The sequence below is a fragment of the Streptomyces sp. NPDC029044 genome, assembly GCF_040637495.1.
Lineage (GTDB): Bacteria > Actinomycetota > Actinomycetes > Streptomycetales > Streptomycetaceae > Streptomyces.
Genome location: NZ_JBEZWN010000010.1, coordinates 1 through 55,173, shown reverse-complemented (window position 1 = coordinate 55,173; position 55,173 = coordinate 1). Strand labels below are relative to the sequence as shown.

Below are 55,173 nucleotides of genomic sequence, written 5' to 3'. Positions count from 1 at the left end.
GTGGATCACCACCGGGTACCTCGACCACGCCGACGAGATCAAGAAGATGTACCCGGGCGACGACTACGTCGACTGGGTCGGCTACAACCAGTACAACTACTACCGCTGTCACGAAGCGGGCTGGCTGACCTTCGCACAGACCCAGAACGCCACGCACGACTGGATCCGCGCGAACATCTCCGACGACAAGCCGCTGATGCTCTCCGAGTTCGGCACCGCCGCGGACGCGAACCGCCCGCGGCGGCAGGCCGAGTGGTACGCGGAGGTGCCCGGGGTCCTGAAGGGCCTGGAGGGCGTCAAGGCCGCCCTCCAGTGGAACTACCGGGACCCCGGGCCGCACTGCAACCTGGCACTGGCCAACGACGCGGCCTGGGACAGCCTGCGCAAGGCGGTCTCCGACCCGTACCTCAACCAGCCGCGCGGGTAGCCCCGTCCGGTCAGCCCCCGTCCGGTCAGTCCCTGTCCGGTCAGCCCGCGAACTCGGGCTGTCCGGTCAGTCCCCGTCCGGTCAGCCCCTGTCCGGTCAGCCCGCGAACTCGGGCCCGCGCACCACCGCACGGGCCCGCCGGTACCAGCGCCACGCGATGGTCTTCGGCCCGTCGCGGTACGGCGCGACCCGTGCGCCCGCCCCCGCCAGCCAGTCCTCGACGTCGGCGACGGTGTGGGTGCGCCGGACGATGAGCCGGGCGATGCGGTACCGCTCGTCACGGTCGGAGCTGAGCGCGTGCCGCACGGCGGTCGCCGTCTCGTAACCGGCCCGGGCCGACATCGCCCGCACCCGGGGGCTGTTGTAGCCGTGCGGGTAGGCGAGGTGCCGGATCTCGTGCCCGAGGGCGTCCTCCAAGACCGCCTTGGAGGTGCGCAGTTCGTACGCCAGGGCCTTGGCGGACAGGGTGTCGAGCTGCGCGTGCGTGACGGTGTGGCTGCCGATCTCCATGCCGGAACGTTCCAGCTCCGCCGCCCGGGCCAGGGTCATCATCGGGGCGGGCGGCAGCAGACTGCGGCCGCCCGGGGCGATGGCGCCGGTGGTGAGGTAGGCGGTGGCGGGCAGCGCGCGTGCGGCCAGGGCCTCGGCGGTGGGGCCGGGCAGATCGGCGAACCCGTCGTCGAAGGTGAGCAGCACGGGCCGGGGCGGCAGCGGCGCCCGCCCGGCCAGATGATCGGCGATCGCGCTGATCGTGACGGGGGTGCGCCCGCTGCCGACGACGACATCGAGATGTGCCGCGAACTGCCGTGGCGTGACCGTGAACTCGGCGATCCACTCGGGCGGGTCGTCCATCACGGCGTGGTAGAGGAATACGGGGATGGCCGGGGTGCCCGAGGGCGATATCGGCCCCTCACCGCGGGTCCGTGCCGACGTGGTCATCTCGCCCCCTGAGCGGTCTTCACCCCATGAGCGGTCTTCGCCCGCTGAGCCGTCTTCTCCCGCACCGCCGCACGCAGCGCGTACCGCGCCCGTACATACCCGACAGGCCCGTAGACCATCCCCCTGCGCTGCAACCGCGACAGTCGCCGCGGCCACGGGTGGGTCCGCACGTTGTGATCGCCGGGCGTGCCCGTGCCGTCCGCCGGCTCCGTCTCGCGTACCGCCGTCAGCGTGCGGGCGTGGGCGAGGCCGCGGGGCAGCCTCGCGAGGAACGCCGGCAGCAGCGCGGGCCGGTTCACGAGCACCGCGGTGAGGTACGCCGTGAGCCCGGCGCCGTAGCCGTACGCCTGGGTCTCCAGGTCCCGCCAGGTCTCCCGGTGGTGGTGCCAGACCAGGGCGTACGGCGTGTAGCGCAGCCGGTGGCCCTGGGCCAGGACGCGCACGAAGCCGTAGAGGTCGTCGCCGCCCCGGGCGGCCGTCCCGGCGCCGGTGGCCGGGTCGAAACCGCCGACGGAACGCAGCACCGCCGTCCGGAACGCCATGTTCGCGCCCGAACCGAACCGCCCGGCCGTGAACGGGAACAGCGGCTCGTCGCCCGGCGGGCACGCGGGGTCGTACGTCCTTGGAGTGAAGCCCTTCGCGAAACCGCCGTGGCTCTCCAGCAGGACCTGCGCCGGGGTGGTCAGCCGCGCGGGCAGGATCAGCCCGGTGCAGCAGCCGAGCCCGGCGTCGGCGGCGAAGGGCGCGCTCAGCTCGGTCAGCCAGCGCGGGTCGGCGACCACGTCGTCGTCGGTGAAGGCGACCACCTCACCGCGCACGGCGTCCAGCCCGGCGTTGTGCGCGCCCGCGAGCCCCGGAACAGGCTCACGGACGTACCGCACGCGCTCGGCGTACTTCCGCTCGATCAGCTCCCGCGTCTCACTCGTGACGGGCGCGTTGTCGACGACGACGATCTCGAACCGCGGATGGTCCTGCGCCAGCAGCGAGTCCAGCGCCCGGGCCAGCTGCCCGGCGCGCTCCCGGGTGGCGACGACGACACTCGTGAACGGCGGCTCCCCGGGTGCGCCGAAGACGGCCGGCCCGCACTCCACCCGCGCCCGCTCCGCCAGCACGGCCCTGGCATCCGCCCCCTCAGGAACCCGCCCCAGCAGGGTGCCCACGGGCCGGCCACCCCGCTTGACCAGCACGAACACCTCGCCGTGCGTCACGGGCGGGCTCCCCGGGCCGGGTCTGAGCACCGCCTCGTCACCATCGAGGTCCAGCTCGGCGACCTGCACCGCCCCGATGTCAAGGAACCGCCGGATCTCTTCCTGCGCACGCGCCGAACCGGCCATGCGCCCACCCCCCTCGTGTGTCAGGTACGGCGCAGCCGAGCCGCGCCCTTCAGCGTCCGCGCGGCCAGCGACGCGAGCCGCGGCCTGCTGCGGACGAAGCTGTGCGCGCGGCGCGTGGGCTCGCGGCTCAGCCAGTGCAGTGCCGCGCCGGCCCCCGGCCGGGTCACCGCACCCTCGTACACGGGCAGTTCGCCCGTCCTCAGCGCGTTCTTGTACTCGGCCGCGCCCCGCCCCAGGTCGAGCATGCCGATGCCGTCGGCGGCCGCCGCCTCGGCCATGCGCAGGTGCAGCACGAGACCCGGCGAGAACTTCGCGAACTCCGGGTCGTAGGCCGGGAACCAGCAGGCCAGCACCGAGGACGAACGCAGCCCGAAGTGCGCGGCGACGGGCCGCTCACCGGCGTAGAGCACCGACAGCGTGCCGCTGCACTCCGGCGCGCGAGTCCGGGCCAGCTGCCCGACGAGCCGGGTGATCCACTCCTGGGCGAACCGGTCCCGGCGGCCGGTCCTGCGGTACTGGGCGGACTTCCACTCCATGAGCGTGCGCAGCGCGGCCGGTTCGCGCTCGTCGAAGACGAACCGCAGCTCGCCGCCCTGCCGGCCGAGCCTGCGCTCCTTGGCCAGGGTGGTCTTCAGGAACTTCGGCGACTGCGAGCGCAGCACCGACTCGTACGTCTCGTAGCCCTTCTCCACGTCGATGACGTAGGTGGCGTGCTCCTCGGCCGCGTACCGGACGAACAGTCGCTGCTCGGCCTCCAGATTGTCGAAGGCGAAGCTCGACACCGAGCAGGCCCTCAGCAGCCGGCCGGTCTCCAGGTCCAGGCCCGGCCGCAGGATCGCGCCCTGCGCGTCCGAGACACCGAGCCCGATCGCCCGGCCCTGCCCCAACGGGCCGCGCTCATAAGGCAGGAACCCGGCCGCTTCCGGCCCCTCGTACACCACGGCCACCCGGGCCCCCGGCCTGACCCGGCCGACGGCTTCGGTGAACTCCGGCTCCATGAAGGGGTTGCGCGGTGCCTCGGAAGCCGCGCGCAGCGCACGCCAGCGTTCCCTCTCCCCTTCGCCGAGCTCCCCGGGCACGGCCACGCGAATGCGCCCACTGCTCAACCCGACCCCCCGATCAAGTCCCCCCTGGACACTTGGAAGGTACCGCTCGATGCGGCCTCACGGGTAGGTAGCGGAGCATGTTGTTGCCAACCGGTGCAGAGGCCTTCAACCGGGCAATCGGCGTCCGTCGTACGATGAAACGAAGGGGCGCGCTGTCCGTATTCTCTGATCATGGCCGCACCCATCGCATATTCACTCATCGCCACCGACCTGGACGGGACGCTGCTGCGCGGCGACGACACCCTGTCCGACCGGTCCCTCGCCGCGCTCGCGCGGGTGGCGGACGCCGGTGCCCAGCACCTCGTGGTGACGGGCCGGCCGGCGCCCAGAGTGCGGCCGCTCCTGGACGACCTCGGTGCCACGGGGCTCGCGGTGTGCGGGCAGGGCGCGCAGGTGTACGACGCGGGCACGGACCGGCTGCTGTGGTCCATCACCCTGGACCGGGAACTGGCCGAGACCGCCCTGGGCAAGATCGAGGCCGAGGTGGGGCAGGTGTACGCGGCGGTCGACCAGGACGGGGTCGACGGGCTCACGCTGATCGAGCCGGGCTATCTGATGCCGCACCCGACCCTGCCCGCCGTGCGGGTCGAGAGGCGCGACGAGCTGTGGGGCGAGCCCATCAGCAAGGTGCTGCTCCGCCATCCCCATCTGTCGGACGACGAACTGGCGGCGACGGCCCGCTCGGTGGTCGGCTCACTGGCGACGGTGACGATGTCGGGGCCCGGCACGGTCGAACTCCAGCCGTGCGGGATCACCAAGGCGACGGGCCTGGCGCTGGCCGCCGAGCATCTGGGACTGCGCCCGGCGGACACCATCGCCTTCGGTGACATGCCCAACGACATCCCGATGTTCGACTGGGCCGCTCACGGGGTGGCGATGGCCAACGCCCATCCCGAACTCAAGGCCGTGGCCGACGAGGTCACCCTGTCGAACGAGGACGACGGCATCGCCGTCGTCCTCGAACGACTGCTGGGCGAGCCGGCTCAGTACGGGCCGTTGACGTTGTCGATCGAACCGTAGCGGTCGGCCGCGTAGTTGCAGGCCGCGGTGATGTTGGCGACCGGGTCGTACGGGTCCCACGACGTGCCGTCGACGTGGTAGGCCTGGAAGGTCGGGTCGATGGTCTGGAGCAGACCCTTCGACGGGGTGCCCTTGGCGGCGTTGGAGTCCCAGTTGTTGATCGCCAGGGGGTTGCCGGACGACTCGCGCATGACGTTGCGGTAGATGCCGTCGTAGGACCCGGGGATCCCCTTCTGAGCCATGATGTCCAGCGCCTCGCGGATCCACCCGTCGAGGTTGTTCGCGTAGGTCTTCGCGGACGCCTGGGTGGCCTGGGCGACACCGCCGGCGGGCTTCGCGGCCGGCTTGGCGGGGGCGGACGACTTGGTCGCCGTCTTCTTCGCGGCGCTCGTCTTGGTGGTCTTCACCGTCAGCTTCAGACCCGGGTGGATCAGCTTCGGGTCGTCACCGACGGCGGCGCGGTTGTCCTTGTAGAGCTGCTTCCAGCCGCCCGAGACGTCGTACTTGTCCGCGATGCGGGCCAGCGAGTCGCCCTTGACCACGGTGTACGTGAGGGACTTGGCGGGCTGGGCCGCCTGCGGCACGGACTGTGCGGCGGCGGGTGCGCTCTGGGGCTCGGCGGCGCTCGCGTACGTGGCACCGAGGAGCGGCAGGGTGAGTGCTGCTCCGCCGGTACCGGCGGCGATGAAGCCTCGGGTCAGCGGGTTGGTTCTGGGGCGACGGTGCTTGCCTCGTCCGGCCATGGCGATATTCCTCTCCGGCGCCTGCGAGGTGAGCTGTCGGGTTCGGGCCGGGAGGTGCCCGGCCGCGTACGGCGCTGTGTGCCGTGCGCGGCTTCACCCCGAGCCGTGCCGCTGTGCGGACCGGCGACTTACCTGGGTCCCCCGCTCCTGCCCTGCGTGAGTGAGTCGGTTCCTGTGGGGAGTCCGGGCGGCGGCAGGATTGGGCGTCCGCCGGACAGGCCGGGAACGTATGCGAGAGCACATGTCGGGAACAAGCACCTCAGTCACATATCGCGCGGTTGACCTTGGTCGGAGGTGTTTGGGCCGCTTGATCCTTTGCGGAAGCCAAGGCTCAACTGGCTCTGCGGGAAAGGCGGTACGGGTCGATGCCGAGGTGGGGCGGAAAGGGGGAACAAGTGATTCAACTCACTGATCACGAGGCTGTGGGGCAATTCCCGCCAAGGGGAATTCGCCTACTCATCACGGCAAATCGTGCATAGTTCGCTACCTATGGGTAAGTCGATTTATATCTGTTCTTATAGGTTGATCGAAAACATAACGGTCGTGATCGGATACCGCCCGGCCTGTAACCCTGGGTGCTGGCGGTGATCGAAACGTGACCGGATACGCTGGCCGGAGTGAGGGCAGCGACCTATCGACAATCCGCGTAATCACCGGCAGACACAGCAGACAGGAGACCCCTCGTGACCGACGTCGGGCCGTTCGGGCTGAGCGTGCGGGACCAGGCTCTGGAAGCCGATGTCCAGGCCGGACTGGCGGCTGTCGAGGAAGGCTTGCTCGAGGCCACCAAGAGTGAGGTGCCCTTCATCACGGAGGCCGCCCAGCACCTGGTGCGGGCCGGGGGCAAGCGGTTCCGCCCGCTGCTGGTGATGCTCTCCGCCCAGTTCGGCGACCGGTACGCGCCCGGGATCGTGCCGTCGGCCGTCGTCGTGGAGCTGACCCACCTCGCCACGCTGTACCACGACGACGTGATGGACGAGGCCTCCGTGCGCCGCGGCGTCGCGAGCGCGAACACCCGCTGGGGCAACTCCGTCGCGGTGCTCACCGGCGACTTCCTCTTCGCCCGCGCCTCGCACATCCTGGCCGACCTCGGCCCCGAGGCCGTGCGGGTGCAGGCCGAGGCGTTCGAGCGCCTGGTGACCGGCCAGATCCTGGAGACGGCAGGACCGCAGGACGGCCGGGACCCCGTCGAGCACTACCTGGACGTGCTGGGTGGCAAGACCGGCTCGCTGGTCGCGGTGTCGTGCCGGTTCGGCGCGATGATGTCCGGCGCCGACGACACGGTCGTGGACGTCCTGACCCAGTACGGCGAACGGCTCGGCGTGGCCTTCCAGCTCGCCGACGACGTCCTGGACATCGCCTCCGACTCCCACGAGTCCGGCAAGACCCCCGGCACCGACCTGCGCGAGGGCATCCCCACGCTGCCGGTGCTGCGGCTGCGCGAGCGGGCGGCCCGGCTCGGGCTCGCCGAGGACATCGCCCTGTGCGAGCTGCTCGACTCCGACCTCACCGACGACGCCCGGCACGCCGAGGCCCTGCGTCTGCTGCGGGCCCACCCGGCGCTGGAGCAGGCCCGGCGGGACACCGTCCGCTACGCCCAGGACGCCCGTTCGGCGCTCGCGCCCCTGCCGGAGTGCACCGCGAAGACGGCGCTCCTGGAGCTGTGCGACGCGGTGGTGCACCGGGCCGGCTAGTCCGCCTCCCCCGCCCGACCCCTACGGGTAGGGGGAGAAGCCGCCCTTCCGTGTCATACCCCAGCAGTACACGGAGTTGAGTCCGGGGTCTGACGTATCTCCCTGGCCGATTTGGTCAGATGGTCACCACGGAAGAACACCACTCCTCACCTGTTCGGGTGAGAATGGCGGCTCAGGGACGAGTGCGTGGACGACACGGACAGCCGCCGCCGACCACGGAGGTAGGGCACACATGGCACCGTACGCATCCGACGACAGCACGACCGCCGGAGAGGTCGACGAGCAGCGCTCCGGGCGGCGCAAAGCCGCGCGGTACATCGTCCCGGTCACGGTGGTGGGGGTGGCCGCCGCGACGATCGGGCTGGTGCCCGCGCTCGCCGACTCCGGGGACCCCGACCTCCCGAAGATCACCGCACAGCAACTCATCGAGAAGATCGCGAAGTCGGACGTCCAGCAGCTGTCCGGCACGGTGAAGATCAGCACGGACCTCGGCCTGCCGGACCTCGGCGGCCTGGAGTCGGGCCTGCTGTCCGGCGCCGCGGGCAAGGGCGGGGGCGAGGACGGCTCCTCCGCCGACCCGACGGCCAAGCTCACCGAACTGGCCTCCGGCACGCACACCCTGCGCGTCGCCGTCGACGGCCCGGACAAGCAGAAGCTGTCGCTGCTGGAGAACGCCGCCGAGTACAGCGTCATCCACAACGGCAAGGACGTCTGGGGCTACGACAGCAAGTCCAACGAGGTCTACCACGGCACCTCCGACAGCCCCGAGCGCGGCAAGGACCAGCAGCCGCCGGCCACGCCCGGGGACTTCGCCGAGGAGGCCCTGAAGGCGGTCGACGACACCACGTCCGTGACCGTGGACGGCACCGCCCAGGTCGCCGGCCGGGACGCCTACAAGCTGGTCGTGAAGCCGAAGCAGTCCGGCTCGACGGTCGGTGCGATCACCGTCGCCGTGGACGCGAAGACCGGCCTGCCGCTGAAGTTCACCCTGACCCCGGCGAGCGGCGGCGCGGCCGTCGTCGACGCGGGCTTCACGAAGGTGAGCTTCGCCGAGCCGGCCGCCTCCACCTTCGACTTCACCCCGCCCAAGGGCGCGAAGGTCACCGAGGAGAAGGACGCCGGCAAGGGCTCGGGCGAGACTCCGCGCACGGCCCCCGGCAAGCCCTTCGCGCTCGGTGAGGCGCCCGGCCACCAGGCCGGAAAGGGCCCCGGTGGCCACGACGGCATGAAGACCATCGGCGAGGGCTGGACCGCCATCGCCACCTTCGACACGGGCGGCGAGGGCGTGCCCTCGGGCAAGGCCGGCGGCGAGTTCGGCGGCTTCATCGACTCCCTCGGCGACAAGGTCCACGGCACGTTCGGCTCGGGCACGGTCTTCTCCACCCGCCTGGTCAACGCCCTCGTCACCGACGACGGCAAGGTCTACGCGGGCCTGGTCACCAAGGACGCGCTCGTGAAGGCGGCCGACGCCGGCAAGTAAGTCCCGTAGCCGCACGGGACGTCGAGAGAACGAGGAAGCCGATGGGCGAGGTGTCCGCCGGGGAACCGGAGCAGCGTGGGACGCGGGCCGCGACCGGGGAACCGGAGCAGCGTGGGACGCGGGCCGCGACCGGAGAACCGGTCATCGCCACCCGCGCGCTCACCAAGCGCTACCGCGGCGGACAGCTCGCCGTCGACGGTCTCGACCTGACCGTCCCGGCGGGCAGCGTCTTCGGCTTCCTGGGCCCCAACGGCTCCGGCAAGACCACCACCATCCGCATGCTGATGGGCCTCATCGAGCCAACCTCCGGCACGGCCCGGGTGCTCGGGCAGCCCATGCCCCGGGCCGCCCGCGCCGTGCTGCCGCACGTCGGCGCCCTCATCGAGGGCCCGGCCCTCTACGGCTTCCTCTCCGGCCGCGACAACCTGATCCGCTACGACAGTGCCGACCCGGCCGCCGACCCGCGCACCCGGCGCACCCGGGTCGCCTCGGCCCTGGACCGGGTGGGCCTGACGGCCGCCGCGGGCAAGAAGGCCAAGGCGTACTCCCTGGGCATGAAACAGCGCCTGGGTCTCGCGGCCGCGCTGCTCCAGCCGCGCCGGCTGCTCGTGCTGGACGAGCCCACCAACGGCCTCGACCCGCAGGGCATGCGCGAGATCCGCGCCCTGGTCAGGGAGCTGGCCTCGGACGGCACGACCGTCTTCCTCTCCTCCCACCTCCTCGACGAGATCGAGCAGGTCTGCACGCACGCGGCCGTGATGGCCCAGGGCCGGCTGATCACGCAGGGCCCGGTCGCCGAGTTGTCCGCCGGGGCGCGCGGCCGGCTGGTCGTAACCACGCCGGACCCGGCGGAGGCGGCCCGGATCCTGAAGGAGCAGGGTGTCGCCGATGTCGTGGTCACCGACGACCGGGTGACCGGCGAGCCACCGGAGGGCGACCTCGCCGAGGTGAACGCCGCGCTGGTGACGGCCGGGGTCCGGGTGCGCGGCTTCACGGTCGAACGGGCCTCGCTGGAGGACGCGTTCGTGGCGCTGACGGGGGAGGGCTTCGATGTCGCGGGCTGAAGTGGTGGAACCCGTACGGCCGGTGCGCCCGTTGTGGACCTTCGGGCTGCTGCGCAACGAGCTCGTCACCACGTTCCGGCGGTGGCGCACGCTCGCGCTGCTGGCCGTGCTGGCGGGCGTGCCGGTCCTCGTCGGCATCGCCGTCAAGATGGAGACGGGCGACGGCGGCTCGCCCGGCGGCGGGGGCGGCGGAGGACCGGCCTTCATCTCGCAGATCACCAACAACGGCCTGTTCCTCGTCTTCACCGCCCTGGCCGCGACGCTCCCGTTCTTCCTGCCGATGGCGGTCGGTGTCGTCGCGGGTGACGCGATCGCCGGCGAGGCCAACTCGGGCACGCTGCGCTATCTGCTGGTCGCCCCGGCCGGCCGCACCCGCCTGCTGCTCACCAAGTACGCGACGGTGATCATCTTCTGCCTGGCCGCGACGCTCGTGGTCGCCGTCTCGGCGCTGGCGGTCGGAGTGCTGCTCTTCCCGCTCGGTGACCTGACGACCATCTCCGGCACGCAGATCGGCTTCGCCGAGGGGCTGGGCAGAGCCCTGCTGATCGCCCTGGCCGTCGCCGCGTCACTGATCGGCGTCGCCGCGCTCGGCCTGTTCGTCTCGACCCTGACGGGCAGCGGCATCGCGGCGATGGCGACGACGCTCGGCCTGCTGATCACGGTCCAGATCCTCGACCAGATCCCGCAACTGCACGCCCTTCAGCCGTACTTGTTCTCCCACTACTGGCTGTCCTTCGCCGACCTCATGCGCGAGCCGGTCTACTGGGACGAACTGGCGAAGAACCTCGGCCTCCAGGCCCTGTACGCGGCGGTGTTCGGGTCGGCGGCGTGGGCGCGCTTCACGGCGAAGGACATCACCGCGTAGCACTCAGTCCTCGTACAGGAACCGGGCCGGGGGAGCCTCCCGCTCGAAGAAGGTCTTGGCGCGCCTCAGGGCGTCGTCATCGGTCAGCACGTCACCGGGCTTGCTGCCGTTGCCGAGCAGCACCCCGCCGAAGCGCATCCCCAGGTAAGCGGCGGAGTTGTGGAGCGTCCCGACGAGCGGGTCGGCGACCACCTCCTGGGTGTGCGCGAGGGCGGTGACGCCCCACAGGGTGCGGCCGGCCATGGTCGCCTTGAAGTCGAGGCCGGGCGTGCGCAGCCAGCCCGACCAGTAGTCGAGGTAGCGCTTGGTCTGCGCGGAGACCGAGTACCAGTACAGGGGCGAGACGATCACGATGTCCGTCGCCGCGAGCGTCGCGTCCAGCAGCCGGGCCACGTTGCCCTCGGTCGGACGGACGTGGTCGCTGTCGTGCCGCAGGTCCTCGAAGTCCGGCACCGGATGCCCGGTGAGGTCGATCCACTCCTGCTCGACGTCCGGGGGCAGTTGCTCGGCGGCCCGGCGGGCCAGGAGCTCGGAGTTGCCCTCGGCGCGAGCGCTGCCCAGGACGAAAAGGAAACGGCGGGTCATGGGTGCCCCTCTGGAAAACTCGGCGTACGGCGATAGCATGCGTGTGCATCATATGCGTACGCAAGTAAATTCGCCAGGGGTGCCCGTCACGCCTCCCGCGCCACCGCCAGCAGCAGCGCCTCCCGCCCCCGCGGCGCCACCAGCTGGAGGCCGGCCGGGCAGCCGTCGTCGCCGAGGCCCGCGGGCAGGCTCAGCGCGGGGTGACCGCTCAGGTTGAACCCCCAGGTGAGAGAGGTGGAGTAGCGGTCCCCCGGGCCCTCGTGACCGTGCGGGGCGGTGGGTGCCGTCGGGGTCAGCAGCAGCTCGGCATCGGCGAACAGCCCGGCCAGCCGCCGGTCGTTCTCCGCCCGGACCCGCTCGGCCCCGGCCAGGTCGGAACCAGGGGTGCGCAGGGCCAACCAGGCCGGGCCGGGGTCCCTCAGCCGCACCGGCATCCGCGGCCGCACCAGCCGTACGACCCCTGCCGCCACGAGCCGCTCCACCGCGGCCCGGGCGAGCGCGACAGGCTCCGGGTCGGGACCGGCGAAGCCCAGGTCGGGGGACCAGACAGCCGGGACGGGGAGGGCCGCCCCGGCCGGTGCCCGTTCCCCGGACACCACCGTCCACCACAGCCCGGCGTCCGCCACCGAGCGGGCGAGCACCCCGGGAACAGCAAGTCCCGTACGGTCGGCCGACGGCAGCCGTCCGCCTGTCGTCTTCAGGCCGACCACCCCGCACCACGCCGCCGGGATGCGCACCGACCCGGCCCCGTCGCCGCCCGTCGCCAGCGGCACCAGCCCGGCCGCCACGGCCGCCGCGGCCCCGGCCGACGAGCCGCCCGGCGTACGGTCGGCCCGCCACGGATTCACGGTCCTGCCGTGGGCTCCGAGCCCCCACGTCTGCCAGGGCGTCCCCGGCCCGGGCACGGACGTCGCCCCCACGGGCACGCAACCGGCCGCGAGCAGCGGGCCCGCCGCGTGCAGCCCGCGCCGCCCCTTCACAGCGACCGGCACGCCGGCCAGCGGCAGGAAGACACCCGGGCCCCGCCGGCCGAGTCGCGCGTCCACCTCCCGCGCCCGCCGCAGCGCCTCGTCGCGCCACACCTCGGCGAACGCGCACAGCTGCGGATCGGTCCGCTCGATCCGCTCCAGGGCCGCCGCGACGACATCCGCCGCGCGCAGCTCCCCGGCCCGTACCGCCGCCGCGATCTCCCCGGCCGACCGAGGGACGGCCGACAGGGGCAGGGCCGTCAGCGTGCCGCTCCCGTCAGCCGGGCCAGGGCCTCCGTCTCGCGCGGCGGACGACCCGGTTCACCGAGCCGCCAGGACGGCACCCACGGCACGCGGTACACGTCGATGACCGACTCCAGCGATCTGACCCGCTGGGCGAGCGGACGCGGCAGCCGGCCCGGGGCGTCCGCCACGAGGACGATCGCGTCCAGGTCCAGCCCCGGCGGGGCCTGGCCGCGGCGGAAGATCTCCACCGCCCCGGCGGCCGTGTCCAGCCCGGCCGCGTGCGTGCGCGCGACCAGCAGCACCGACGGGGGATCGCCGGGCCCGGGCCAGGACCGGCCGCTGTCGTGGCCGCCGTAGACCGTGGCGAGCGTGGAGACGCCCGCGCCGCCGTGCAGGCCGACCCAGGAGAAACGCCGCGCCACGGCATGGGCGTGCGCGGGCTCCGGCGGCCCCGGCTCCGGGGTGGTCACCGGGCCGCGCAGCCAGATCTCCGGCCCCTGTCGCATGCCTGTGCGCATGCCCCTCTCCTCCCTCGTACGCCCGGTCTTCATGCCCTCGGTAACGACCGTGCCGGGGCCGGCGTCCCTTGGGACGAGCCTGTGACACCGTGGTGACGTGAGAAACGGGGGCGAGCGGACACACTCGACAGTAGGTGTACGACGCCCAGTGAGGGGACGATGTCGCGACTCAGCCGCGAGAAGAAGCGGGAACAGAAGCAGGCCGCACACGCGGCGACCCCGGCGGCGCCGATCGACGTCCATGTCCCCGTGCCCGGCACGGACGTGGGAGGGGGAACCGGCGGGGTGTCCGACGGTGCCTCCGTCGGTGGCGTCCCGGTCTTCGCCGCTCCCGGCGAGGAGATCCAGCGGGCCGTCCTGAACCGCCTCCACCACATCGCCCTCGCCACCGGCCACCCCGTCCTCGCCACGATCCGCGACGAACGCATCGGCTACGTCGTCCCGCTCCAGGTCGATCCGGACGGCTCCAGCCACTTCACGGCCGAGCCGGTCGCGACGGAACCGCCGGAGCGGCAGCACGCCCGAGGCGACGCCACCCGTACGCCACCGGTGCCGCAGCGCGCCCGGAGCGAGGCCCCGGCCCCGCCCGAGCCGCAGCACGTCCGGAGCGAGGCCCCGGCTCCGCCGGAGCGGCAGCACGCCCGAGGCGACGCCACCCGTACGCCACCGGTGCCGCAGCGCGCCCGGAGCGAGGCCTCGGCTCCGCCCGAGCCGCAGCCCGTCCGGAGCGAGGCCCCGGCCCCGCCCGAGCCGCAGCACGTCCGGAGCGAGGCCCCGGCCGCGCCCGAGCCGCCGCACGCGGGCGGCGACAGTGCCACGCACGTGCTGCGTCCCGCGGCCGAGCCCGGCCGCGGCGCGACTCCGACGTTTCCGCTGCGGGGGGTGCCCGAGTCGCAGCCGGCCGACGAACCCGTACCGACGTTCGAGCTGCGCGCCGTGCCGGGGCGTGCCGAGCCGGCGCCGGAAGACGCGCCGCCGGCCCCGGGTGCGGCGCCGCCCGGCACCGTCGCCCCGCCCACCGGCGCGTTCGGCCCGCCCCCGCCCATGGACGCGAGGCCGCTCCCGGTTCCCGAGGCCCAGCCGGTTTCACGACCCGCGCCGGTCCCCGAGGACGCCCTGATCGCCGCCGACCCCGACCCCAAGCCCACGCCCCCGCGCGGCTTCGACGCCGTCGCGGAGGCGGTGCTCGGGGACGAACCCCTCACCGCCCCGGGCGATCCCGCCGCCCCCGCACTCCTCGCGGAGCCGATCGCGCGGATCAACGCGGCGGTGAAGGAGGGCAGGATCGAAGCGGCGTCCGGCCTGGCGGAGCAGACCCTTGCGCAGGCGTCCGCGACGCTCGGGCCGGAGCACCCCGAGGTGCTCCGGCTGGGCGAACTCACGGCGTACATCGCCTACTTGGCGGGTGACCCGCTCCGGGCCTTCCGGCTGTCGCTCGACCTGGCCGGTGCCCGCCGCCGGGCCGGTGACCCGGAGGCCGCCTACGGCAACGTGGAGAGCGCGGCCACCGCCTGGCGCGCGGTGCGCGACCCGGCGCTCGGGCTGGAGCTGGGACGCGACCTGATCGGCCTGTGGACGGAACTCGCCGCCGAGGACGGCCCGGCCGCCGAGGAGGTCGAGCAACTGGAGTCGGCCCGAGCCCGCATGGGCCGCCTCACCGAACGCGCCCGCAACCAGTAGGCGAGGGTGCCGGGGGCTACTCCGACAGCTCCCACACCGCGTGCGCCAGGGCGTCGCTGTTGCGGTTCAGGGCGGTGTCGTTGATGTTGGCGGTGGTGTCGCAGGAGGAGTGGTAGCAGCGGTCGAAGGCCCGCCCGGCCGTACCGCCCCACTTGGCCGCCTGCGCCGCCGTCATCGTCCGGCTCGCCCCGGTGAACAGGCCGCCCACCGGCACGCCGGCGCTCTTGAAGGGCGCGTGGTCGGAGCGGCCGTCGCCCTCGGTCTCGATCTCGGTCGGGACGCCGATGCCGCCGAAGTAGTCCTTGAAGGTCTTCTCGATCGCCGGGTCGTCGTCGTAGACGAAGTAGCCGGGGTTCGGGGAGCCGATCATGTCGAAGTTCAGATAGGCGCTGATCCTCGAACGGTCGCCGGTGGTCAGCCGGTTGACGTAGTAGCGGGAGCCCACCAGGCCGAGTTCCTCCGCGCCCCACCAGGCGAACCGCAGGTGCTTGGTGGGCTTGTACTGCGCCCGGGACACGGCGAGTGCGATTTCCAGGACGGCGGCCGAGCCGGAGCCGTTGTCGTTGATGCCGGCCCCGGAGGAGACGCTGTCGAGGTGCGAGCCGGCCATCACGACCTGGCTCGTGTCACCACCGGGCCAGTCGGCGATCAGGTTGTAGCCGGTGCGGCCGGAGGCGGTGAACTGCTGGATCGTGGTGGTGTACCCGGCGGCGTCCAGCTTGGCCTTCACGTAGTCGAGCGAGGCCTTGTACCCGGCCCGGCCGTGCGCCCGGTTGCCGCCGTTGGCGGTGGCTATGGACTGAAGCTGGGACAGGTGGGCCTTGACGTTCGTCACGGGTATGTCCGGCGCGGCAGCCGCTCTGGAGGGAGCGGGGGACGCGGCGTCGGCCACGGCGCCGCCGGTCAGGAGCATGGCTGTTGCCATGCCGCCCGCGGCGACGGCGCGCGCGGAAACGGAGAGCTTCATGTGGGGGCTCCGGATTCCGTGGGGAAGCCCGTGGGACGCTGCCCACGGGCCGCCCACAGTGAATGGGGTGCCTGGATGGTGAAGCTGGTACTGACTCTCCGTCAAGATACTGATTCGGCCAGGGAGTTACGGAGTGAATGCCTCCGAAGGCTCCCTCACTGGACGCAGAACTCGTTCCCCTCCGGGTCCGCCATCACGACCCACTCGCCGCCCTGCTCCTTCACCCGCCGCAGCGCGCTCGCCCCGAGCCCCTCCAGCCGGGCGACCTCCTCGTCGCGCCGCCCCTCGCCCGGGTGCAGATCGAGGTGCAGCCGGTTCTTGACCGTCTTCGCCTCGGGCACCCGCTGGAACAGCAGCCGACGCCCCAGACCGGTCCCGCTCTCCTCCTCGAAGGGGTCCTCGGGGTGGCGTACGGCGACCAGGTCCCGGAAGGCGCGGCGGCCGTGGAAGTCGACCGTGGCCTCCTCCGGCAGGGCGCCGAAGCCGAGCAGCTTCCCGATGAGGGCGCTGTTGTCCTCGACCTCGTAGCGCAGGGCGGCGGCCCAGAAGTCGGCCTGGGCGTGCGGGTCGTTCGCGTCGATGACGAGTTTGAAGTGCACGGGAGCCGGTGATGCGGGTGTCTGCGTCATGTAACCACTTATACTGGTTAGGTGAGTGGACGCGCAGGGGAAACGCCGGACCGGGCGCCCGGCCTGACGCTGGTCTCGGGCGAGGGCAAGCCCTACCGCTTCGACCCCGGCACCCTGTGCCTGGAGCTGGCGACGACGGGCGGCCCCGGGTTCTTCGCCCGCTGGGACGTGCTGCACGAACCGGCCGACCTGGTCGCCTGGGCCGGGCGCAGCCGGCTGCCGGACGGGCTGGACCTCACCGTCTCCCCGGGGGAACTGGCGCGGTCGCGCACCCTGCGCGACGCCGTGCTCCTCCTCGCGGTCGACCGCGCCCACGGCCGCCCCCTGCACACCCCGCACCTGGACGTCGTCAACGCCGCCGCGGCCGCGCCGCCGCTGGTCGCCCGCATCGAGGCCGACGGCACCCGCTCCTGGGCCCCGGGCGCCACCGGCACCCAGCTGATCGCGACCGTCGCCCGCGACGCGATCGACCTGTTCACCGGACCCTTCGCCGACCGGATCCGGGAGTGCGGCGCCCACAACTGCCGCCTGGTCTTCGTCGACACCTCCCGCCCGGGCCGCCGTCGCTGGTGCGCGATGGAGCACTGCGGGAACCGCGAGAAGGTCCGGGCGCACCGCGCCCGCCACGCCCCTACGGAGCCGTAGCCTCCGCGGCCTCGGCCGCACGGGTGTCGTACGCGGTCCGGGCCTGCGCGATCTTCTCCTGGTGCTCCTCCGTCCAGGTCACCAGGGACTGGATCGTGGTGTGCAGCGTCCTGCCGAGCGAGGTCAGTTCGTACTCGACGCGCGGCGGCACCACCGGGTGCACCGTCCGCTTCACCAGGCCGTCCCGCTCCAGCGAGCGCAGGGTCACCGTCAGCATCCGCTGGCTGACCCCGTCGATCTCCCGGCGCAGCTCCGTGAAGCGCAGCCGCCGGTTCTCCAGCAGCGCGATGACCAGCAGTGACCACTTGTCGGCGATCCGGTCGAGGATCTGCCGGACCTGGCAGTCCTCGCGGGTGTCCCACTGGAAGGGGTCGGCGTCGCCGTAGTCCACGGTGCTCGCGCAGTTACTCGGTGACTTCGAAGTGCCTTCTTCCATGTCCATCGATGCTGCCGCAGGGTGGGGCCTGGTTACAAGGGGGAACCGACCCTCACTTGCGTAACCGCCCCTTACCGGAGGAGTGTTGACTCATGGGCACCCGTGCCTGGGCGCTACTGCTCGTTCTGTGCGGAACGATCTTCCTCGAAGGCGCCGACGTCGCGATGATGGCGGTGGCGATCCCGGCCGTCCGTGCCGATCTCGGACTGAGCACCGGCACCGCGGCCTGGGTGATGAGTGCCTATGTGCTCGGCTACGCGGGTTTCACGCTGCTGGGCGGCCGGGCCGCCGACCTGCTCGGGCGGCGGCGGATGTTCCTGCTCTGGCTGACCGTCTTCCTCGCCTTCTCAGGGCTCGGCGGCTTCGCGACGGGCGGCTGGACGCTGATCGTGGCCCGGTTCGTCACGGGTGTCGCCGCCGCTTTCATGACGCCGGCCGCGCTCTCCCTGATCACCACCTCGTACGAGGAGGGCCCGCAGCGCAACAAGGCCGTGCTGGTCTTCGCCGGGACGGGCGCGGCCGGCTTCTCGCTGGGTCTGGTGATCGGCGGTCTGCTCACCGAGATCGGCTGGCGCTGGGTGTTCTTCGCGCCCGTGCTGCTGGCCGCCGCCCTGCTCGTCGCCGCCGTGCGCCTGATCCCCCGGCGCGACGCCCCGGCCAGGCGCGGGCGCACCTTCGACCTGCCCGGTGCGATCACCGCCGCCGGCGCCATGCTGCTGGCCGCCTACACCGTCGTACGCCTGGAGCACGGCCTGCACCAGTGGCCGGTCACCCTGGCCTCGGGCCTCGCGGCCGTGCTGGTGGCCGCCGCCTTCGTCGCGTTCGAACGCCGCTGCCCCGACCCGCTCGTCCGGCTCGGCCTGCTGCGCTGGAGCCCCGCCGTGCGCGCCGACATCGGGGCGCTGCTCTTCCTCGGCGCCTTCTTCGGCTTTCAGTTCGTCGTCACGCTCTATCTCCAGGAACTGCGCGGCTGGTCGTCCCTCCAGACGGCGGTGGCCCTGGTCGTCATGGGCGTCGACGCCGTCCTCGCGCCGACGCTCACGCCGAGACTGGTCACCCGCTTCGGCAACGCCCGGGTGATCACCGGCGGTTTCCTCCTGGCCGTGGCCTCGTACGCGCTGTTCCTGCCGGTCGGCATGGACTGGTCCTACGCCATGATGTTCCCGACCCTGCTCCTGAGCGGTCTCGCGTTCGCCCTGGCCTACGGGCCGCTGACCATCGCCGCGACGGACGGGGTGGCCGAGTCGGAGCAGGGCCTGGCCGGCGGGCTGCTGACCACGGCGACGCAGTTCGGCGCGGCGATCGGCATCGCGGCGGTGACCGCGGTCTACGGCCTGGCGTCCACCGGATCCGGCCCGGAGGCCACGCTCTCCGCGTTCCGCGCGGCACTGACCGTGCCGGTCGCCCTGGTGGTGCTGGGCACGCTCATCTCGTTGGTGAGCGTGCGGGAGGCCCGGCGGGCGGTGCGCAACGCGTCCCAGGTGAGCAGCGTCAACGCCAGCCACACCAGCGCGAATCCGGCCCAGCGCTCCGGCGGCATCTCCTCGTGGAAGTAGAGGACGCCGAGCAGGAACTGGAAGACCGGCGTCAGGTACTGCAACAGGCCGATGGTGGACAGGGGCACGCGGATGGCGGCGGCGCCGAAGCAGACCAGGGGGAGTGCGGTGACGATGCCGGCCGAGGCGAGCAGCGCCGCGTGCCCCGCGCCCTCGGCCGCGAAGGTGGAGTCGCCGCGCGCGGAGAGCCACACCAGGAAGCCGAGCGCGGGCAGGAACTGGATCGCCGTCTCGGCGGCCAGCGACTCGATGCCGCCGAGGCCCACCTTCTTCTTCACCAGGCCGTACGTGGCGAAGGAGAACGCCAGACAGAGCGAGATCCACGGCGGCTGCCCGTAGCCGATGGTCAGGACGACCACCGCCACGCCGCCGGTGCCGACCGCCGCCCACTGCACCGGCCGCAGCCGCTCCTTCAGCAGCAGCACGCCCATCGCGATGGTGACCAGCGGGTTGATGAAGTACCCGAGCGAGGCCTCCACGACGTGCCCGGAGTTCACGGACCAGATGTACAGGCCCCAGTTGACGGTGATGACCGCCGCGGCGACCGTGATCAGCGCCAGCTTGCGCGGCTGCCTCAGCAGCTCGCCGGCCCAGGCCCAGCGGCGCAGCACCAGCAGGGCGGCGCCCACGAAGACCAGCGACCACACCATCCGGTGGGCCAGGATCTCCATCGCGCCGGCCGGCTTCAGCAGGGGCCAGAACAGGGGGACCAGCCCCCACATCCCGTAGGCCGCGAAGCCGTTCAGCAGTCCTATGTGCCGCTCACCCTTCGGCTTGCCGGTCACGTGCCCCTCCTTCGCGCCTGGCGTGCGTCCGCGTTCACGACGGTAACGCCGGGCGCCCCCGGCTGTCATGTCCGTATCGGCATACGGTCATGACAGTCCGGGGGTGGCGCCGTGCGGCGGGGGTCAGCCCTTGAGGGCCGCGGCGATGGCGTCGGCGAGCGGGGTGGTCGGGCGGCCGATCAGGCGGGACAGGTCGCCGGTGGAGACGACCAGTTCGCCCTTCTCGATGGAGGCGTCGACGCCCGCGAGGGTCTGCGCGAACGGCTCGGGCAGGCCCGCGCCGGTCAGGATGCCGGCGAGCGCTTCGGGGGAGACGGCGTTGTAGGCGATGTCCTTGCCCGTCTGCCGGCTCAGCTCGGCCGCGTACTCGGCGAAGCTCCAGGGGGTGTCGCCGCCCAGCTCGTACGTCTTGTTCTCGTGCCCCTCACCGGTCAGCACGGCGACGGCGGCAGCGGCGTAGTCGGCGCGCGAGGCGGAGGAGACCTTGCCCTCACCCGCGGCGGCGACGACCGCGTTGTGCTCCAGTACGGGGGCGAGGTTCTCGGTGTAGTTCTCGTGGTACCAGCCGTTGCGCAGTAGCGCGTAGGGCACGCCGGAGTCCAGCAGGATCTCCTCGGTGCCGCGGTGGTCGTCGGCCAGCGCCGCGGTCAGGGTGGCGGGGGCGCTGGTGTAGGCGAGCAGGGCGGCACCGGCCGCCGCGGCGGCGTCGATGACGACCTTGTGCTGCTGCACACGGCCCTTTTCGAACTCGTTGCCGGAGATCAGCAGCACCTTGTCGCCGGCGGAGAAGAGGTGGTCGTAGGAGGCGGGATCGTTGTAGTCGGCGAGGGCGATCCTCACGCCGCGGTCGGCGAAGTCGGCGGCCTTCTCGGCATTGCGCACGACCGCGGTGATCTGCTCGGCGGGGACCTTCTCCAGCAGCTGCTCCACGACGTGGCGGCCGAGGTGTCCGGTGGCTCCGGTGACGACGATGCTCATGGTGAGGACTCTCCTTGTGGGGTGCGTTGACACTAACCATAGGAGATGCGCTAACTCTCAGAAAGTACCCACTTTGAAGTAAGGTACTGGCATGGCGGTAAGTGACAGCGAAGCCCTGTGCCCGTACCGGCTGGTCCTGGAGCACGTGACCAGCCGCTGGGGCGTGCTCGTGCTGATCGAACTCCTGGAGCGCCCGTACCGGTTCAGCGAGCTGCGCCGCGCGATCGGCGCCTACGGCGGCCGGGGCGTGAGCGAGAAGATGCTCACGCAGACCCTCCAGACCCTGGAGCGCGACGGACTCGTCCATCGCGACGCCAAGCCCGTCATCCCGCCGCGCGTCGACTACTCCCTCACCGGCCTGGGCCGCGAGGCAGCCGAGCAGGTGCGCGCCCTGTCGCAGTGGACGCGCGACCGCATGGACGACGTGGAGAAGGCGCGGCGGACGTACGACGAGACCCGGGCCGCTTCCTAGCGCCCCGGGCCTCGGTGGGAGTCCGGCAGGTCAGCCCACGACCGTCCAGGTGTCGCCGCCCGCCAGCAGCGCGCCCAGGTCGCCCTTGCCGTGCTGCTCGATCGCGGTGTCCAGCTGGTCGGCCATCTGCGTGTCGTAGACGGGCCGCTCGACCGAGCGCAGGACACCGATCGGCGTGTGGTGCAGGGTGTCCGGGTCGGCGAGACGCGACAGCGCGAACGCCGTGGTCGGGGACGGGGCGTGGGCGTCGTGGACGAGCACCTGGTCCTCGTTGTCCGGCGTCACCGCGACCACCTTCAGGTCACCGGTCAGCCGGTCCCTCACGACACCCTTGGCCAGGTCGGAGCCGAAGCGGATCGGCTTGCCGTGCTCCAGCCGGATCACCGCCTCCTCGGCCTGCTGCTTGTCCTTGAGGGCGTCGAAGGCACCGTCGTTGAAGATGTTGCAGTTCTGATAGATCTCGATCAGCGCCGTGCCCTGGTGGGCGGACGCCTGGCGCAGTACCTCGGTGAGGTGCTTGCGGTCGGAGTCGACCGTGCGCGCCACGAACGACGCCTCCGCGCCGATCGCCAGCGACACCGGGTTGAACGGCGCGTCCAGCGAGCCCATCGGCGTCGACTTCGTGATCTTCCCGACCTCGGAGGTCGGCGAGTACTGGCCCTTGGTCAGACCGTAGATCCGGTTGTTGAACAGCAGGATCTTGAGGTTGACGTTGCGGCGCAGCGCGTGGATCAGGTGGTTGCCGCCGATGGACAGCGCGTCGCCGTCACCGGTGACGACCCACACCGACAGATCCCGGCGGGAGCTCGCCAGGCCCGTGGCGATGGCGGGGGCGCGGCCGTGGATGGAGTGCATCCCGTAGGTGTTCATGTAGTACGGGAAGCGGGAGGAGCAGCCGATGCCCGAGACGAAGACGATGTTCTCCTTCGCCAGCCCCAGTTCCGGCATGAAACCCTGCACCGCGGCGAGGATGGCGTAGTCGCCGCAGCCGGGGCACCAGCGCACTTCCTGGTCGGACTTGAAGTCCTTCATCGACTGCCTGCCCTCGGCCTTGGGGACGAGGGAGAGCGCCTCGACGGTGCCCGTGCCGTGCGTGGACGTCTCAGCCATCGATGGCCTCCTTCAGAGCCGTGGCGAGCTGCTCCGCCTTGAACGGCATGCCGTTGACCTGGGTGTACGAGTGGGCGTCGACCAGGTACTTCGCCCGGATGAGCGTGGCGAGCTGACCGAGGTTCATCTCGGGGATCACCACCTTGTCGTAACGCTCCAGCACGGAACCCAGATTCCGCGGGAAGGGGTTGAGATGGCGCAGATGCGCCTGCGCGACGGACTCCCCGGCCCTGCGCAGCCGCCGCACCGCCGCCGTGATCGGCCCGTACGTCGAGCCCCAGCCCAGGACCAGCGTCTTCGCCCCGTGGGGGTCGTCCACCTCGATGTCCGGGACGTCGATGCCGTCGATCTTCGCCTGCCGGGTGCGCACCATGAAGTCGTGGTTGGCCGGGTCGTAGGAGATGTTGCCCGTGCCGTCCTGCTTCTCGATGCCGCCGATGCGGTGCTCCAGACCCGGCGTGCCCGGGATCGCCCAGGGACGGGCCAGCGTCTGCGGGTCCCGCTTGTACGGCCAGAACACCTCGGAGCCGTCGTCGAGCGTGTGGTTCGGGCCCTGCGCGAACTGCACCCGCAGGTCCGGCAACTCCTCGATGTCCGGGATCCGCCAGGGCTCGGAGCCGTTGGCCAGGTAGCCGTCGGACAGCAGGAACACCGGCGTGCGGTAGGTCAGCGCGATCCGCGCCGCCTCCAGCGCGGCGTCGAAGCAGTCCGCCGGGGTGCGCGGCGCGACCACCGGCACCGGAGCCTCGCCGTTGCGCCCGTACATCGCCTGGAGCAGGTCCGCCTGCTCGGTCTTGGTCGGCAGACCCGTCGACGGGCCGCCGCGCTGGATGTCCACGATCAGCAGTGGCAGCTCCAGGGAGACCGCCAGGCCGATCGTCTCCGACTTCAGCGCCACGCCGGGACCGCTCGTCGTGGTCACGGCCAGCGAACCACCGAAGGCCGCGCCCAGCGCGGCCCCGATGCCTGCGATCTCGTCCTCCGCCTGGAAGGTCCGCACGCCGAAGTTCTTGTGTTTGCTCAGCTCGTGCAGGATGTCCGAGGCCGGGGTGATCGGGTACGACCCCAGGTACAGCGGCAGATCCGCCTGCCGGCTCGCCGCGACCAGCCCGTACGACAGGGCGAGGTTGCCGGAGATGTTGCGGTAGACACCCGGCGGGAACGCCGTGGCCGCCGGGGCGACCTCGTAGGAGACGGCGAAGTCCTCCGTCGTCTCGCCGAAGTTCCAGCCGGCCCGGAACGCGGCGATGTTGGCCGCCGCGATGTCGGGCTTCTTCGCGAACTTCGACTTCAGGAACTTCTCCGTGCCCTCGGTGGGCCGGTGGTACATCCAGCTCAGCAGGCCCAGCGCGAACATGTTCTTGCTGCGCTCGGCCTCCTTGCGGCTGAGGTCGAACTCCTTCAGCGCCTCGACCGTGAGCGTGGTCAGCGGCACGGGGTGCAGGTGGTAGCCGTCCAGCGACCCGTCGTCCAGCGGAGACGTCTCGTAGCCGACCTTCTGCATCGCCCGCTTGGTGAACTCGTCCGTGTTGACGATCACCTCGGCGCCGCGCGGCAGGTCGCCGATGTTGGCCTTCAGCGCCGCCGGGTTCATCGCCACCAGCACGTTCGGCGCGTCGCCGGGCGTGAGGATGTCGTGGTCGGCGAAGTGCAACTGGAAGGACGACACACCCGGCAGGGTCCCGGCGGGCGCCCTGATCTCGGCCGGGAAGTTCGGCAGCGTCGACAGGTCGTTGCCGAACGACGCGGTCTCCGAGGTGAAACGGTCACCGGTGAGCTGCATACCGTCACCCGAGTCCCCCGCGAACCTGATGATCACCCGGTCGAGGCGACGGACATCCTTCGCGCCCGCCGCTTTGCGCTGCTCTCCTACGACTGCTCCGTCGGCCTGCTCCGCTGGGCTACTGACCTGGCTGGTCACTGAACTGGACCTCCCTCGAGGACGCTGTCCGGGACAGGCCTTCCCGCAGGCCCTCCCAGGATCAACCCTACGACCGCAGGGGTCGCCTTCTTCGTGTCATTCGCATCTTGGACACGACTTTGGGATGATCATGCGTCCGGTTATGTCCGGGTCTCCCATGTCAGCGGGTGAAACGTCATGACTTGAGGTAGGTGAGCACGGCCAGCACCCTGCGGTGGTCACCGTCGCTCGGGGACAGCCCCAGCTTCAGGAAGATGTTGCTGACGTGCTTCTCGACCGCCCCGTCGCTGACCACGAGCTGCCGCGCGATCGCCGAGTTCGTCCGCCCCTCGGCCATCAGCCCCAGCACCTCGCGCTCCCGCGGGGTGAGCCCCGCCAGCACGTCCTGCTTACGGCTGCGGCCCAGCAACTGCGCGACCACCTCCGGGTCGAGCGCCGTACCGCCCTCCGCCACCCGCACCACCGCGTCCACGAACTCCCGCACCTCGGCCACCCGGTCCTTCAGCAGGTAGCCGACACCCCGGCTGGAGCCCGCGAGCAGCTCCGTGGCGTAGCGCTCCTCCACGTACTGCGACAGCACCAGCACCCCGAGCCCCGGGTGCGCCTTGCGCAGCTGCACCGCCGCCCGCACCCCCTCGTCGGTGTGCGTCGGCGGCATCCGCACGTCCGCCACGACCACGTCCGGCAGCTCGCCCTGCGCGTCCAGCTCCGTGATGGTCTTGACCAGCGCCTCACCGTCACCGACACCGGCGACGACGTCGTGCCCGCGGTCCGTCAGCAGCCGGGTCAGGCCCTCCCTGAGCAGCACTGAATCCTCGGCGATGACCACCCGCACCCTGTCCTCCACGATGTCCGGCCCCCCAGAGCCCGATGCCGCCCGTCCGCAGCCCACAACGGCTCCGCGCCCACCCGTGCGACGGGTCCAGCATTTCAGGGTCGGGAGGTGAATGGGGCCGGGAGCGGCTTCTTGACCGGCCGATCGGGCGGCGAGGGGGTGGTGGGGGAAAGTCGTGAGGCCAGAGGTGCGCACCCCTGGCCCCGTCACCGCCCGCGGGGGCCGGGTGCCCCCGCGAACGTCACCGCACGTGCTCACCCCGCCACGGCAACTCCGCGGTCACCCGGGTCGGCCCGCCCGCCGGCGAGTCCACCACCAGGATTCCGTCCACCGCGTCGAGCCGGTCCGCCAGCCCCGCGAGACCGGACCCCTCGGAGACGTCGGCCCCGCCCACGCCGTTGTCCACGACCTGGAGCATCAGCCGGTTCTCCGTCAGCCACACCTCGACGCCCGCCCAGGTGGCCCGCGCGTGCTTGCTGACGTTCTGCAGCAGCTCCGACACCGTGAAGTACGCGATCCCCTCGATGGCCGGCGCCGGCCGCTCCGCCAGGTCGACCTCGACCCGCACCGGCACCGTGCACCGCGACGCCACCGCCGACAGCGCCGCGTCCAGCCCCCGGTCCGTCAGCACCGCCGGATGGATCCCCCGGGCCAGGTCACGCAGCTCCTGCAACGCCGTCTTCACCTCGCCGTGCGCCTCGTCCACCATCCGCGCGGCCGCCTGCGGGTCCTCGTGGAGTTTCTCCTTCGCCAGCCCCAGGTCCATCGCCAGCGCCACCAGCCGGGCCTGCGCCCCGTCGTGCAGGTCCCGCTCGATGCGCCGCAGGTCGGCCGCGGCCGTGTCCACCACGACCCCCCGGTCCGACTCCAGCTCCACCACCCGCGACGCCAGCCGGGACGGCCCGAGCAGCCCGTGCACCAGCAGCCGGTCCACCATCGTCAGCGCCCGCACGATCCACGGCGAGGCCATCGTGAACAGCAGCCCCACCAGCGCGGTCACCGTGATCTCGAAGGGGTTGTCGAGGTAGATCCGGTGCGTCTCGTCGCCGTACAGCTGGATCCCCTCCTGACCGGCGTACACCGGGAACACCCAGAACCACAGCGGGTACGTCAGCAGCGCCCAGCCCAGCACCCACACGTTCACCGCGACGACGAACGAGAACACCGCCCACGGCAGGTGCAGCACCGCGTACAGCAGGGCCCGCCACGAGGCGCCGCTCTTGAGGACGGCCCCCACCCACGCCATCGCGCCCGGCTTCCTCATCCGCAGCGGCTCCGGCTCGGCCACCTCCAGGCCCAGCAGCCCCCGTGCCCGCATCCGCTCCAGCGCCCCGAAGCCGCGGCACCCGGCGAGCGCCGCCGCCAGCACCGGAATGCCGAGGAAGGTGACCAGCAGTCCCGCGCCCAGCGACACCATCGTGACCGCGTAGGTGAACAACACGATGCTGACCGGCAGGCTGAGCAGCACATGGGTGAGCTCCAGCCAGGTGCGCAGCTCGACCGGCGCCCGCAGCGCGGCGGGCAGCCGGTGCCGCCGTTCGGTGCTCCCCGGGAACCCGGGCCCGCTGTCGAGCCCGTACCCCTGTCCGTACTCCGTGGCCATCGGCGCCGTCCTTCTCCTCGTCCCGCGGCTGTTCTCCCGTACCTCCACCCTGCTGCGCCGCAGGTCGGCGGACCATGGAGTCCGTCGGCGTCTCGGGCGGGGGGTTTTCCCTACCCCCGGGCCCCGGACCGGTCCCGCCAGGGCAGTTCCGCCGTGACCGTCGTCGGGCCGCCCACGGGCGACTCCAGGACGAACAGCCCGTCGACGGCGTCCAGCCGCTCCGCCAGGCCCTTCATCCCCGTACCGCCGTCGAGGCTCGCGCCCCCGCCCCCGTCGTCCCACACCTGGATGAGCAGCCGGCTCTTCGTCCGCCACACGTCCACCGAGGCCGACTTCGCCCCGCTGTGCTTGCTCACGTTCTGGAGCAGCTCCGAGACGGTGAAGTAGGCGATGCCCTCGATGGCCGCGGCCGGCCGCTCCGGCAGATCGACCGTCACCTTCACCGGGACCGTGCAGCGTGAGGCGACCGAGGACAGGGCCGCGTCCAGACCACGGTCGGTCAGAACCGCCGGATGGATGCCGCGCGCCAGATCCCGCAGCTCCTGGAGCGCCAGCTTCACCTCGCCGTGCGCCTCCTCGACCATCGCCGCCGCAGCGTCGGGATCCTCCAGCACCTTCTCCTTGGCCAGGCCCAGCCCCATGGCCAGATTGACCAGCCGCGCCTGCGCCCCGTCGTGCAGGTCCCGCTCGATGCGCCGCAGGTCGGCCGCGGCCGTGTCGACCACGACCCCCCGGTCCGACTCCAGCTCGGCGATCCGCCGCTCCAGCTCGTCGGAGGGCGACAGCAGCGCCCGCACCATGGCCCGGTCGGCGTTGGTCAGCCCCCGCGCGATGAACGGCAGCACCGGCCACAGCACGAACAGCGAGGCCAGCGTGACGGTGAAGGTGAGCACCCCCCACGGCAGCCGGATGAACTCGTACAGCACCGTGCGCCAGCCCACCGGGTCCTTCAGCTGCATCCACAACCGCTGGAAGAAGCCGCCCCCGCCGCGCAGCCGCAGCCGGCTCGGCTCCTCGATCCGCACCCCGAGCAGCGCCCTGGCCCGCGCCCGCTCCATCCTGCCCAACTGCCGCGCACCCACGAGTCCGGCCGCGAGCAGCGGGAACCCGACCACCGTCACGGTCAGCCCGAAACCGATGGACATCATCGTCACGACGTAGGTGAAACCGAGCAGCGCGACCGGCAGGTTGGCCAGCAGGTGCGCGATCTCTTTCCAGGTGTGCCGGTCATAGGCGAGCCGGGCGGGCGGCGGACGGTCGTCCGGCCCGGCGGCCCCCCGGGCCGCCGTCGTGCCCGGGGACGGGATGCGTTGGGTCATATGCGTTAGCGTGCCCGGCGGCGGGCGGCGGCGCCATGAGGTGGACCGCCAGGATCGACTGAGGAAAACCCCACCCCCGCATGCCAGGCCGTGACGGGCTGCTTACCCTGCCCTTATCAGGGCCTAGACTCCCGTGCGTACAGATCGTCGAACGGGCGGCATCCGCGTGAGCCGCAGCAACGTCGCATGATCCAGGTCCGAATTCTGAGGGAGCGAGGGACGGACGTGCCGGAACCGACCGTCGTCACCACGACCGTCGTCGCGGCGGACTACTTCCAGTCCTATTCGGTCGTCGGACTGCTCGCCGTCGTCGGCGTGCTGTTCGTCGCCGTCGCGTTCGGGGCCGGCCGCCTGCTGCGGCCCGTGGTCCCCACCCCCGAGAAGCTCCTGACGTACGAGTGCGGCGTCGACCCCGTCGGCGAGGGCTGGGCCCACACCCAGGTCCGCTACTACGTGTACGCCTTCCTCTACGTGATCTTCGCCGTCGACTCGATCTTCCTGTTCCCCTGGGCGACCGTCTTCGCCGCCCCCGGCTACGGCGCGACGACCCTGGTCGAGATGTTCATCTTCCTCGGCTTCCTGGCCGTCGGCCTGCTCTACGCATACAAGAAGGGCGTCCTGACATGGACGTGAACCCCTCGGCGCCCGAGCCCGTCCTGCTGCCCGAGCCCAAGCGGCTGGGAGCCCTGGCCCGCCTCGCGCCCGAGCCGATGAAGGTCGTCCTCAACTGGGGCCGCCGCTACTCGCTCTGGGTCTTCAACTTCGGCCTCGCCTGCTGCGCTATCGAGTTCATCGCCGCGTCGATGGCCCGCCACGACTTCATCCGCCTCGGAGTCATCCCGTTCGCCCCCGGCCCCCGCCAGGCCGACCTGATGGTGGTGTCCGGCACCGTCACGGACAAGATGGCCCCCGCCGTGAAGCGCCTCTACGAGCAGATGCCGGAGCCGAAGTACGTCATCTCCTTCGGCGCGTGCAGCAACTGCGGCGGCCCCTACTGGGACTCGTACTCCGTCACCAAGGGCGTCGACCAGATCATTCCGGTGGACGTGTACGTGCCGGGTTGCCCGCCGCGGCCCGAGGCACTGCTCCAGGGCATCCTCAAGCTCCAGGAGAAGATCGCCCGCGAGTCGCTGGGGGAGCGGTACGGCAGCGGCGCCGGCCGGCCGTCGGCGGCGGCACTGCAGAGCGGACTGGTGCAGCCGCCCGCGCCGGAGCCGACCTCGGGGGAGGAGCGATGACCGCCGTCGGCTGGCTGCCCGCCACCGCCGGGGAACTCTTCGGCCCGGACGCCACGGCCGAGGAGTCCTACGAGGTCCTGACCGTCGACGTCCCCCCGGCCGCCTGGATCACCGCCCTGGAGACCGCCCGCGACCGGCTCGGCTGCACCTACTTCGACTGGCTGAGCGCGGTCGACGAACCGGGCACGGGCTTCCGCGTCTCGGCCCACGTCGCGGCCCTGTCCCCGGTGCGACGCCTCCTCCTCCGCACGACGGTCCCGCACGAGGCCCCCGCCCTGCCCTCCGCCGTCGGTGTCTACGCGGGTGCCGCCTGGCACGAACGCGAGACGTACGAGATGTTCGGCATCACCTTCGAAGGCCACCCGGCGCTGGACCACCTGCTCCTGCCGGAGAACTTCGAAGGCCACCCCCTGCGCAAGGATTTCGTCCTGGCCGCCCGCGTCGCCAAGGCCTGGCCGGGTGCGAAGGAACCGGGCGAGTCGGAACACGGCGGCCCCAAGCGCCGCCAGATGCTCCCGCCCGGTGTCCCCGACCCCAACGAGTGGGGCCCCCTCAAGGGCCAGCTCCCCCCGGCCCCCACCCGCCCGGCCCGCCCCGCGGCACGCCCCGCGGGGGAACGCCCCGTACGACGGACCCGGTCCGCATCGGGGGGCTCAGCGAGCCAGACCGCCGCGGGCACGGGGGCTTCGGCGACTGGTACGGGGGCTTCGGCGACTGGTACGGAGGCTTCGGCCGCCGGGTCGGGGACTTCGGCTGCCGGTGCGGGGACTTCGGCTGCCGGTGCGGAGGCTCCGGCCGCCGCGCGGCGTTCGCGTTCGGCGGCGGAGGGTTCCGCGAGTCAGTCCGCGGCTGGTGCGGAGGCTCCGGCCGCCGCGCGGCGTTCGCGCTCCGCGGCGGAGGGGTCGGCGAGCCAGTCCCCGCCCGAAGAGTCGACCGCTCCGGCCCCGACGGGACCTCGCCGTAACCGCTCGGTGTCGCAGGGCTCGGTGTCGCAGGGCTCGGTGTCGCAGGGGGCTGCGTCGCGGGGGGCGGCGTCGCAGGGAGCTGCGAAGGAGCAGCCCGGCGACGATCAGACCTCCTCGACGCCGGGCTCCGGGTCAGCGACGCAGGGCTCCGGGTCTGACGTACCGGGCTCCGGGTCCGACGTGCCGCGCTCCGAGCCCGCGGTGCCCGGGGCATCGACTCCGTCGGCGGGACCGCGCCGGGCGCGCAGCGCGTCGGAGGGCAGCGCGAGTCAGCGGGCCGGGTCCGACCGCGGCGACAGCCGTCCGGGCAGGGCTTCCGCCACCGCTCACAGCTCGGACGCCCCCTGGCATCACGCCCGCCCGGCCTTCGACGAACCGGCTCCCGAACCGTCGCCGGAAGCGGCGCAGTTGCCGGATCCGGAACCGTCGAAGGGGTCACAGACCGCCGAGCCCGCGGAGTCCCCGGAGGCCTCGGGCAACTCGAAGGCGGCCTCGGACACCCCCCACAGCCCGGACACCCCCCACAGCCCGGACCCGGACACCTCCGAGAACTCAGACACCTCCGAGAACCCGGACACCCCCGAGAACCCGGACACCCCCGAGGACCCCGCAGGAGGCCCGCAGTGAACGACGTGCTCGACGTCGCCCTGCGACTCCTGATCGTCTTCGTCGTCTTCCTCACCTTCCCCCTGATCATCGGCCAGACGGAACACAAGGTGATGGCCCACATGCAGGGCCGCCTCGGCCCCATGTACGCCGGCGGCTTCCACGGCTGGGCCCAGCTGATCGCCGACGGCGTGAAGTTCGCGCAGAAGGAGGACGTCGTCCCCGCGGGCGCCGACCGCCGCATCTTCCAACTCGCCCCCGCCGTCGCCCTCCTGCCCTACCTCCTCGTCCTGCTCGCCATCCCCATCGGCCCGGGCGAGGGAGCCGTCGGCCAGGTCGTCGACGCGGGCGTGTTCTTCGTCCTGGCCGTCATGGGCGTCGGCGTCCTCGGCTCGCTCATGGCCGGCTGGGCGTCCGCGAACAAGTTCTCCCTGCTCGGAGGCCTGCGCACCGCCGCCCAGCTCCTCGCCTACGAGCTGCCGATGCTGCTGACGGCGGCCTCCGTGGCGATGGCGGCCGGCACCGTCTCCCTCCCCGGCATCCTCGATGCCTTCGAGTGGTGGTGGCTGCCCTGGCAGATCGTCGGTGCGATCGTCTTCTTCGTGGCCGGCCTCGCCGAACTCCAGCGCCCGCCCTTCGACATGCCGGTCGCCGACTCGGAGATCATCTTCGGCGCCTACACCGAGTACACCGGTCTCCGTTTCGCTCTCTTCCTCCTCGCCGAGTACGCCGGAATCGTCGTCCTGTGCGGGCTGACCACCGTCCTCTTCCTGGGCGGCTGGCACGGCCCCTGGGGTGCCGACGGCCTCGGCTGGGTCTGGACCCTGCTGAAGACCGCGGTCCTCGCCTTCCTCGTGATCTGGCTGCGCGTCACCTACCCCCGTCTGCGCGAGGACCAGCTCCAGAAGCTCTCCTGGACCCTCCTCGTCCCCCTCTCCCTCGCTCAGATCGCCCTCACCGGCGTCGTCAAGGTGGTGATCCAGTAACCATGGCCCCCATCCCAGGAAGTGGCCTGGCCAAGGGCCTGGCCGTCACCCTCCGCACGATGACGAAGAAGTCCGTCACCGCGCAGTACCCGGACGCCCAGCCCGACCTCCCGCCCCGTACCCGCGGTGTGATCGGCCTGTTCGAGGAGAACTGCACGGTCTGCATGCTGTGCGCCCGCGAGTGCCCCGACTGGTGCATCTACATCGACTCCCACAAGGAGACGGTCCCGGCGGCGACGCCGGGCGGCCGCGAGCGCAGCCGCAACGTCCTCGACCGCTTCGCCATCGACTTCTCCCTGTGCATGTACTGCGGTATCTGCATCGAGGTCTGTCCTTTCGACGCGCTGTTCTGGTCCCCCGAGTTCGAGTATGCCGAGACCGACATCCGCGAACTCACCCACGAGCGGGACAAGCTCCGCGAGTGGATGTGGACCGTCCCTGCCCCGCCCGCCCTCGACCCCGGCGCGGAGGAACCGAAGGAACTGGCCACCGCTCGCAAGACCGCCGACAAGCTGGCCGCCCAGCAGGCCCCGCCGGTCACCGAACCGCACGCCGACGAGCAGGCCCGAGCCGCCGAACAGCCCACCCGCCCCCAGGGCGACTCCAAACAGCAGACGGACCAGCCGAAGCCGGGGCAGGAGGGCCGGGAATGACCCTCGCCGCAACCACTGACCTCCTCGCAGCAGGCCCGACCAGCCGTGTTGCCGCGGAGACCCACGGCTTCCTTTCCCCGACCGGCGTCGAGATCGCCTTCCTCCTCGTCGGCCTGGTCACCTTCGGCGCCGCGCTCGTCACCGTCACCACCCGTCAGCTGGTGCACGCCGCCCTGTGGCTGGTGGTCACCCTCGGTGGCCTCGCCGTCGAGTACCTCCTCCTCACCGCCGAGTTCATCGCCTGGGTTCAGGTCCTCATCTACGTCGGTTCCGTCGTCGTCCTCCTCCTGTTCGGACTGATGCTCACCAGGGCCCCCATCGGCCGCTCCCCGGACGCCGACTCGGGCAACCGCTGGGCCGCCCTCACCGTGGCCGTCGCCGCCGCAGCCGCCCTGGTCTGGGTCGTCGTGGACGCGTTCCGCACCACCTGGATCGACCTGGACGGCCCCGCCGCCGGCACCACCGAGGCCACCGGCGCGAGCCTCTTCCAGAACTGGGTCCTCCCCTTCGAGGCCCTCTCCGTCCTCCTCCTCGCCGCCCTGGTCGGCGCGATCGTCCTGTCCCGCAAGGCGAAGGCGGAGTCGAGCTCTCTCCCCGTGAACGCCCCGGATGTCACCGGGAGTTCCCGAACGGTCACAGAAAGTCCGGGAAGTTCCGAGCAGGAAGGTGGCCGCTGATGCACCTCGCCTATCCCGCCGTGCTCTCCGCCCTCCTCTTCTGCACGGGCCTGTACGGCGTCCTCGCCCGCCGCAACGCGATCCTGGTCCTGATGTCGGTCGAGCTGATGCTCAATGCCGTCAACCTCAACCTGGTCGCCTTCGACGTCTGGCTCAGCAGGACCGCCGAGGAGACCCTGCACTCCGGACAGGCTCTGACCCTGTTCACCATCGCCATCGCCGCCGCCGAGATCGGCATCGGCCTGGCGATCGTCCTAGCCGTCCACCGCAACCGCGGCACCGCGGACATCGACAGGCTCCGCGACACCTCCGAACGGCACGACCCCGACGGCACCGACCACGACGCCCGCGCGGCCGAGCCGTCCGACGAGGCCCAGAAGGCTGAGGCCACCGCGTGACCACGACCACCCTCGCCGTCCTCGTCCCCCTCCTTCCGTTCCTCGGCGCCGTCGCCGGGCTGCTCCTGGGCCGCACGGCACCCGGCTTCGTCCGCCCGCTCGCCGTCCTGCCGACGCTCACCTCCCTCGTGCTCGCCGCGCTCGTCGCCGTACGCCAGGGAGGCGACGCGGCCGTCGACTCGGCCACGGAACTGACCCCCACCGGCTCGGTCCCGATCGAGCTCGCCCTGCACATCGACGGCTTCGCCGCCCTCGCCGCCGTCCTGGTCGGCCTGGTCGCCTCCTGTGTGCAGATCTACTCGACGGGCTATCTGCGCGACGATCCGCGCTACCCCTCCTACGCCGCCCTCGTCTCGCTGTTCACCTCCGCGATGCTCCTCGTCGTCTACTCCGGCGACCTCATCGTGCTCCTGGTCGGCTGGGAGGTCATGGGCATCTGCTCCTACTTCCTGGTCGGCCACTACTGGGAGACCCCAGAGGCCCGCGCCGCCTCCCTCAAGGCCTTCCTGGTCACCAAGCTCGGCGACGTCCCCTTCCTCATCGGCCTGTTCGCGCTGGCCACCGACGCCGGGTCGTTCCGCATCACGAAGATCCTCGGCACCGTCGCGAGCGGCGGCCTCGACCACCCGACGCTGATCGCCCTGCTCCTCCTCGCGGGCGTGGCGGGCAAGTCGGCGCAGTTCCCGCTGCACACCTGGCTCCCCGACGCGATGGCGGGTCCGACCCCCGTCTCCGCGCTGATCCACGCCGCGACGATGGTCGCCGCCGGTGTCTACTTCATCGCCCGTCTCCTCCCGGTCTTCGAGGCCTCCCAGGCCGCGATGGTCGTCCTCGCCGTCATGGCCGCCGTCACGATGGCCGGCTCGGCGCTCGCCGCGCTCGCCCAGGACGACATCAAGCGCGTCCTCGCCTACTCGACGATCGGCCAGCTCGGCTACATGACCGGCGCCCTCGCCGTCGGCGACCGCGGAGCCGCCGTCTTCCACCTCCTGTCTCACGGCGCCTTCAAGGCGCTGCTGTTCCTCGCGGCCGGCGTGATCATCCACGCGGCCGGCACCAACTCGCTCGCCGCCATGTCCCGCATGCGGAACCTTCGCGACCGGGTCCCCGACGCCTACTGGACGATGACCGTGGCGCTGCTCGCGCTCGCCGCGATCCCGCCGTTCAGCGGCTTCTTCTCCAAGGAGGCCGTCCTCGGCGTCGCCGAGCACGTCGTCACCGGCCACACCGAGCACGCCCCCGCCGCTGCGGGCTGGATCGTCCTCGTCGCGGGCCTGCTCACGGCCGTGCTCACCGCCGCCTACGCGATGCGCCTGTGGCTGCTGGCCTTCCGGGGCCGGGGGACCGAAGCCCCCGACCACGGCAGGCAGCCCCTGACGATGACCGTCGTGCTGTGGGTGCTGGCCGTGCCGTCCCTGGCCCTCGGTGGGTTCACGTTCCGCCTGCTGCTCGACTGGTTCGACGGCCGGGACCTCAGCCCGACCCTGACCACCTCCGTACTCGGCACGGGCGTGGCCCTGGTCGGCGGCATCGTCACCTACGCCGCCTGGCGGCACACCACCGCGCTCACCGCCCGTGTCCCCCTCGGAGCGGTCGCGGCCCACCCCGAGGGCGACGCCGCCCAGGTCGAAGCCGAGGCGATCGCCAGTCACGAGCCCGCCTACGGCGACATCGCCTACGCGCCGGACCCGGCCGACCCCGGACGGCTGCTGCTCGGTCCCCTGCACCGGCACGCGGCCGCGGGCTTCCACCTGGACGCCGTGTACACGACTCTCTTCGTCCGCCCGGTCCAGGCCGGAGCGAGCCTCGTCCGGTTCCTCGACCGGGAGGTCGTCGAGACCTACGTGCGGGGTGCGGGTGCGCTGCCCCGCTGGCTCGGCACCGCCGTACGGCGCGCCCAGACCGGCAACGTCCAGACCTATGTGAGCGCGCTGCTCGCCGGCACCGTCGTCCTCGCGGTCGCCGTCGTCCTCGTCGCCACGGGAGCGTGAGCAGGCGTGATCGATATCAACGAGTCCGTGATGCAGGTCCTTCTGGCGTTCATCGTCGTCGGCCCGCTCCTCGGCGCCGCCGCGGCTCTCCTGCCCGCCCCGCCCGGGCTGAAGGGGAAGTCGCCCGAGCAGGCCGTGCTCCGGCACGGAATCACCGTGACCGGCGCGGTCCTCATCGCCGCGATCGTCCTCGCGCTCGGCTTCGACCACGACCAGCCGTCGAAGATGCAGGCCAGCACCGACATCAGCTGGATCCCCGCACTCGACGTACGCATCCACCTCGGCATCGACGGCATCTCCCTCCCCCTCCTGGTCCTGACCGCGCTGCTGACCTTCCTCTGCGCGCTCTACTCGTACTTCAAGATGCCTGCGGGGCCGACTCCCAAGGCCTTCGTCGCCCTGCTGCTCGTCCTCGAGTCCGGCACCCTCGCGACCTTCGCCGTCCTCGACCTGCTGCTGTTCTTCCTGGCCTTCGAGATGGTCCTCATCCCGATGTACTTCCTCATCGCCCGCTGGGGCGGCGAGGGCCGGAGCCAGGCCGCTTGGCGGTTCATCCTCTACACGCTGCTCGGCTCCGTGGTCATGCTGCTCGGCCTGCTCCTGATCGGGATCAAGGCGGGCACGTTCGACATGATGGCACTCGCCACTGACAACGGCCGGTCGCTGACCACATCCGTGCAGGTCATCGCCGTTCTGGCGATCGGGATCGGGCTAGCGGTGAAGACGCCGATGTGGCCGCTGCACAGCTGGCTGCCCGACGCCCACACCGCCGCGCCGACCGTCGGCTCGGTCCTCCTGGCCGGCGTCCTGCTGAAGATGGGTACGTACGGGTTCGTCCGGATCCTGCTCCCCATCGCGCCGGACGGGTTCCGCACCTTCGCGCCCTACCTCGCCGCCCTCGCCGTCGTGGGCATCATCTACGGGTCCCTGGCCTGCCTGGCCCTCGCCAGACAGGGAGCGAAGGGCGACCTGAAGCGCCTCATCGCCTACTCCTCCGTCGGCCACATGGGCTTTGTGCTGCTCGGCATCTCGACGATGACCCCGACCGGCGTAAACGGCGCCCTCTTCGCCAACATCGCCCACGGTCTCATCACCGGCCTGCTGTTCTTCCTGGTCGGCGCCCTGAAGGACCGCACCGGCACCACCGACCTCGACACCCTCGCCGAGGAAACCGGCGCCGCCCTCTACGGCAAGGCCCCGCGCCTGGGCGGCCTGCTCGCCTTCGCCGCCGTCGCCTCGCTCGGCCTGCCGGGGCTGGCCGGCTTCTGGGGCGAGATGCTGGCCCTGTTCGGTGCGTTCCAGCCCGCCGCGGGCCTCAACCGCGCGGCCTTCCTCACCTTCATGGCGATCGGCGCGTTCGGCACGCTGCTGACGGCCGCGTACCTGCTGATCGTGGTCCGCCGCGTCTGCATGGGCGCCCTGCCCCATGACGCACCCAGGCTCACCGACGTCCGCTCGTACGAGTTCGCGGCGTGGACACCGCTCGTCGTCCTCACCGTCGTCGCGGGCCTGTGGCCCAAGGCTCTCCTCGGCCTGAGCGACCCGGCCGTCCAGCAGCTCCTCGCAGGAGGCACCCGATGAGCTCCCCGGCCCAGCCCCTGGCCGCCTCGCTGGTCCAGTCCGTCGACTGGCTCGCGATCGCGCCACCCACCATCGCGGCGGTCGCCGGACTCGTCGTCCTGGTCGCCGACCTGTTCCTCGCCGAGCACCGCAAGGCGCTGCTCGGCTGGACGTCGGTGGCAGGCCTGGCCGCCGCGACGGCGATGCTGCTGCCCCTGCTGGACGGCGACCGCAGCACCTTCTGCCTGACCGGCGACGCCGCCGTGTGCAGCTACACGGCCGACCGCTTCACCCTGGTCATCCAGTTCCTGGTCCTCGGCGGCGCCCTGCTCTCCGCCCTCCTGTCGGTCACCGCCCTGAGGGACGCCCGCAAGGAGCTGCCGGAGGGCGAGTACTGGTTCCTGCTGCTGTCCTCCGCCGCCGGCGCCGCCCTCCTGCCCGCCTCCCGCGACCTCGCGACCCTGATCGTCGCCCTGGAGGTCGCCTCCCTGCCCGCCTTCGCACTGGTCGGCCTGCGGTACGGCGACCGGAAGTCCTCCGAAGCGGCCCTGAAGTTCTTCCTGTCCTCGGTCACCGCGACCGCGGTCAGCCTCATGGGCATCAGCTTCGTGTACGCCACCACGGGCACCCTCTACCTCACCCAGGTCGCCGACCGTATCCAGAACGTCGACGGGCAGTTCCACACGCTCGCCCAGACCGGCGTCGTGCTCACCCTCGTCGGCTTCGCCTTCAAGACGGCCGCCGTGCCCTTCCACTTCTGGGTGCCCGACACCTACGTGGGAGCGCCCCTGCCGATCGCGGCCTACCTGTCGGTCATCGGCAAGGCGGTCGGCTTCAGCGGCCTGATCCTGGTCACGGTCGTGGCCCTCCCGTCCTACGCCGACGTCTGGGGTCCCGCCCTGGCAGCCCTCGCCGCGCTGACCATGACCGTGGGCAACGTCGGAGCCCTCCGCCAGCAGGCCACGCGCGCGTACAGCGCGGTACGCCTGCTCGCCTGGTCCTCCGTCGGCCAGGCCGGCTACCTCCTTGTCCCGATCGCCGCCGCCGCGTACTCCGGGGACGCCGAAAAGTCGATCGGCTCCACTGTCGCCTACGCCCTGATGTACGGCGCCGTGAACCTCGGCGCCTTCGCCGTGGCCGCGCTCGTCGGCCGGACCAAGTCCCTCAACCGCGTCGCCGACTACCGCGGCCTGTACGCCTCCAGCCCTCTGTCCGCGCTGCTCCTGGCGTTCTTCCTGCTCTGCCTCGCCGGGCTGCCGCCGGGCATCATCGGCCTCTTCGCCAAGGTCACCGTCTTCTCGGCGGCCGTCGACGCCGGCCTCGGCTGGCTGGCCGTGATCATGGCCGTCAACGTCGTCATCGCGCTGTTCTACTACCTCCAGTGGACGGCTCTGCTCTTCCGCGCCCCCGACGGAACGCCCGACAAGCACCGCGTCCCCGGCCCGGTCACCGCCGCGATCGCCCTGACCGGCGTCCTCGGCATCGCCCTGTCCGGCGCACCCCAGCTGGTCCTGCGCTTCACCGACACCGGGCTCTTCTGAACGAACCCGGCTTCCCGGAAAACCGGCCGCTTACACCGCGCGCGCGTGGGGCACTCGCTCCCACGCGCGCGTGCCGCGGTCCGTTGCCGTCACCCGGACGGTCCACACCCGCCGCCGCGCGCACCAGGGAACTTGAGCCTCCCGCCTGGCGTTGACCAGTACGGGAAGGTCCACTGGACGTGAGGACGCGGCACCAGTGCACCGCAGATTCAGCAAGCAAGGGTCCCCCTGCCGCACCACTTGGAGGGCGCACCGTGCACCGCCGGCACAACGGGCTCAGGACAGCGATCCTCCTGGGGGGACTGTCCGCACTCATCATCGTCATCGGCAGCTTCTTCGGCCGCATGGGGCTCGTCATCGCCGTCCTGGTAGCGCTGGCCACCAACGCGTACGCGTACTGGAACAGCGACAAACTGGCCCTGCGCGCGATGCGTGCCCGGCCGGTGAGCGAGTTCGAGGCACCGGCGCTCTACCGCATGGTCCGCGAGCTCTCCACCCAGGCCCGCCAGCCCATGCCGCGCCTGTACATCTCCCCGACGGAGGCCCCCAACGCCTTCGCCACGGGCCGTAACCCGCGCAACGCCGCCGTGTGCTGCACCGACGGCATCCTCCGCCTGCTGGACGAACGCGAGCTGCGCGGCGTCATCGGACACGAGCTGAGCCACGTCTACAACCGCGACATCCTCATCTCGTCGGTCGCGGGCGCCCTGGCCTCCGTCATCATGTTCCTGGTCAACTTCGCCTGGCTGATCCCCATCGGGCGCTCGGACGACGATGACGGCCCCGGGCTGCTCGGCATGCTGCTGATCATGATCCTGGGCCCGCTCGCAGCCTCGCTCATCCAACTGGCCATCAGCCGCTCCCGGGAGTATCAGGCGGACGCCTCCGGCGCCCAGCTCACCGGCGATCCGCTGGCCCTGGCCAGCGCCCTGCGCAAGCTCGAACTCGGCACGAAGCAGCTCCCGCTGCCCCCCGAGCCGCGCATCGAGACCGCCAGCCACATGATGATCGCGAACCCGTTCCGGCCCGGCCAGGGCCTCTCGAAGATGTTCTCCACACACCCGCCGATGGCGGAACGCATCGCCCGGCTCGAGAAGATGGCAGGTGGGAACCAATGAGGACCGTACTCAACGTCATATGGCTCGTACTGAGCGGCTTCTGGCTGTTTCTCGCCTACATGCTCGCGGGCCTGCTCCTCTGCATCACCATCATCGGCATCCCGTTCGGCATCGCGGCCTTCCGCATCGGCGTCTACGCCCTGTGGCCCTTCGGGTACACGACGGTCGAGCGCCATGACGCCGGCGCACCGTCCTGCGTGGGCAACGTGCTCTGGCTCGTCCTCGCGGGGTGGTGGCTCACCCTCGGCCACATCGCCACCGGCATCGCCCTGTGCGTGACGATCATCGGCATCCCGCTGGGCATCGCCAACTTCAAGCTCATCCCGGTCTCGTTGCTCCCGCTCGGCCGCGACATCGTGCGGACGAACGAGCCGTTCGCGGTGCGCTGACGCAGGGGGAGCCTCTCGTCCCTCGATGACCACAGGGCCATGGTTGTCCACAGGCCCGGGTTGTCCACAGACCCGTGGTTGTCCACAGGCCCGCCCGGCTGTCAGCGGCGGTCGGCATGATGAACCCATGACCGCGATCGAGCAGTTGCCGACCCGAGTGATGGCCGCGCCCCACAACTCCCGCTTGGGGGCCGGACGCTCGCGCCCCGAGCCTGCCGCGCCCTTGAGGAGCAGGGAAAGACCTGAGCCGAGAGCCCCTGACAGGCCCGAGCCGAGAGCCCGCTGACAGGCCCGAGCCGAGAGACCCTGACAAGCCCGATCCGAGAGCCCCTGACAAGCCTGAGCAAGAGGCCCTGACAGGCCTGAGCCGAGTGCTCCCCGCAGGCAACGGCAGCCCGGCCCTACTTCCTCGCCGCCCCGGCCTCCACCCGCCGCCGCACCGCATACGCAACCGCCCCGACCACCAACACCCCCGCGCCCACGACCACCGACACCCCGGGCAGCGAGAACGCCAGCACCACGCACCCGGCCAGCCCCACCACCGGCACCACCCGCGCCGCCGGCGCCGCCGGCGCCGAAGGCAGCGTCCACGCCGATGCGTTGGCCACGGCGTAGTACGCCAGCACACCGAAGGAGGAGAACCCGATCGCGCCGCGGACATCCACCGTGGCGGCGAGAACCGCGACCACCGCGCCCACGGCAAGCTCCGCCCGGTGCGGCACCTGGAAACGTGGATGCACGGCGGCCAGCACCCCCGGCAGATGCCGGTCACGGGCCATGGCCAGCGTCGTCCGTGACACGCCCAGGATCAGCGCCAGCAGTGAGCCCATCGCGGCCACCGCCGCACCGATCCGTACCACCGGCACGAGCCAGGGCGCTCCGGCCGCCCGCACCGCGTCGGTCAGCGGCGCAGCCGTGTCCCCGAGACCGCCCGGCCCGAGCACCGAAAGGACAGCCACAGCCACACCCGCGTACACCACCAGCGCGATACCCAGCGCCAGCGGGATCGCGCGCGGAATGGTGCGCGACGGATCCCGTACCTCCTCGCCGAGGGTGGCGATCCGGGCGTACCCGGCGAAGGCGAAGAACAGCAGACCGGCCGCCTGCAGCACGCCGTCCGCACCACCCGAGGCCCCGATGTCCAGCCGCCCGGGATCGGCGTCACCGGAGACCAGACACACGACCACCACGGAAGCGAGGACAGCCAGGACCAGCGCCACGATCACCCGCGTCAGCCACGCGGACTTCTGGACACCGCCGTAGTTCACCGCGGTCAGCGCCACCACGGCCCCGACCGCCACCGCGTGCGCCTGCCCCGGCCAGACGTAGCTGCCCACGGTGAGCGCCATCGCCGCACAGGAGGCAGTCTTCCCGACCACGAACGACCAGCCCGCGAGATACCCCCAGAACTCCCCGAGCCGCTCCCGCCCGTACACGTACGTGCCGCCCGAGGCGGGATACAGGGCGGCGAGGCGAGCCGACGACATGGCGTTGCAGTACGCGACCACAGCGGCGACGGCGAGCCCGACGAGCAGCCCGGTTCCGGCCGCGTGCGCGGCCGGCGCGAGGGCGGCGAAGATCCCGGCCCCCACCATCGAGCCGAGTCCGATGACGACGGCGTCACCCACGCCGAGCGTGCGGCTCAGTCCGGGAGCGGAGGCTGTCATGCGTCGCACCCTACTGATCAGCGCAACCAACGGGTGCGGCCAGCACGTCCTCCCCACCAACTGGGCGTGAACGTGCGTGGCGAGGAGGCCGCGTGCGGAACGCCCGACGTACGACGCACGCGCTCGGCCTGCCGGGAGCAAGATCACAGGGCCGGGACAGTGCGGGCACAGCGTGAAAGGGCAGGTTCACGGCATGACCATCATCAGCTGGATCATCCTGGGACTGTTGGCCGGAGCCATCGCGAAGTTCCTGCTGCCGGGGCGTGACCCGGGCGGCCTCATCGGCACGACCCTGATCGGCATCGCGGGCGCGTTCATCGGCGGCTGGATATCGGCCCGCTGGATGGACCGCCCGATCACCCAGGACTTCTACGACGGTGCGACCTGGGCAGCGGCGATCGGCGGATCGCTCGTCCTGCTGATCGTCTACCGCCTGCTGTTCGGCAACTCGCGCGACTGACCGCACCCTCCGACGGCGAGATCGATGAGGGGGAGACGGGCGAGAAGGGCGGGCACCGATGGGTACCCACCCCTCCTCGTATCCGAGCCGACGGGCGCCCGGGGACCGGACCTACCGGTAGTTCACGAACTGCAGCGCGAAGTCGAAGTCCTTGCCCTTGAGCAGGGTGATGACGGCCTGCAGATCGTCACGGCTCTTGGAGCTGACCCTCAGCTCCTCGCCCTGGACCTGCGCCTTCACGCCCTTGGGGCCCTCGTCGCGGATGGTCTTCGCGACCTTCTTCGCGTTCTCCTGGGAGATCCCCTCCTTGATCGAGGAGAAGATCTTGTACTCCTTGCCGGAGAGCTGGGGCTCGCCCGCGTCCAGAGCCTTCAGCGAGATACCCCGCTTGATCAGCTTGGACTGGAAGACGTCGAGGATGGCCTTCACCCGGTCCTCGGAGTTCGCCTCCATGAGGATCTGCTCTCCGGACCACGAGATCGAGGCACCCACGCCCTTGAAGTCGTAGCGCTGTGAGATTTCCTTGGCGGCCTGGTTGAGTGCGTTGTCGACCTCCTGCCGCTCGACCTTCGAGACGATGTCGAAACTGGAGTCGGCCATGTCCTGTGGCTCCTTGTATCGGGGTGCGTATCGTGCGTACCGGCGTATGCGGGCGGTCGCAGGGCCCGTTCAGGTCCCGGGCCGCATCCGGACAAGCCTAGCCACCCCCGGCCCTCCGGGCGCCGATCAATCGGGTGGCGGAGCACCCCTCCACATCAGGTATCGTTTACGTCGTTGCCACGGAGCGCCGCCGAAAAGCGGTTCACCAGGCAGCAACCCCGGCGGTGTGCCCGAGCGGCCAAAGGGAGCAGACTGTAAATCTGCCGGCTCAGCCTTCCCAGGTTCGAATCCTGGCGCCGCCACACTGGGAAAGACCCCCTTTCCTCTGCGGAGACGCAGAGGAAAGGGGGTCTTTCGTTGTCTCACTGCGTGCCCGCGGGTGTCCCCAGGGCGTCCCCTGGGGGCGTCCTCCGCCGAGAGCCCCCGGGGTGAGCATGATCACTCCGCCTCGCGGCGGCCGGTTTTTGAGGTGGCACGTACTGGCCTCCACCCACGAGCCCACCTGCGCAAGCAGGGCAACGGCTGCTCGTCGACGGGTGGTTCACGCCTTCTGCCGGGAGGCCGTCGGGGCATGAACTCGTCAGATACGCTGCCGCCTCTTGCAGCAGCATTCTCCTGAAGAGGTGTGAATGAAAACAGGCAGACGAACCGTCGCGGCGGCCACGCTCGTGGGGGCGCTGGGGCTCTCGGTGCTGAACGCGCCGGCGGCTCAGGCGGCGGACACCGGTATCACCGTGTCGGACATCGTCATCAACAAGGGCAAGCCGATCGTCGTCGGTACAACGCAGACGGTGGAGCCGCCCATCAGTTTCAACATCGCGTTGCCTTCGGGGTACAGCACCTCCGACCCCTCCCGCTACGACGCGTACCCCTTCCTCTACCGCGGCGCCATCAAGACGGCGGCCGATACGGGAGAGAACTTCATCGAGCCGGGCAGTTACACCTGCTACGAGACCGACTCCAAGCACGCACGATGCGAGGGCAACCTTTACATCGACCCGCACCCGAGCCAGGAGCACGTCGACTCCAACAGCGACGCAACGACCTGGAAGGTCGGCGTCTCGCTGCGGCTGTGGAAGGCCGACGGCGGCCTCAAGACCGGGGAACTGGAGACGCGGTCCGCGACCGCCCAGCTCAAGCGCGCGGCCAAGGCCACCACCAACGCAACGCCGGAGCCGGTCACCAAGGGCAAGCCGATCACGGTCACGGGCAAGCTGACCCGGGCGAACTGGAGCACGAAGAAGTACGACGCCTACAGCGGCCGCACGGTCAGCCTCCAGTTCCGCGCCAAGGGCACCGACGCCTACAAGACGGTCAAAAAGGCCACCACCAGCAGCACCGGGGGACTGAAGACCACGGTCACCGCCTCGGTCGACGGCTACTACCGCTGGGTGTACTACGGCAACTCCACGACCGGCGTGGCCACCAGCGCGGCCGACTACGTCGACGTGCGCTGACGCCGATCTGCCGGTTCTGACGGTCCTACCGGGCCTGCCGGTTCTGCCGGGCCTGCCGGTTCTGCCGGTTCATCTGACGAAGCCGGCTGCCGATATGGTCCGGAGCGGCAGCCGGCTGAAGGTCGTGATGTAGCCGGCCGGGGCGGCCGGGCGTGGCACGACGCTGGGGGAAGGGGGGCGTCGCGGTGACGCACGCCCCGCCTGAATGCCCCACTACCGGACCGAGTCCCCGTCCCAGTACCCGTCCGCGTCCCCGCCCCCGGCGTGAGTGAGCTCGATGTCGTGGTCGTCCACGCCGGTGCCCGGGACCGTCAGCTGTGCCACCCGGGGCGGGTAGCCGGTCGCGACGACCGTGTACGCGCCGGTGTCCAGGTCGGAGAAGGCGTAGGCCCCGTCGAGGCCGGTTCGCGTCGTGGCGACCACGTTGCCCGCCGCGTCCACCAGCGTCACCCGCGCGTCACTCAGCGGCGCACCCTCTCCGCGCACCGTGCCCCGCACGTGCGCGCCGGGCCGCAGTTCGAGCTCGACCCTGGTGGTCCCGGCTCCGCCGATCTCGACGACCTGGGCCAGCGGCCGGTGCTCGAGGGAGCTGACCGTGAGGGTCACCGGCCCCGGAACCAGATCGGTGACCGTGAACTCGCCCAGCTCATCTGCCCGTCCGGTGGCCACCACCTCGCCTCGCACGTCCGTCACGATGACCACGGCCTCGGCGACCGGTGCCCCCGCGTCCGCGGAACGCACCATGCCGGCGAGGCGGCTGGTGCCGCTCAGCAGCACGTCGTACGCCAGCGGCTCACCGGTCACGAGGATCGTGGAGGCCTGCGGCTGGTAGCCCTCCGATGCGGCGATCAGGACGTACGATCCGGCGCCCGGAGCGTCCACGCGGTAGGAACCGTCGCTCCGCGAGACCGCCCGCCCGAGTTGCTTGCCGCCGGGCGAGATCAACGTCACAGTGGCCCCGCCGACGGCGCCCCGGTCAGCGCCCAGCACACGGCCCCGCACACCAGTCCCGGCCCGTTCGGCGGAGGTCACGGCCGCCTCGGCAGGCGCTCCGACGACCGGTGTTCCGACAACCGGCCTCCCACCCGAGGCAGCCACCGTCACCTCCTGCGCCGCCGGGCCCCTCTCCGGCGCCGTCACCTCCTGCACGGCCGGGCCCCTCTCCGGCACCGCCACCTCCTGCACCGCCGGGTCCATCTCCGGCACCACCGGGCCCGCCACCGGCGTCTCCACGGCCTCCGCCCCCCGTTGCCGCGGAATGAACGAGGCGACGGCGAAAGCGAGCAGCGCGGCCCCCGCCCCGATGGCCAGGACGACCTTGAACCCGTCCTGGGACGGCAAGGCCGTCCCACCGAAGCCCGTCGTCATCCGGGCCAGGATCACCCCGGCCACCGCGCTGGCGGTCGACGTACCGATGGACCGCATCAGCGTGTTGAGGCTGTTCGCCGCGCCCGTTTCCGAGGCCGGGACGGCGCCCATGATGAGCGCGGGCATCGAGCCGTAGGTGAAGCCGATGCCGGCGCCGATGACGCAGGTGACGACCACGAAGTGCCAGAGCTCCGACATCAGCACGATGTTGAGCCCGTAACCGGCGGCCACGATGAGGGCGCCGACCATCAGGGTGATCTTCGGGCCCTTGGACTTGGACAGGGCGGCGGACACCGGAGCCGTGGCCATCATGACCAGGCCGGACGGGGCCATCGTCAGCCCGGCGACGAGCAGTGACCTGCCGAGACCGTAGCCGGTCGCCTCAGGCAACTGAAGGAGCTGCGGAATGACCAGGGACATCGCGAACATCGCGAACCCGATGGCGATCGAAGCGAGGTTGGTGACGAGCACCTGACGGCGGGCGGTGGTCCGCAGGTCGACCAGTGGCTCCCTGACCCGCAGCTCCCACCGGCCCCACGCCAGCAGCACGACGACGGCGGCCGCGAACAGGCCGAGGGTGGTGCCGCTGCCCCAACCCCAGTCGCCGCCCTTGGAGATGGCCAGCAGCAGCGACACCAGACCCGCCGCCATGCCGATGCCGCCGATCAGGTCGAATCGCCCGCCGGTGCGCACCTTCGACTCCGGCACGATGACCGGCACCAGCACGAGGGCGACGACGCCCAGTCCGGCGGAGGCCCAGAACAGGGCGTGCCAGTCGAAGTTGTCCGCGATGAGCGCGGCGGCGGGCAGTCCGAGGGCGCCACCCACGCCGAGCGAGGCGCTCATCAACGCCGTCGCCGAGCCGAGCCGTTCGGCGGGCAGCTCGTCCCGCATGATGCTGATGCCGAGCGGGATGACGCCGGAAGCGAGGCCCTGGAGTGCCCGACCCGCGATCATCGGGGCGAGCGAGTCGCTGAGGGCGGCGGTGACCGAGCCGGCCACGAGCATCACGAGGCTGATCAGCAGCATCCGCCGCTTGCCGTACATGTCGCCGAGCCGGCCCGTCATCGGCGTGGCGACGGCGGCGGCGAGCAGGGTGGCGGTGACGGCCCAGGCGGTGTCCGAGGCGGGGGCGTTCAGCAGCCGGGGGAGCTCCGGGACGATCGGGATGACCAGGGTCTGCATCAGCGAGACCACGATCCCGCCGAAGGCCAGGACCGCGACGACGGCGTTCGCCCGTGGTGCCGCGGGCTCCCCGGTGTCGGCGGGTCGGGGAAGGGCGTGGGACATGGTCGGTCCTCCATGGAGGCGTCGAGGGACAGCGCGACCCGACCAAGCTATGGCAATTGATTGACTTAAGCAACTGGATGAGGGTGCGGGACGGCCACGGCACACTGGTCCCATGTCCTCCCGCCGCAGAGTCTGCCCCGAGTGCCGTCGTGAGATCGCCGTCGTCGCCGGGCGGTACGCGCGCCACGACCCGCCCGGCGCCCGTGAGCACGGCGAACTCACCTCGTGCCCGGGCTCACGCCGCCAGGCCCGCCCGGGCCCGGAGCAACCGTCCTTGGACGGCTACACGGTGCCGGACTTCCCCGGCCAACTGCCCCTGTTCTAGGCCTCGACCGCGCGGCCGGCCGCGAACCTCAGTTCCCCGCCACGGACTTCACCGCCACCGAGACTGGCGCGGACCCGCTGATGAGCTCCAGAGTGAGCCCGGCCGTCGCCGAGGTGTCCACCAGCTCCGCCAGTACGGCGGCCACGTCGTCCCGCGGGATCGGACCTCGGCCGGTGCCGGCCTCCAGGCGTACGAGACCGGTACCGGCGTCGTCGGTGAGTTGTCCGGGGCGCAGGATCGTCCAGTCCAGGGCGTCCAGCCCGCGCACGTACGCGTCCGCCTCGCCCTTCGCGCGCAGGTAGACGTCGAAGATCTCGTCGCCCTGGTGGCGCGGATCCGCGCCCATGGACGACACGACCACGAAGCGCCGTACGCCCGCCTGCACCGCCGCGTCCGCGAAGAGGACCGCCGCGGCCTTGTCCACCGTGTCCTTGCGGGTCGCCCCGCTGCCCGGGCCCGCACCCGCCGCGAAGACCGCGGCGTCGGCGCCCCTCAGCCGCTCCGCGACCTCGTCCACGGACGCCGACTCCAGGTCGAGCACGACCGGTTCGGCACCGGCCTGACGCAGGTCGTCCGCCTGCTCGGCCTTCCGGATGATTCCCGCTACCTCGTCCCCGCGCGCGGCGAGCAGCCGCTCCAGCCGCAACGCGATCTGACCATGACCACCAGCGATGACAATGCGCATGCCTTCGACCGTACGCCTCGACAGCACCGTCCGCCGCACGGCTTGGACCACGCCGGCCGCGCCCGGCGGTACACCCCGCCGCAGCCCTACGACACCTGACGCACCCTTGCTACCGCAGCCCTACGGCCCTCGCCCCGCCCCTGCCGCCGCAGCCCCACGCCGCCTCACGCACCTTTGCCGCCGCAGCCCTACGCCGCCTCACGCACCTTTGCCGCCGCAGCCCCACGGCGCTTCACGCACCCCTGCCGCCGCAGCCTCTACGGCGCCTCGCCCCGCCCCTGCCGCCGCAGCCCCACGCCGCCTCACGCACCTTTGCCGCCGCAGCCCCTAAGGCGCCCCGCCTCACCCTTGCCGCCGCACCCCCTAAGGCGCCTCGCCCCGCCCCTGTCGCGGCAGCCCCAGCTCCACCGAAGCCGCCGAGCTGCAGTACTCCCGCACCGCGCTGGTCCGCGCCACCACACGCCCCTGGTGCACGACGATCCGGCTGTACGCCAGGGACAGCACCCCTGCGAGCCGCTCCCCGCGCACCGCGAGCAACTCGGCCGGGAAACCCGCCTCCACCCGCACCTCGGGCAGCCCCAGCACCGCCCGCGCCGACGAGCTCACCGCGTCGTACGCCTCCTCGGGCGGCAGCCCGTAACGCGAGGCCAGCAGGAAGGCCGCCTCCAGCGGGTCGCCGCGCCCCACCGGGTTGGACACGTCCCGCAGCGCCCCGCTCCCGGCGGCCACCCGCACCCCGGCCGCGCGCAACAGCCGGACGGGGGCGGCCCCGCGCCGGTCGACGCCGCCGCAGCCGCCCTGGGGCAGGCACACGACCGCAACCCCGGCCGCAGCGAGTTGGTCGGCCGTCCGCGAGGCAACCTCGGAGGGCAGCCGGCCGAGATCGCCGCAGGGACTCAGGGACACCCCGGGGCGCAGCCCGCCCGCCATGGCCGCGAGCCGGGCCAGCCGGGCCGGGTCCCCGGCGTCCGTGTGCAGGTCGACGGGGCAGCCGTGCTCGGAGGCCGTCTCCAGGACCGCCTCCACGTACCCGGTCGGGTCGGGGTCGAGGTCAGGCCGGCCGCCCACCACCGAGGCGCCCATCTTCACCGCGTCCCGCAGCATCGCGAGCCCGTCCGCACCGGCCACCCCGGTCAGCACCCGGGGCATCGCCACCGTCGTCAGCTCCGCCAGCCCGCGCAGCGCGCGCCGCGCCTGGAGCACGGCCGCGAGCGCGCCCAGTCCCTGGACGTCCCCCACGCGCACGTGCGCCCGCAGCGCCGTCGCCCCGTGCCCGAGCTGGAGCAGTGCGGCCTCCGTCGCCCGGCGCTGCACGTCCTGCGGCTCGTACGAGACCGGCCCCCCGGTGTCCGCCGACAGGGCCGTGTCGGCGTGGGCGTGCGGCTCGGCGGGGGCCGGCAGCAGCAGATAGCCGCTGAGGTCCACGCGTGCCCCGCACGCGCGCGTGCCGCCCGTCCCCAGGCTGCCGGCCGTACCGACCGCCTCGATACGCCCGCCGCCCAGCCGTACGTCCACGGTCCGGCCGTCGGTGAGCCGCGCCCCGCACAGCAGCAGCGACGACGGGTCTGCCGGACCCGGTGAGGACGACGGGGGCGGGGGTGGCTGCGGCCGGCTGTCGGGCATCGCACTCCAGGGGCTCGGGCTGGCACGGGAGGACGCATGATCACGCAGAGTGAGACGAGCCTAGGACGGCCCCCCGCCCGCGGCGGGGAGGAGCGCAATAGTCGTACCGGCGTGGTCCGCTCACGGAACGGAAGGGGTCCGCGAGGCCGCTGGCAGGACGGTCCGGGCGCCCGGGACGGGTGCCTCGAAACGGATTTGGGTGAACGGCGGCGGAGCGTGTAATGTCTTCATCGCTCGCCCCAATAGCTCAGTCGGCAGAGCGTCTCCATGGTAAGGAGAAGGTCAACGGTTCGATTCCGTTTTGGGGCTCTGGTGTGACTGGCTCCCGTCGCGAGGCGGGGTCCGGACCACATCAAAGCGGTGTAGCTCAGTCGGTAGAGCAAGCGGCTCATAATCGCTGTGTCACCGGTTCAAGTCCGGTCACCGCTACTGACAGTAGCCGATTGCGGGGTCGGTCCTTCGATCGGCTACTCTTCTTGCGTTAAACAGTCCATCCGTTCGTCTTAGGAGCACTCACGTGGCTGCCACCGACGTCCGCCCGAAGATCACGCTGGCCTGCGTGGAGTGCAAGGAGCGGAACTACATCACCAAGAAGAACCGGCGTAACAACCCGGATCGCCTGGAGATGAAGAAGCACTGCCCGCGTTGCAACGCGCACACCGCGCACCGCGAAACGCGATAAATCAGGCTCGTACACGAGGCCGTTCCCGAGTGATCGGGGGCGGCCTCGCGTCGTTGAGGGACCCGTACCGGTCAGTAGAGCTACCAGGAGGTGCCGAGCCATGGCGCTCGACCAGTCCTTCGTGGGGCGGACGTACCCGCCCACCGCGCCTTACGAGGTGGGCCGGGAGAAGATCCGTGAGTTCGCCGAGGCGGTCGGGGACGCCAACCCGGCGTACACGGACGCGGAGGCCGCCAAGGCACTCGGGTACCCCGACGTGATCGCCCCGCCGACCTTCGTGTTCGCGATCACCTTCAAGGCGGCGGGTGAGGTCGTCCAAGACCCGCAGCTCGGCCTGGACTACAGCCGCGTGGTGCACGGCGACCAGAAGTTCGCCTACCGGCGCCCCGTCCGTGCGGGCGACCGGCTCACGGTCACCTCGACCATCGAGGCGATCAAGTCCCTCGCGGGCAACGACATCGTGGACATCCGCGGCGAGGTGCACGACGAGGCCGGCGAGCACGTCGTGACCGCCTGGACCAAGCTCGTGGCCCGCGCGGCCGAGGAGGCGTGAGCGACCCCATGACCGCGAAGATCTCCTACTCCGACGTCGAGGTCGGCACCGAACTGCCCGCGCAGACGTTTCCCGTGACCCGCGCGACCCTCGTCCGCTACGCGGGCGCCTCCGGCGACTTCAACCCGATCCACTGGAACGAGAAGTTCGCCAAGGAGGTCGGCCTGCCGGACGTCATCGCGCACGGCATGTTCACCATGGCCGAGGCGATCCGCGTGGTCACCGACTGGACGGGCGACCCGGGCGCGGTCGTCGAGTACGGCGTCCGCTTCACCAAGCCGGTCGTCGTGCCGAACGACGACCAGGGTGCCGTGATCGAGGTCGCGGGCAAGGTCGCCGCCAAGCTCGACGACAACACGGTCCGGGTGGACCTGACCGCGACCAGCGCCGGGCAGAAGGTGCTGGGCATGTCCCGGGCGGTCGTGCGCCTGGCCTGAGGCAGCCGCGACACGACGTAAGGGGCGCTCTCCCTTGGGGGTGTCCCTTACGCGTGGTGCCTGCAAGCCATCGCTTGACATAGTTAGTGATTGAGTACTAACTTTGTAGGCATGGCCAGGATGAGTGCGGAAGAGCGGCGCGAGAGCGTCATCCGTGCGGCGACGACCGAGTTCGCCCGCGGTGGGTACCACGGCACCTCGACCGAGGCGATCGCCCGCCGGGTCGGCGTGTCGCAGCCGTACCTCTTCCGGCTCTTCCCGGGCAAGAAGGCGATCTTCCTGGCGGCGGCCGAGCGGTGCGTCGAGGACACCATCCGGATGTTCGCGGAGGCGGCTGAGGGGGTGGAGGGTGAAGAGGCCCGCCATGCCATGGGCGCCGCGTACATCGAGGCCATCTCCGCGCAGCCCGAGCGGCTGATGATGCAGATGCAGATGTACCTCGCCGTCGCGTCCGCCGAGGAGGAGGGGGACCACGAGTTCGGCGAAGCCGTACGCGCGGGCTGGATGCGGCTATGGGACACCATCCACCTGCCGCTGGGCGCCGACACTCACAAGACGACGACCTTCCTCGCCCAGGGCATGCTCATCAACTGCATGGTGGCCATGGGTTTCCCGTCCGATCACCGGGCCTGGGCGGGGCTGGGCGCACCGGGGTCCGACGGCTGACGCGGCAGGGTGAGGAGGCAGGTCCTTTTCATGACCTCGAAAGTTAGTAATCAATAACTAATCGATCACGGCACACACTCCATGGGGGAGCGATGTCACAGCAGACCGCACGTCGCGGGGGAGCCGCCTGGGCCCTCGTCATCACCAGCGTCGCCGGATTCATGGCGGCCCTCGACAACCTCGTCGTCACCACCGCCCTGCCCTCCATCCGGGCGGACCTCGGCGGAGGACTGCACGACCTGGAATGGACGGTGAGCGCCTACACGCTCACCTTCGCCGTCCTGCTGATGTTCGGCGCCGCCCTCGGTGACCGTTTCGGCCGCCGCCGGCTGTTCATCGCCGGACTCACCGTCTTCACCGCAGCCTCCGCCGCCGCGGCCATGGCGCCCGGCATCGACTCCCTCATCGCCGCCCGCGCGGTCCAGGGCGCCGGCGCCGCGGTGATGATGCCGCTGACGCTGACCCTGCTGACCGCCGCCGTGCCCGTCGCCAAGCGAGGGATGGCCTACGGCATCTGGGGCGCCGTCAACGGACTCGCCGTCGCCTCCGGACCGCTCGTCGGCGGCACCCTCACCGAGCACATCTCCTGGCAGTGGATCTTCTGGCTCAACGTCCCGCTGGGCCTGGCCCTGCTGCCGCTCGCCCGTCTCCGCCTCGCCGAGTCCTACGGCACCGGAGCACCGCTCGACGTCCCCGGCACCCTGCTCGCCAGCGGCGGCCTCTTCGGCATCGTCTACGGCCTGGTCCGCGGCCCGGCCGACGGCTGGACCTCCGCCCTCGTCCTGACCGGCCTGTTCGCGGGCGGAGCGCTGCTCGCCGGCTTCATCCTCTACAGCACGCGGGCCAAGAACCCGATGCTGCCGATGCGGCTGTTCCGCTCCCGGGCGTTCTCCGGCATCAACGCGGCGAGCCTGCTGATGTTCCTCGGCATGTTCGGCTCGATCTTCCTGCTCAGCCAGTACATGCAGGGCGTCCTCGGCTACTCGCCCACCGAGGCGGGCCTCAGGATGCTGCCCTGGACCGGTATGCCGATGCTGGTCGCCCCGATCGCCGGCATCCTCGCCGACCGCATCGGCGGCCGCCCGGTCGTCGCCGCGGGCCTCTTCCTCCAGGCGCTGGGCCTCGGCTACATGGCGGTGGTGGCCACGGCCGACGCCTCCTACGTCTCCCAGCTGCCCGCCCTGATCGTCAGCGGCGTCGGCATGGCGCTGTTCTTCGCCCCCGCCTCGCACCTGGTCATGTCCAGCGTGCGGCCGGCGGAGCAGGGCATCGCCTCCGGCGCCAACAACGCCCTGCGTGAGGTGGGCGGGGCGCTCGGCATCGCCGTCATGGGGTCGATCTTCGCGGCCCAGGGCGGCTACGAGACCGGCCAGACCTTCGTCGACGGCATGCGTCCGGCCCTGGTGACGGGCTCCGCGGTGGTCGCCCTCGCCGGCGTGGCGGCCCTGCTGATACCGACCCGGCGGCGCACCGAGCGGCAGGCCGAACCGGCACCGGTGCTGGAGACGGCCGCCCACTGACCCCGAAGGACCCGAACAAGGAGAAGCGGCCATGCCCACTCTTCCCTGGACCGTCCCGAACACCCCGCCCCGCGACACCGAGGTGTACGTCTTCGCCTCCCGCTTCGAGACCCGCACGCTGTGGGGAGCCCTGAGGTTCCTCGCCGGGACTCCCGCCGTCTGGCGGCAGGTCCGCCGGAGCCCCGGCGCCTACGGAGCGACCCTGAAGGCGAAGCCCCTCCAGCGGACCTTCTGGACCCTGTCGGCCTGGGAGTCCAAGGACGCACTGCACGCCTTCGTCCGCGCCGGCGCCCACGGCCCGGCTTCCCGGGGCCTCGCCCCGCAGATGAAGGACTCGGCCTTCACCACCTGGCAGGTGAGCAGCGACGACCTCCCGCTCTCCTGGCCCGAGGCGCTCCGCCGACTGTCCTGAGAGCCACCACGCGCGCGTGCGGCCCCCTTTCCGGTCCGAAAGGGGGCCGCACCCACGCGTGCCCGGCGCCGTCACAGCCGTCTCGTACTCTTGAGCCCGTGCAGGAACTCCACGACGCCCCCCTCGCCCCGCTGACGACCTTCCGGCTGGGCGGCCCCGCGACCCGGCTGCTCACCGCGACGACGGACGACGAGGTGATCGCCGCCGTCCGTGAAGCCGACGAGGCGGGCACCCCGCTGCTGCTCATCGGCGGCGGCTCGAACCTGGTCATCGGCGACAAGGGCTTCGAGGGCACCGCCCTCGTCATCGCCACCAAGGGCTTCTCCCTCGACGGCACGAGCCTGGAGCTCGCGGCCGGCGAGATCTGGACCGACGCGGTCGCCCGTACGGTCGAGGCGGGTCTGGCCGGCATCGAGTGCCTGGCCGGCATCCCCGGCTCGGCGGGCGCGACCCCCATCCAGAACGTCGGGGCGTACGGCCAGGAGGTCTCCTCGACGATCACCGAGGTCGTCGCGTACGACCGCCGCACCGGCGAGACGGTCACCCTGGCCAACGAGGACTGCGCCTTCTCCTACCGCCACAGCCGCTTCAAGTCCGACCCCGAGCGCTACGTGGTCCTGCGCGTCCGCTTCGCCCTGGAGGACGCCGAGGGTCTCTCCGCGCCCCTCCGCTACGCCGAGACGGCCCGGGCCCTCGGGGTGGAACCGGGCGACCGCGTCCCCCTCGCCCGGGCCCGCGAGACGGTGCTCAAGCTGCGTGCGGGCAAGGGCATGGTCCTGGACCCCGAGGACCACGACACCTGGTCGGCGGGCTCCTTCTTCACCAACCCGATCCTCACGGACACGGACTTCGCGGCCTTCCGCGCCCGCGTGCACGAGCGGCTCGGCGACGGGGTGGAGCCCCCGGCGTACCCGGCCGGCGACGGCCACACCAAGACCTCCGCGGCCTGGCTGATCGACAAGGCGGGCTTCACGAAGGGCTACGGCGACGGGCCGGCCCGCATCTCCACGAAGCACACCCTGGCGCTGACGAACCGGGGGAGTGCGACGACCGAGGATCTCCTCGCCCTGGCCCGCGAGGTCGTGGCCGGAGTCCACGAGGCCTTCGGAATCACGCTGGTCAATGAGCCGGTGACGGTGGGGGTCAGCCTGTAGGCACCGCGGCGTTGCTGCTGGGGCCGGGTGGGTCCGCAACCCGGCGGAGCGGGGTACCGCTGCGCCCACCCGTGCCGCCCTTGGCGGCACGCCTGCCCGCAGCTGAGCGGATCCGCACCCGCCGTCGTACGTAAGGGGACGTGTCGGGGGGTGTCCGCCCGCAGCGGTTGTCGCGTCAACGAACAGTCAGTCGGCGTGCAAGCCCATCGCGACGTTCCGAGGACGGA

The 55,173-nt window shown here is 71.6% G+C and carries 53 protein-coding genes, 3 tRNA genes, 1 pseudogene and 1 riboswitch (1 of these 58 only partly in view); of the genes and pseudogenes, 35 read left to right on the top strand and 22 right to left on the bottom strand.

Translation table 11 applies throughout. The annotated features are described in order from the left end of the window. On the top strand, window positions 1-427 hold the end of the coding sequence (locus tag AB0E85_RS11795; protein ID WP_361925135.1) for a glycosyl hydrolase. The gene continues 716 nt to the left of window position 1, outside the view; only the last 427 of its 1,143 coding nucleotides appear in the window; its start codon lies off the left edge, out of view; the stop codon is at window positions 425-427. Window positions 428-523: 96 nt separating this feature from the next. On the opposite strand, the gene AB0E85_RS11790 is transcribed toward AB0E85_RS11795, so the two are convergent. The 3 genes from AB0E85_RS11790 to AB0E85_RS11780 form a co-directional block, all read right to left on the bottom strand. Beyond that, window positions 524-1,279 carry a polysaccharide deacetylase family protein gene (locus AB0E85_RS11790; RefSeq protein WP_361925348.1) on the bottom strand — a complete coding sequence of 252 codons (756 nt, stop codon included), beginning with the start codon at window positions 1,277-1,279 and terminating at the stop codon, window positions 524-526. Window positions 1,280-1,362: 83 nt separating this feature from the next. Next, on the bottom strand, window positions 1,363-2,700 hold the full coding sequence (locus tag AB0E85_RS11785) for a glycosyltransferase (protein ID WP_361925133.1): 1,338 nt from the start codon (window positions 2,698-2,700) through the stop codon (window positions 1,363-1,365). Between the two features lie 20 nt (window positions 2,701-2,720). Continuing rightward, on the bottom strand, window positions 2,721-3,785 hold the full coding sequence (locus tag AB0E85_RS11780; RefSeq protein WP_361925131.1) for a GNAT family N-acetyltransferase: 1,065 nt from the start codon (window positions 3,783-3,785) through the stop codon (window positions 2,721-2,723). 192 nt (window positions 3,786-3,977) lie between these two features. Here AB0E85_RS11780 and AB0E85_RS11775 point away from each other — a divergent pair, with 192 nt between their 5' ends. Then, a complete protein-coding gene (locus tag AB0E85_RS11775) occupies window positions 3,978-4,826 on the top strand; it encodes an HAD family hydrolase (protein ID WP_361925129.1) in 849 nt (282 codons plus the stop codon). Here AB0E85_RS11775 and AB0E85_RS11770 read toward each other — a convergent pair. Then, window positions 4,790-5,569, bottom strand: coding sequence for a transglycosylase SLT domain-containing protein (locus tag AB0E85_RS11770; RefSeq protein WP_361925127.1), 780 nt, complete (start codon window positions 5,567-5,569; stop codon window positions 4,790-4,792). The two genes, AB0E85_RS11775 and AB0E85_RS11770, sit on opposite strands and share 37 nt — an antisense overlap. 5 nt (window positions 5,570-5,574) lie before the next feature. Next, window positions 5,575-5,750: riboswitch (cyclic di-AMP (ydaO/yuaA leader) on the bottom strand. Between the two features lie 502 nt (window positions 5,751-6,252). Between AB0E85_RS11770 and AB0E85_RS11765 the strand changes: the two genes are divergently transcribed. The 4 genes from AB0E85_RS11765 (at window position 6,253) to AB0E85_RS11750 (ending at window position 10,672) form a co-directional block, all read left to right on the top strand. Beyond that, the gene (locus AB0E85_RS11765) at window positions 6,253-7,263 is read left to right on the top strand and encodes a polyprenyl synthetase family protein (protein WP_361925126.1); all 1,011 of its coding nucleotides are present in this window, start codon (window positions 6,253-6,255) and stop codon (window positions 7,261-7,263) included. A 232-nt stretch (window positions 7,264-7,495) separates the two neighbouring features. Continuing rightward, the gene (locus tag AB0E85_RS11760) at window positions 7,496-8,743 is read left to right on the top strand and encodes a DUF2092 domain-containing protein (RefSeq protein ID WP_361925124.1); all 1,248 of its coding nucleotides are present in this window, start codon (window positions 7,496-7,498) and stop codon (window positions 8,741-8,743) included. Window positions 8,744-8,784: 41 nt separating this feature from the next. Further along, a complete protein-coding gene (locus AB0E85_RS11755; protein ID WP_361925122.1) occupies window positions 8,785-9,807 on the top strand; it encodes an ABC transporter ATP-binding protein in 1,023 nt (340 codons plus the stop codon). After that, window positions 9,794-10,672, top strand: a complete 879-nt coding sequence (locus tag AB0E85_RS11750; protein WP_361925120.1) for an ABC transporter permease — start codon at window positions 9,794-9,796, stop codon at window positions 10,670-10,672. Before AB0E85_RS11755 ends, AB0E85_RS11750 begins: the two co-directional genes overlap by 14 nt. A 3-nt stretch (window positions 10,673-10,675) precedes the next feature. On the opposite strand, the gene AB0E85_RS11745 is transcribed toward AB0E85_RS11750, so the two are convergent. The 3 genes from AB0E85_RS11745 to AB0E85_RS11735 all read right to left on the bottom strand — a co-directional run bounded on the left by AB0E85_RS11745 (window position 10,676) and on the right by AB0E85_RS11735 (window position 12,989). Continuing rightward, window positions 10,676-11,257 carry an NAD(P)H-dependent oxidoreductase gene (locus tag AB0E85_RS11745; RefSeq protein ID WP_361925118.1) on the bottom strand — a complete coding sequence of 194 codons (582 nt, stop codon included), beginning with the start codon at window positions 11,255-11,257 and terminating at the stop codon, window positions 10,676-10,678. A gap of 86 nt (window positions 11,258-11,343) precedes the next feature. Further along, entirely contained in the window at window positions 11,344-12,489 is a 1,146-nt protein-coding gene (locus AB0E85_RS11740; protein ID WP_361925346.1) for an amidase, read from the bottom strand. Next, window positions 12,486-12,989, bottom strand: coding sequence for a DUF6668 family protein (locus tag AB0E85_RS11735; protein ID WP_361925116.1), 504 nt, complete (start codon window positions 12,987-12,989; stop codon window positions 12,486-12,488). Before AB0E85_RS11735 ends, AB0E85_RS11740 begins: the two co-directional genes overlap by 4 nt. A 159-nt stretch (window positions 12,990-13,148) precedes the next feature. Between AB0E85_RS11735 and AB0E85_RS11730 the strand changes: the two genes are divergently transcribed. Beyond that, the gene (locus AB0E85_RS11730; RefSeq protein WP_361925114.1) at window positions 13,149-14,669 is read left to right on the top strand and encodes a tetratricopeptide repeat protein; all 1,521 of its coding nucleotides are present in this window, start codon (window positions 13,149-13,151) and stop codon (window positions 14,667-14,669) included. A gap of 16 nt (window positions 14,670-14,685) precedes the next feature. On the opposite strand, the gene AB0E85_RS11725 is transcribed toward AB0E85_RS11730, so the two are convergent. After that, entirely contained in the window at window positions 14,686-15,636 is a 951-nt protein-coding gene (locus AB0E85_RS11725; protein WP_361925112.1) for a M28 family metallopeptidase, read from the bottom strand. A gap of 155 nt (window positions 15,637-15,791) precedes the next feature. After that, window positions 15,792-16,265, bottom strand: a complete 474-nt coding sequence (locus AB0E85_RS11720) for a VOC family protein (protein ID WP_361925110.1) — start codon at window positions 16,263-16,265, stop codon at window positions 15,792-15,794. A gap of 21 nt (window positions 16,266-16,286) precedes the next feature. Here AB0E85_RS11720 and AB0E85_RS11715 point away from each other — a divergent pair, with 21 nt between their 5' ends. After that, window positions 16,287-16,910: a CGNR zinc finger domain-containing protein gene (locus AB0E85_RS11715; protein ID WP_361925108.1), complete on the top strand. Its 624-nt coding sequence runs from the start codon at window positions 16,287-16,289 to the stop codon at window positions 16,908-16,910. Here the strand turns inward: AB0E85_RS11715 and AB0E85_RS11710 are convergent. Then, window positions 16,897-17,346, bottom strand: a complete 450-nt coding sequence (locus AB0E85_RS11710) for a helix-turn-helix domain-containing protein (RefSeq protein ID WP_361925106.1) — start codon at window positions 17,344-17,346, stop codon at window positions 16,897-16,899. The genes AB0E85_RS11715 and AB0E85_RS11710 overlap by 14 nt on opposite strands. Before the next feature lie 92 nt (window positions 17,347-17,438). Between AB0E85_RS11710 and AB0E85_RS11705 the strand changes: the two are divergent. After that, window positions 17,439-18,779 (top strand): annotated as a pseudogene (locus AB0E85_RS11705) (MFS transporter); the annotation flags it as partial. Here AB0E85_RS11705 and rarD read toward each other — a convergent pair. Together rarD and AB0E85_RS11695 are read right to left on the bottom strand one after the other, a co-directional pair. Then, window positions 18,674-19,687: an EamA family transporter RarD gene (gene rarD / locus AB0E85_RS11700; RefSeq protein WP_361925104.1), complete on the bottom strand. Its 1,014-nt coding sequence runs from the start codon at window positions 19,685-19,687 to the stop codon at window positions 18,674-18,676. The pseudogene AB0E85_RS11705 and the gene rarD overlap by 106 nt on opposite strands. Window positions 19,688-19,810: 123 nt before the next feature. Beyond that, window positions 19,811-20,665 (bottom strand): NAD(P)H-binding protein, encoded by an 855-nt coding sequence (locus AB0E85_RS11695; protein ID WP_361925102.1) that lies wholly within the window; start codon window positions 20,663-20,665, stop codon window positions 19,811-19,813. 91 nt (window positions 20,666-20,756) lie between these two features. On the opposite strand from AB0E85_RS11695, the gene AB0E85_RS11690 reads away from it, so the two are divergent. After that, window positions 20,757-21,137, top strand: coding sequence for a helix-turn-helix domain-containing protein (locus AB0E85_RS11690; RefSeq protein ID WP_161367129.1), 381 nt, complete (start codon window positions 20,757-20,759; stop codon window positions 21,135-21,137). Between the two features lie 30 nt (window positions 21,138-21,167). Here AB0E85_RS11690 and AB0E85_RS11685 read toward each other — a convergent pair whose 3' ends face one another. From AB0E85_RS11685 to AB0E85_RS11665, 5 genes are all read right to left on the bottom strand, one after another. Then, on the bottom strand, window positions 21,168-22,247 hold the full coding sequence (locus tag AB0E85_RS11685; RefSeq protein WP_361925100.1) for a 2-oxoacid:ferredoxin oxidoreductase subunit beta: 1,080 nt from the start codon (window positions 22,245-22,247) through the stop codon (window positions 21,168-21,170). Beyond that, window positions 22,240-24,168: a 2-oxoacid:acceptor oxidoreductase subunit alpha gene (locus AB0E85_RS11680; protein ID WP_361925098.1), complete on the bottom strand. Its 1,929-nt coding sequence runs from the start codon at window positions 24,166-24,168 to the stop codon at window positions 22,240-22,242. Before AB0E85_RS11680 ends, AB0E85_RS11685 begins: the two co-directional genes overlap by 8 nt. A 175-nt stretch (window positions 24,169-24,343) precedes the next feature. Continuing rightward, window positions 24,344-25,003, bottom strand: a complete 660-nt coding sequence (locus AB0E85_RS11675; RefSeq protein WP_361925341.1) for a response regulator transcription factor — start codon at window positions 25,001-25,003, stop codon at window positions 24,344-24,346. A 241-nt stretch (window positions 25,004-25,244) separates the two neighbouring features. After that, window positions 25,245-26,606 (bottom strand): sensor domain-containing protein, encoded by a 1,362-nt coding sequence (locus AB0E85_RS11670; protein ID WP_361925096.1) that lies wholly within the window; start codon window positions 26,604-26,606, stop codon window positions 25,245-25,247. A gap of 110 nt (window positions 26,607-26,716) precedes the next feature. Beyond that, window positions 26,717-27,925 carry a sensor domain-containing protein gene (locus tag AB0E85_RS11665; RefSeq protein WP_361925094.1) on the bottom strand — a complete coding sequence of 403 codons (1,209 nt, stop codon included), beginning with the start codon at window positions 27,923-27,925 and terminating at the stop codon, window positions 26,717-26,719. A gap of 186 nt (window positions 27,926-28,111) precedes the next feature. Between AB0E85_RS11665 and AB0E85_RS11660 the strand changes: the two genes are divergently transcribed. The 12 genes from AB0E85_RS11660 (at window position 28,112) to AB0E85_RS11605 (ending at window position 40,047) form a co-directional block, all read left to right on the top strand. Continuing rightward, window positions 28,112-28,558, top strand: a complete 447-nt coding sequence (locus tag AB0E85_RS11660) for an NADH-quinone oxidoreductase subunit A (RefSeq protein ID WP_184848926.1) — start codon at window positions 28,112-28,114, stop codon at window positions 28,556-28,558. After that, the gene (locus tag AB0E85_RS11655) at window positions 28,549-29,163 is read left to right on the top strand and encodes an NADH-quinone oxidoreductase subunit B family protein (protein WP_361925092.1); all 615 of its coding nucleotides are present in this window, start codon (window positions 28,549-28,551) and stop codon (window positions 29,161-29,163) included. Before AB0E85_RS11660 ends, AB0E85_RS11655 begins: the two co-directional genes overlap by 10 nt. Next, complete coding sequence (locus tag AB0E85_RS11650) at window positions 29,160-30,755, top strand: NADH-quinone oxidoreductase subunit C (protein WP_361925090.1); 1,596 nt, start codon at window positions 29,160-29,162, stop codon at window positions 30,753-30,755. The genes AB0E85_RS11655 and AB0E85_RS11650 overlap by 4 nt, the downstream gene beginning before the upstream one ends. Next, window positions 30,752-31,720 (top strand): complex I subunit 1 family protein, encoded by a 969-nt coding sequence (locus tag AB0E85_RS11645; RefSeq protein WP_361925088.1) that lies wholly within the window; start codon window positions 30,752-30,754, stop codon window positions 31,718-31,720. The genes AB0E85_RS11650 and AB0E85_RS11645 overlap by 4 nt, the downstream gene beginning before the upstream one ends. Before the next feature lie 2 nt (window positions 31,721-31,722). Continuing rightward, a complete protein-coding gene (locus AB0E85_RS11640) occupies window positions 31,723-32,373 on the top strand; it encodes a 4Fe-4S binding protein (protein ID WP_361925086.1) in 651 nt (216 codons plus the stop codon). After that, window positions 32,370-33,050: an NADH-quinone oxidoreductase subunit J gene (locus AB0E85_RS11635; protein WP_361925084.1), complete on the top strand. Its 681-nt coding sequence runs from the start codon at window positions 32,370-32,372 to the stop codon at window positions 33,048-33,050. The genes AB0E85_RS11640 and AB0E85_RS11635 overlap by 4 nt, the downstream gene beginning before the upstream one ends. Next, window positions 33,050-33,448: an NADH-quinone oxidoreductase subunit NuoK gene (gene nuoK / locus AB0E85_RS11630; RefSeq protein WP_361925082.1), complete on the top strand. Its 399-nt coding sequence runs from the start codon at window positions 33,050-33,052 to the stop codon at window positions 33,446-33,448. The genes AB0E85_RS11635 and nuoK overlap by 1 nt, the downstream gene beginning before the upstream one ends. Continuing rightward, entirely contained in the window at window positions 33,445-35,439 is a 1,995-nt protein-coding gene (locus tag AB0E85_RS11625; protein ID WP_361925080.1) for an NADH-quinone oxidoreductase subunit L, read from the top strand. Before nuoK ends, AB0E85_RS11625 begins: the two co-directional genes overlap by 4 nt. A gap of 6 nt (window positions 35,440-35,445) precedes the next feature. After that, window positions 35,446-37,020 (top strand): NADH-quinone oxidoreductase subunit M, encoded by a 1,575-nt coding sequence (locus AB0E85_RS11620; protein WP_361925078.1) that lies wholly within the window; start codon window positions 35,446-35,448, stop codon window positions 37,018-37,020. Beyond that, window positions 37,017-38,540 carry an NADH-quinone oxidoreductase subunit N gene (locus AB0E85_RS11615; protein WP_361925076.1) on the top strand — a complete coding sequence of 508 codons (1,524 nt, stop codon included), beginning with the start codon at window positions 37,017-37,019 and terminating at the stop codon, window positions 38,538-38,540. The genes AB0E85_RS11620 and AB0E85_RS11615 overlap by 4 nt, the downstream gene beginning before the upstream one ends. Before the next feature lie 254 nt (window positions 38,541-38,794). Continuing rightward, window positions 38,795-39,658 (top strand): zinc metalloprotease HtpX, encoded by an 864-nt coding sequence (htpX, locus tag AB0E85_RS11610; RefSeq protein WP_030839782.1) that lies wholly within the window; start codon window positions 38,795-38,797, stop codon window positions 39,656-39,658. Next, a complete protein-coding gene (locus AB0E85_RS11605; RefSeq protein WP_033309006.1) occupies window positions 39,655-40,047 on the top strand; it encodes a YccF domain-containing protein in 393 nt (130 codons plus the stop codon). Before htpX ends, AB0E85_RS11605 begins: the two co-directional genes overlap by 4 nt. 401 nt (window positions 40,048-40,448) lie before the next feature. Here the strand turns inward: AB0E85_RS11605 and AB0E85_RS11600 are convergent, their stop codons facing one another. Next, window positions 40,449-41,714: an APC family permease gene (locus tag AB0E85_RS11600; RefSeq protein ID WP_361925074.1), complete on the bottom strand. Its 1,266-nt coding sequence runs from the start codon at window positions 41,712-41,714 to the stop codon at window positions 40,449-40,451. 193 nt (window positions 41,715-41,907) lie between these two features. Here AB0E85_RS11600 and AB0E85_RS11595 point away from each other — a divergent pair, with 193 nt between their 5' ends. Next, on the top strand, window positions 41,908-42,174 hold the full coding sequence (locus AB0E85_RS11595) for a GlsB/YeaQ/YmgE family stress response membrane protein (RefSeq protein ID WP_361925072.1): 267 nt from the start codon (window positions 41,908-41,910) through the stop codon (window positions 42,172-42,174). A gap of 111 nt (window positions 42,175-42,285) precedes the next feature. On the opposite strand, the gene AB0E85_RS11590 is transcribed toward AB0E85_RS11595, so the two are convergent. Beyond that, window positions 42,286-42,774 carry a YajQ family cyclic di-GMP-binding protein gene (locus tag AB0E85_RS11590; protein ID WP_184848948.1) on the bottom strand — a complete coding sequence of 163 codons (489 nt, stop codon included), beginning with the start codon at window positions 42,772-42,774 and terminating at the stop codon, window positions 42,286-42,288. Between the two features lie 220 nt (window positions 42,775-42,994). On the opposite strand from AB0E85_RS11590, the gene AB0E85_RS11585 reads away from it, so the two are divergent. Together AB0E85_RS11585 and AB0E85_RS11580 are read left to right on the top strand one after the other, a co-directional pair. Further along, window positions 42,995-43,076: transfer RNA gene (locus tag AB0E85_RS11585), tRNA-Tyr, on the top strand. Window positions 43,077-43,403: 327 nt separating this feature from the next. After that, window positions 43,404-44,231, top strand: coding sequence for a hypothetical protein (locus AB0E85_RS11580; protein WP_361925070.1), 828 nt, complete (start codon window positions 43,404-43,406; stop codon window positions 44,229-44,231). Window positions 44,232-44,444: 213 nt separating this feature from the next. Here the strand turns inward: AB0E85_RS11580 and AB0E85_RS11575 are convergent, their stop codons facing one another. After that, window positions 44,445-46,889 (bottom strand): MFS transporter, encoded by a 2,445-nt coding sequence (locus AB0E85_RS11575; protein WP_361925068.1) that lies wholly within the window; start codon window positions 46,887-46,889, stop codon window positions 44,445-44,447. A 112-nt stretch (window positions 46,890-47,001) separates the two neighbouring features. Here AB0E85_RS11575 and AB0E85_RS11570 point away from each other — a divergent pair, with 112 nt between their 5' ends. Next, the gene (locus AB0E85_RS11570; protein WP_030839769.1) at window positions 47,002-47,214 is read left to right on the top strand and encodes a hypothetical protein; all 213 of its coding nucleotides are present in this window, start codon (window positions 47,002-47,004) and stop codon (window positions 47,212-47,214) included. Between the two features lie 28 nt (window positions 47,215-47,242). On the opposite strand, the gene AB0E85_RS11565 is transcribed toward AB0E85_RS11570, so the two are convergent. Further along, a complete protein-coding gene (locus tag AB0E85_RS11565) occupies window positions 47,243-47,899 on the bottom strand; it encodes an NAD(P)H-binding protein (RefSeq protein WP_361925066.1) in 657 nt (218 codons plus the stop codon). A gap of 363 nt (window positions 47,900-48,262) precedes the next feature. Further along, window positions 48,263-49,522 (bottom strand): amidohydrolase family protein, encoded by a 1,260-nt coding sequence (locus tag AB0E85_RS11560; RefSeq protein WP_361925064.1) that lies wholly within the window; start codon window positions 49,520-49,522, stop codon window positions 48,263-48,265. 236 nt (window positions 49,523-49,758) lie between these two features. Here AB0E85_RS11560 and AB0E85_RS11555 point away from each other — a divergent pair. From AB0E85_RS11555 to AB0E85_RS11515, 9 genes are all read left to right on the top strand, one after another. Then, window positions 49,759-49,831 (top strand) — tRNA-Thr (locus tag AB0E85_RS11555). Window positions 49,832-49,878: 47 nt separating this feature from the next. Further along, window positions 49,879-49,951 (top strand) — tRNA-Met (locus tag AB0E85_RS11550). A gap of 88 nt (window positions 49,952-50,039) precedes the next feature. After that, a complete protein-coding gene (gene rpmG, locus AB0E85_RS11545; protein WP_003948671.1) occupies window positions 50,040-50,204 on the top strand; it encodes a 50S ribosomal protein L33 in 165 nt (54 codons plus the stop codon). A 100-nt stretch (window positions 50,205-50,304) separates the two neighbouring features. Further along, entirely contained in the window at window positions 50,305-50,757 is a 453-nt protein-coding gene (locus tag AB0E85_RS11540) for a MaoC family dehydratase N-terminal domain-containing protein (protein ID WP_184559288.1), read from the top strand. Window positions 50,758-50,765: 8 nt separating this feature from the next. Next, a complete protein-coding gene (locus tag AB0E85_RS11535; protein ID WP_062931583.1) occupies window positions 50,766-51,194 on the top strand; it encodes a MaoC family dehydratase in 429 nt (142 codons plus the stop codon). Window positions 51,195-51,305: 111 nt separating this feature from the next. Further along, window positions 51,306-51,860 (top strand): helix-turn-helix domain-containing protein, encoded by a 555-nt coding sequence (locus AB0E85_RS11530; protein WP_361925062.1) that lies wholly within the window; start codon window positions 51,306-51,308, stop codon window positions 51,858-51,860. A 92-nt stretch (window positions 51,861-51,952) separates the two neighbouring features. Further along, window positions 51,953-53,380, top strand: a complete 1,428-nt coding sequence (locus AB0E85_RS11525) for an MFS transporter (protein WP_361925060.1) — start codon at window positions 51,953-51,955, stop codon at window positions 53,378-53,380. Between the two features lie 31 nt (window positions 53,381-53,411). Further along, the gene (locus AB0E85_RS11520; protein ID WP_361925058.1) at window positions 53,412-53,792 is read left to right on the top strand and encodes a DUF3291 domain-containing protein; all 381 of its coding nucleotides are present in this window, start codon (window positions 53,412-53,414) and stop codon (window positions 53,790-53,792) included. After that, window positions 53,789-54,946: a UDP-N-acetylmuramate dehydrogenase gene (locus AB0E85_RS11515; protein WP_361925338.1), complete on the top strand. Its 1,158-nt coding sequence runs from the start codon at window positions 53,789-53,791 to the stop codon at window positions 54,944-54,946. Before AB0E85_RS11520 ends, AB0E85_RS11515 begins: the two co-directional genes overlap by 4 nt. Window positions 54,947-55,173 lie beyond the last annotated feature (227 nt).

Excerpts from the sequence above, each read along its gene's own strand:
- AB0E85_RS11660 (WP_184848926.1), top strand. The coding sequence starts at position 28,112 with ATGATCCAGGTCCGAATTCTGAGGGAGCGAGGGACGGACGTGCCGGAA.
- AB0E85_RS11775 (WP_361925129.1), top strand. The coding sequence starts at position 3,978 with ATGGCCGCACCCATCGCATATTCACTCATCGCCACCGACCTGGACGGG.
- nuoK (WP_361925082.1), top strand. The coding sequence starts at position 33,050 with ATGCACCTCGCCTATCCCGCCGTGCTCTCCGCCCTCCTCTTCTGCACG.
- AB0E85_RS11725 (WP_361925112.1), bottom strand. The coding sequence starts at position 15,636 with ATGAAGCTCTCCGTTTCCGCGCGCGCCGTCGCCGCGGGCGGCATGGCA.
- AB0E85_RS11665 (WP_361925094.1), bottom strand. The coding sequence starts at position 27,925 with ATGACCCAACGCATCCCGTCCCCGGGCACGACGGCGGCCCGGGGGGCC.
- AB0E85_RS11525 (WP_361925060.1), top strand. The coding sequence starts at position 51,953 with ATGTCACAGCAGACCGCACGTCGCGGGGGAGCCGCCTGGGCCCTCGTC.
- AB0E85_RS11520 (WP_361925058.1), top strand. The coding sequence starts at position 53,412 with ATGCCCACTCTTCCCTGGACCGTCCCGAACACCCCGCCCCGCGACACC.
- AB0E85_RS11565 (WP_361925066.1), bottom strand. The coding sequence starts at position 47,899 with ATGCGCATTGTCATCGCTGGTGGTCATGGTCAGATCGCGTTGCGGCTG.
- AB0E85_RS11590 (WP_184848948.1), bottom strand. The coding sequence starts at position 42,774 with ATGGCCGACTCCAGTTTCGACATCGTCTCGAAGGTCGAGCGGCAGGAG.
- AB0E85_RS11755 (WP_361925122.1), top strand. The coding sequence starts at position 8,785 with ATGGGCGAGGTGTCCGCCGGGGAACCGGAGCAGCGTGGGACGCGGGCC.
- AB0E85_RS11655 (WP_361925092.1), top strand. The coding sequence starts at position 28,549 with ATGGACGTGAACCCCTCGGCGCCCGAGCCCGTCCTGCTGCCCGAGCCC.
- AB0E85_RS11600 (WP_361925074.1), bottom strand. The coding sequence starts at position 41,714 with ATGACAGCCTCCGCTCCCGGACTGAGCCGCACGCTCGGCGTGGGTGAC.
- AB0E85_RS11735 (WP_361925116.1), bottom strand. The coding sequence starts at position 12,989 with ATGCGCACAGGCATGCGACAGGGGCCGGAGATCTGGCTGCGCGGCCCG.
- AB0E85_RS11605 (WP_033309006.1), top strand. The coding sequence starts at position 39,655 with ATGAGGACCGTACTCAACGTCATATGGCTCGTACTGAGCGGCTTCTGG.
- AB0E85_RS11790 (WP_361925348.1), bottom strand. The coding sequence starts at position 1,279 with ATGGACGACCCGCCCGAGTGGATCGCCGAGTTCACGGTCACGCCACGG.
- AB0E85_RS11690 (WP_161367129.1), top strand. The coding sequence starts at position 20,757 with ATGGCGGTAAGTGACAGCGAAGCCCTGTGCCCGTACCGGCTGGTCCTG.
- AB0E85_RS11615 (WP_361925076.1), top strand. The coding sequence starts at position 37,017 with ATGAGCTCCCCGGCCCAGCCCCTGGCCGCCTCGCTGGTCCAGTCCGTC.
- AB0E85_RS11785 (WP_361925133.1), bottom strand. The coding sequence starts at position 2,700 with ATGGCCGGTTCGGCGCGTGCGCAGGAAGAGATCCGGCGGTTCCTTGAC.
- AB0E85_RS11530 (WP_361925062.1), top strand. The coding sequence starts at position 51,306 with ATGGCCAGGATGAGTGCGGAAGAGCGGCGCGAGAGCGTCATCCGTGCG.
- AB0E85_RS11710 (WP_361925106.1), bottom strand. The coding sequence starts at position 17,346 with ATGGAAGAAGGCACTTCGAAGTCACCGAGTAACTGCGCGAGCACCGTG.
- AB0E85_RS11750 (WP_361925120.1), top strand. The coding sequence starts at position 9,794 with ATGTCGCGGGCTGAAGTGGTGGAACCCGTACGGCCGGTGCGCCCGTTG.
- AB0E85_RS11640 (WP_361925086.1), top strand. The coding sequence starts at position 31,723 with ATGGCCCCCATCCCAGGAAGTGGCCTGGCCAAGGGCCTGGCCGTCACC.
- AB0E85_RS11595 (WP_361925072.1), top strand. The coding sequence starts at position 41,908 with ATGACCATCATCAGCTGGATCATCCTGGGACTGTTGGCCGGAGCCATC.
- AB0E85_RS11670 (WP_361925096.1), bottom strand. The coding sequence starts at position 26,606 with ATGGCCACGGAGTACGGACAGGGGTACGGGCTCGACAGCGGGCCCGGG.
- AB0E85_RS11695 (WP_361925102.1), bottom strand. The coding sequence starts at position 20,665 with ATGAGCATCGTCGTCACCGGAGCCACCGGACACCTCGGCCGCCACGTC.
- AB0E85_RS11575 (WP_361925068.1), bottom strand. The coding sequence starts at position 46,889 with ATGTCCCACGCCCTTCCCCGACCCGCCGACACCGGGGAGCCCGCGGCA.
- AB0E85_RS11540 (WP_184559288.1), top strand. The coding sequence starts at position 50,305 with ATGGCGCTCGACCAGTCCTTCGTGGGGCGGACGTACCCGCCCACCGCG.
- AB0E85_RS11760 (WP_361925124.1), top strand. The coding sequence starts at position 7,496 with ATGGCACCGTACGCATCCGACGACAGCACGACCGCCGGAGAGGTCGAC.
- AB0E85_RS11580 (WP_361925070.1), top strand. The coding sequence starts at position 43,404 with ATGAAAACAGGCAGACGAACCGTCGCGGCGGCCACGCTCGTGGGGGCG.
- AB0E85_RS11570 (WP_030839769.1), top strand. The coding sequence starts at position 47,002 with ATGTCCTCCCGCCGCAGAGTCTGCCCCGAGTGCCGTCGTGAGATCGCC.
- AB0E85_RS11635 (WP_361925084.1), top strand. The coding sequence starts at position 32,370 with ATGACCCTCGCCGCAACCACTGACCTCCTCGCAGCAGGCCCGACCAGC.
- AB0E85_RS11685 (WP_361925100.1), bottom strand. The coding sequence starts at position 22,247 with ATGGCTGAGACGTCCACGCACGGCACGGGCACCGTCGAGGCGCTCTCC.
- AB0E85_RS11745 (WP_361925118.1), bottom strand. The coding sequence starts at position 11,257 with ATGACCCGCCGTTTCCTTTTCGTCCTGGGCAGCGCTCGCGCCGAGGGC.
- AB0E85_RS11650 (WP_361925090.1), top strand. The coding sequence starts at position 29,160 with ATGACCGCCGTCGGCTGGCTGCCCGCCACCGCCGGGGAACTCTTCGGC.
- AB0E85_RS11770 (WP_361925127.1), bottom strand. The coding sequence starts at position 5,569 with ATGGCCGGACGAGGCAAGCACCGTCGCCCCAGAACCAACCCGCTGACC.
- AB0E85_RS11720 (WP_361925110.1), bottom strand. The coding sequence starts at position 16,265 with ATGACGCAGACACCCGCATCACCGGCTCCCGTGCACTTCAAACTCGTC.
- AB0E85_RS11560 (WP_361925064.1), bottom strand. The coding sequence starts at position 49,522 with ATGCCCGACAGCCGGCCGCAGCCACCCCCGCCCCCGTCGTCCTCACCG.
- AB0E85_RS11730 (WP_361925114.1), top strand. The coding sequence starts at position 13,149 with ATGTCGCGACTCAGCCGCGAGAAGAAGCGGGAACAGAAGCAGGCCGCA.
- AB0E85_RS11535 (WP_062931583.1), top strand. The coding sequence starts at position 50,766 with ATGACCGCGAAGATCTCCTACTCCGACGTCGAGGTCGGCACCGAACTG.